A 57,671-nucleotide genomic window follows, 5' to 3' on the forward strand; every position below is an offset into this window, starting at 1 on the left:
CGACGGCTCGTTCAGGCCTTCCCGCTGGACGATGTTCTGAATCAGGAGGCGGCGAGCTCATGCTCGTAGGCTTGCTCGTCCTGCAGTTGCCGCAGCGCGCTCGCCTGGGTCACCAATTCCCGCTGCATGGTGATGATGCGCTGGAACGACGTGATCTTCGCGTTCAACACTCCCAGATGGACGGGCTTCGTCAGGTAGTCGTCCGCCCCGCGTGGAGAGGCCGCGAACGACGTCATTGGCGCCGTCGAGGGAGGACATCAATATGATAGGGAACCAGTTTCCGGCTGCTTCCGCCCGAAACCGCCGGGTAATCTCGATGCCGTCCGGCTCCGGCATCACGACATCCATCAGCACGAGGTCGGGGCGGGCAGCGCGTACGATGCGCAGCGCCGACTCGCCGTCTTCCGCCGCAACGACCCTGTGCCCCTGGGACGAGAGGAAACCGCGAATCGACATGACGATGGACGGCGAGTCGTCCACCACCAGGATGGTCAGTCCACCGGGAGGCGCGGCCGGGCCGGCCTGACCGTCCGCAGCCAGGGAAATCACTGCCGAGCACATTTTACGGTGATGGGCGTGTGGCGGGGTCAGCGTGCGAGGGGGACCGAGAACCGCACTTCGCTGCCCGAGCCGAGATACTCGATGTCCGCGAAGCACAGTTGACGCGCGAGCGCGATGCCCCGGCCGTTGGGTTCGAAGGCTCGGGCCGGGTCGAACTGCTCGAATGCCTTCCAGTCGAAGCCGGGACCCGCATCCTTCAGGTGGAACCGGATCGCCTGGTCATCCCGCCACATGCGCACCTCGGCCCACTTGCCTGTGTTTTCCGGGAGTTCGGTACGACGCCTCACCTCCTCTTCCCAGATGCCCTGGTGCAGCAGCCGCGCCTTTTCCTTGGTGGAAATTCCCAGATTCCCGTGTTCGACGGCATTGACCAGCAGTTCCAACAGACCAAGTCCGACATTGGTGGGATCCGGACACCGATTGGCGAGGGATTGGGCCAGGGCCCTGGCATCCTCCAGCGTCCGGAACCGGAACGTCCCTTCCGTCATCAACGCAAGGATCTGCCCCTCCTGCCGGGCCTCGCGCGCGAGATCCTTCCAGCCGGCCCGGTCGGTGAGCGCAGCGCGGACGATCGTGGCCAGGACTTCGCCGTCGAAGGGCTTGGTCAGATAATAGTAGGCACCGTTCTGGATGCCCTCCATCACCTGCTCCTTCGATGCTGCGGCCGTCTGCATGATGACCGGCACCTGGCGGAAGCGTGCCTCCTGCTTCACCAGCTTGAGCAGCGTCAACCCGTCCATCCGGGGCATCATGCGGTCCAGGATGAGGGCGTCGTATTCGTCCTCGTCCGCCTTCTGCAGCAGGTCCCACGCCTCCTGACCGTCGTTCGCCGTCACAAGCTCATATCCCGCACCGTCCAGATGCTCGGCGATGATCTCGAGATTGAAAGGCTCGTCGTCCACGACAAGCAGCTTCGCAAGTTTCGGCATCATGTCCATTCCCTCCAAGTTTCCGGGTGACCGGCCCCGTGACGCCATTGCACATAGGAACCGGATCTCGATTCGTCGGACTTCGTCCGCCCACACAGTCCTGCCTCACGACGCCGTGTCACCCTGGACGCCAGTCCTTCGAACGCGGCAAACGACACTTCGACCGTTCTTCCTGCCCGTCCGCCCGGAACCGGTGCGCCGGTCACACTGGCCGGAAGCAGAGAGCTCCGCCTCTCCCGCGCTCAACTTTATGACATTCGGGCGTCCCGGAGGAATGACTTGAGTCAATTCACCGGATACGCACTGCCTGTCACTGCGGAGTCTGCAAGCCGTTGGCACGCAAGTCACTGAATTCGGTTCACCTTCCCCGAAAGAAGGGCCATGAGACTCAACCGTTTCCTGCACACACGAGATCTGTTTTCGACAGTACGCAGGATAGATTTAGGGGTGATTTCGCACCGCGGCAGTGCAGAGCCGGACGATTCAAGCCGATCAGGCCACCTCCCGCGCCGGGAGATCCTCCTCCGGGTCAGACGGCGTGCCGTCGCGAGGGATCTGCAGAATGAAACTGGCTCCGCCCTCCTCGTTGTTCTGCGCCCAGATCCGGCCCCGGTGATGGGTCGAGATCTCCCGGCAGATGGCAAGACCCAGCCCCGTTCCGCCTGCACCGCTCTTGGTCTTGCTGCTCTGCACGAACTTGTCGAATACGGCATCCAGCTCATCCTCGGGTATGCCGATGCCCTGATCCTTGACGGCGATCTCGACGACCGTCTCCTCCGCCGTACGGTTGGCCAGATCCACGCTGATCTCGACCCGTCCACCCGAGGGTGTGAACTTGACGGCATTGGACAAGAGGTTGCGCAGAACCTGGCCGATCCGCACGGGATCGCACCATGCGCACAGCGGTGGCCCGGGTACGACGGTCACCGTGACCCCTTTTTCTCTGGCGACAGCGGCCAGTTCGGAGACGACGAGATCCGCAATGTCCCGCACGGGCGCGAGGCCGAACTCGTAACGCATCTTTCCCGCTTCGAGCTTGGACAGGTCCAGAAGGTCGTTCAAGAGGGCAAGCAGTCTCTGTCCGCTCGAGTGAATCCGGCCAAGATACTGCTCTATCTTCGGAAGGGACACCTGCGGCGCGACGATCCGCTCGCCGCCCAGTTTCGAGAACGACAGAATGGCATGCATGGGCGTGCGAAGCTCGTGCGACATGTTCGCGAGGAATTCGGATTTCGCCTGGTTGGCCGCCTCCGCGGCCTCCTTTGCCTTGAGGAGTTCGGACGTCCTGCTGCGCACCAGTTCCTCCAACTCGTCGCGATGCCGCCGCAATGCTTCCTGAGCCTGTCTGAACTCCGTCACGTCGATGTGTCCGCCCACCATTCGCAGCGGCCCGCCACCATCGTCGCGCTGGACCTGGGCACGGGACTGGATGCTCCTCCACGAACCGTCGCGATGCCTCATGCGGAACTCCATCTCCATCCGAGGTGCATCCGATTCGATGGCCCGCTGCACTACGGCAAGGCAACGCTCTTCGTCGTCAGGATGCAAGAGCCGCCGCCAGGTGCCGAAACTCTCCTCCAACTCGTCCGGCGCATATCCCAGCTGTGCCTTGTAGTGCGGCGAGAAGCGGACTTCGGACGTTCGCATATCCCAGGTCCACATGCCCATGTTGGACGCCCAGAGCGTCGCGCGCAGAGTGGCCTCGCTCTCGCGCAGGTCCCGCTCTGCACGTGCACGTTCGGCTTCGATGGCGGCATTGAGATGCGCGAGCGCCAGAGCTTCTCCGACTTCGTGCAGCGTCTGCCTCTCATGAGCGCTCCAGGCATGCACATCGGACAACGACAGGGACAGCACACCCCAAAGGACGGACTGGGACGCGGCGCGGATCGGCGTCGAGAAACGCCTCATGCCCAGTTCCCGGGCGACGGCGCGGAATTCATCGAACCTGGGGTCGGCGCGAACATCCTCCACGAGGATCGCCTCGCCCGCGCAGCGATCGCAGGTATTCGGGATGGGAGGGCAGGTCGAGCCGCGCCATCGGCAGTTCGAGTTCCGCCCCGTTCCGGCGAATGCTTCGAAGTTCGAGATGGCGATCGTCCCGGCAATCCCAGTAGGAGACGTCCATGCCCGGCAACGCGCGCGAAAGTGCCGCCACTGCATAGGAAAGCGTGTCGGCCAACGCCGTTCCACGGGAAATCTGGCCGGCGATGCCATTCAACACCTCCAGCCGTGAACGGCTGTCGATCAGCGCCCTCTCCGCATTCTTCCGTTCGGTGATGTCCACGATCGCCGCGACGATGTAGCGAGCCCCATGGATCGGCGCGGTAGCGAGCTTCGTGCGGTGGAACCACCGCCGTTCACCCGTGGGAAGAGGAATGGAGGTTTCGTCCACCACCACCCGGCCCGTGTCGAAGAGGATCTCGTCCTCGCGCCAGAACCCTTCGGCCGTCTGCAAGTCGTACATCTCGTAGTCGGTGCGTCCGATGAATGCCGTCTTCGGGACGCCGTAAGCCTGCGCCGCAGCATCGTTCACGAGCACCCAGCGGTGCATTTCATCCTTCACGAACAAGGGCACCGCGAAGGCATTGATGACGGCGTCGAGGAACTGGCCGCTTCGCTCGACTTCGGCCTGACTCTTCTTCCACTCCGTGATGTCGGTGGACGTGCACACGAGGTATCGGCTGCCGTCGGGCATCCGCACCGCCACCTTGGATTTGAGCTGCCAGGGGGCGGACGAACTCGCGTCCAGCGCCTGCTGGATGAACGTGAGAGGCACCTCCGACGCCCACGCCGCCGCATCCTCGCGGTCAATGGGCGCGGCAACCTCATCCCCGTAGATCTCGGCATTGGTGTGGCCCATCACCTGCTCACGACTTCTCGCAGCCATGGAAAGGAATGCGTCGTTGGCGACGATGAAGCGGCCGGCTTCGTTCTTGACGAAGAGCGCCTGGGGCACGGAACTGACGATGCCGTCGAGGAAGGCCTTTCCTTGACGCAACGCGCTCTCCGCCTCTTCGCGCTCCTTTCGGGTTGCGTCGTACTCCAGCGCCACGGCCAGCGCATCGGCGACTTCCGTGATCGTCTGGACGTTGTCCGACTCCCAGTCGACCGGCGCCACACTGTCCACCGACAGCAACGCCTGGAGCTTCCCCTGCCTGCGTATGGGCACGTCGATCACGGCGCGGATGCCCTCGGACCGGATTCTGTTCCGGAAGGCCGGCCACCTTCCGGGCTTCTGCGAATCTTCGATGAGGACGAGTTCTCCGCGGCAGAGCGCCTCCAGGTACTCCGGGTACTGCCGCAGGTCCGCGTCGAGGGGAGGCCCGGACATCCGTCGATCCCTTCCCTTTTCGACGATGCCGGTTTGCCGGAAGTGCTCGTCCACCACGGAATAGACGGCCCGCAGGCCGGGCAGCAGCCGGGCGAGGGAATCGACCGCGTACTGGGTCAGGTAGTCGCGCTGCGCGCCGGCGATGATCGCCGTGGACAACTCGTTCAGAACCTCCAATCGGCGGCGTGCTGTCAGAGACTGGTTCTCAGCCAGCTTCCGCTCGGTGATGTCCGTGCTCACGCCGACGACGTATCTTTCGTCCGGACCGAAGGTCACGAGCGCCTTGGACTTCACGAACCAGTGCCGCCCGCCTCCGGGGCGAACCATGTCGCGCTCGAACAGCAGATCGCGTCCCGACTCGAAGACCTCGCGATCCTCTTCGCGGTTGTTCCGTGCCGTCGCCGATTCGAAGAGTTCGTCGTCGGTGTGACCGACCACCTCCCCCTTCGTCCGGCCCAGCCAGTCTGCGCACGCATCGTTGACGAGCACCCACCTGCCGTCTTCAGCTTTGACGAATACATTGTGGGGAAGTGCGTTCACGATGGCATCGAGGAACTGCTGCTGCGCTCGGCGCGCTCCTGCGCCGCCTTCAGTTCGTCGATTGGCGTGAGTGTCCCGACCACGTATCGCTCACCGCTTGCCGCCGTGACGAGCGCCTTGCGCACCATGGCCCAAGGCCGGACTCCCTTGACTGTTCGAGCGCGGATCTCTCGCGAGATCGCCTCTCCGGTGGCGAAGACCTCCTCGTCTTCGTCGTAAGCTTCCCTGGCCCAATCCTCCGGCATGTAGTCTTCGTCGCGCGCGCCGAGCATCTCCTCCCGGGACAGGCGGAACCACTCGCAGCCTGCATCATTGATACGCACGAGGCGATGATCCCTGTCCTTGACGAAGAGCGGATGAGGAACCGCATTGGTGACGGCGTCCAGGAATCGTCTGTTCGTCTCGGCTTCCCGAAATGCGTCGTCACGTTCTGCCCTCGCCTTCGCACCTTCGAGATGCGCACCGAGCGCCACGGCCGCGTCGGTCACGCACCCCGTTTCGTGTTCGCTCCAGGAGCGCGGCTCGCCATCGCACACCCAGAGGAAGCCGTAGAGCCTGGACGACGCGCGCACCGGAACGGCAATGAAGGCCCTCGCCCCCAAGGTCCGGAGGAACGCCCGGGTGCTCTCCCCCGCAGGATCGGCCTCGACGTCGATATCGGTTGCCGTCATACAGGAACCGGACCGGAACCGATCCAGCACATCCGACACGTCGACGGCAAGGCCGGGAGCTTCTCCCGGGGCGAGTCCCGCAGTGCCGCCGCCTGTCTCGCAGACCACCCGGGCCAGACCGTTGCCCTCCAGTCGGGAATAGATCACGCGGGTGGCAGGCATGACCGCGTGGAGTCGGCGAACGCATAGCTGCTTCATGGCCACGTCCCCCAGCCCTTCGAGCGCGGCACGGGCAAGGACGTGGGCGAGTTCGAGCCGCGAACGCGCGGCTTCGATCTCCGCAAGTTCGTTCTGGCGCCGGGTGATGTCCATCATCACCGTGATGACATAAGACGAGCCGTCTGGCCGGCGAAGAACGCTTTTTTCCGCCGCGACGTGCATGGTTCCGGTGTCGGGGAGCCGGTAGCTGGCCTCATAGCGCATCGTCTGGCCCGTCGACAGCACCGATCGGTCCCTCGCCTGGATCACCGCCGATTCCTCGTCGGGAAAGAAGTCGTTGTCGGTCTTGCCGATCACTTCTTCCAGGCGCAGACCCATCCACTCCAGAAGAGAGCGGTTCGCATAGACGAACCGCAGGTGTTCGTCCTTGACGTTGATCGGCGTGGGAACCGCATCGAACAGGTCGGCAAATTCCGACCCTGGTGGCTGCGCCGATGGGGAGGGGCGAAGCACGCCGACCGCGCAACGTCCATCCCCGGAGCCCAAAGAGCCCGAAGAAGACTGCGGCTGCACCAAGCGCATTCTTGTATGGTGACAAGACACCGGAAGAGACGAACCGATCCTCGATCCGGAGGACCGCGCCGCCTCCTGCCACCGGAATGGTCGTGACCGAAGGGCTGGAAGCATCTTCGGAACCGGTGTTGTCCCCCTCATGCCTCCCCTGGTCCGTCGATGGGATGAAGGACACAGCCACGTTCGGAACACTCGCAGCACTCTGCCGCGGGGCCGCATCGACGTCGATCGCAGCCATGACGACGCCTCCCCCGGCCAGTGCTTGTCCGGAGGGCAAGGAGGCCACCGGCGCCGCGGTCAGAGCGAGCCGGGAGACAGTGCTTCCTTGAGAACCTTCGAGTACACCCAGAAAGGAGCCGGATACCGCCCCCCTTTCCCGGCTGTCCGGGCCCACCCGTGCATGTTCGATCCGTGAAAGGGTCGCGGCCGGAAGAACCGTGGTGCGAATCGATCCATCCAGACCGCGCACTTCCACGCGCAGCCCGCTTCTTTCATGGGCTCGTTCCGCTGACCGCGGAAGGAACGCGAGTCCGATCCACACTTCGCCCGACAGGGGCAGATGCCCCTTGGCGCGCATGTATCGATGCAGGGTCTCTGCGTCCGGCAGCGGGTCTGCCGACAGGCCGACGGCCGCTTCGGCGGCGAGAATCCTCGCTTCGGCAACGTGGTACTCGAACCCCTGCGCCACCGTGAGCGCGCGCTCCTGCAGGCGTTGCGGCGGTCCCGGCGTTCGGTCATAGTGAGCGAGTCCCCACGATCCTGCGAAAAACAAGGCGGCAACCGTGAGGGCGATCCAGACGTGGGATGTACGTCTCGTTCGGCCGTCCGCGGCAGGAGGCGTCATCTGGGGATAGGACAAGGAAAGGAAGACGGCATGGCTCGGGTCGAGGAACCCATTGACGGCACCGAACGTTTATCGGCGAGCCGTAGGCACTTTTTAGGTACTGTTGTGGCGGCAATCACGGTGCTGTGGGCAGTGCCAGCGCCGGCGGACCCGCTGCTCACCTACCCCATCAAGATCAAGGGCCATGCCTTGCGGGTCGAATTGGCCGACACCCCGGCTGCGCGCAGGACAGGACTCATGCACCGGCGTTCACTGGGAGAATCGAGCGGCATGCTGTTCGTCTTCGACGCGCCCAGCCCGCAGGCGATGTGGATGAAAAACACCCTCATCCCTCTGTCCGTGGCATTCGTGGGCGCGGACGGGCGCATCCTCAACGTGGAAGACATGCAGCCCGAAACGGAAGAGGCTCACGAATCCGCCGGGCCTGCCGCCTACGCGATCGAAACCAACCTCGGGTGGTTTCGCAAGCGTGGGATCAAGCCCGGAGACTCCGTCGAAGGCCTGAAGAACCTCCTCAAACCGCGACGCTGAGCACCTCGTCGCGGTGTGTGCCCGCGTAAAGCGGGAGCACCACGCAGAACCTCGCACCACCCGTTTCCGCATGCTCTGCCCAGATGCGGCCGCCATGGTCTGCCACGATCTGGCGGCAGATGGCGAGACCGAGTCCCGTACCGCCGGCTCCGCTCTTGGTCTTGCTGCTCTGCACGAACTTGTCGAAGACCGCCTCCAGTTCGCCTGCCGGGATTCCGGTTCCCTCGTCCGTCACCACCAGGGACACCGTTGCCTGGTCGTCGACTGGTCCCGCCCGGTCGGCGTGGAAACCGCCGGCACTCAACTCGAGGGTGATGCTTCGGCCCGGAGGCGTGAATTTGATGGCATTGCCGAGCAGATTGCGCACAACCTGGGCGATTCGCGTCGAGTCGCTCCAGGCCCTTACGGGTTGACCGGGCACACGCACGTTCACGCGCACCTCCTGTTCTCTCGCGACTTCCGCCAACTCGTTGACCACGCTGGAGACCACCTCGCCCAGATCCTGGGTCGCGAAGCTGTAGTTCATCCTGCCCGCCTCGAGCTTTGAAAGATCCAGGAGGTCGTTCAGCAACGTGAGCAGCCGCTGACCGCTCACGTGGATGCGTTCGAGGTAATGAACTGCCTTGTCCGTGGCGATCTGGCCGTTCGTGAGCTTCGCCATTCCCAGTCTCGAGAAGGAAAGAATGGCGTGCATGGGCGTGCGCAGTTCGTGAGACATGTTGGCCAGGAATTCGGACTTCGCCCGGTTGCCTGCCTCGGCGGTGTCCTTGGCCTGGACCAGTTCCCTCGTCCGTTCGGCCACGAGCATCTCCAGTTCCGTACTGTGCCTGCGCAGTGCATCCTCCGCCCGCTTGCGTTCGGTGATGTCAAGCAAAGCGGCCACGATGTATCGCGAACCGTCCGGAAGAACAGCCGCCGTCTTGGTCTTGAGGCCCCACAACGGGGTCCCGTGCAGCAGCGGAATGAACGTCTCCTGCGTGAAGGTGCCCCCTTCGGTCCAGAGACGCTCGTCCTCCTCGCACGCGAGGGCAGCGTAGTCGGCTTCGAGAAAGTCCGCATCGGCCTTGCCCAGCAGCGTTTCCTCCGGAACGCCGAACGCCTGCGTGGCCGCCCGATTCACGACCACGCACCGGTGATCCGAATCCTTCACGAGCACCGGCACAGGAATGGCGTTGATCACGGCATCCAGGAACTGATGGCTGCGCTCCAGGTCGAGAGCCGCCTGCTTCTGGGATGAGATGTCCGCCGACGTGCATACGAGATAGCGGCTGCCGTCCGGCATGGACACGGGCGACTTGGACTTGAGCTGCCAGCGGACGCGAACCTGGGGATCGAGGCTCCGTTGCTCGAAGTAGCAGATGGCATCCGCATTCCAGGCCCGGCGATCCTGTTCGTCCACCAGGGGCGCCACGTCGGGCCCGAACGTCTCCTCCGGGGTACGGCCCAGGATCTCTTCAGGCACGCGGCGGGTGAGGTCGAAGAAAGCCCGGTTCGCCATGATGGTGCGCCCCGAACTGTCGCGCACCCATACCGCCTGGGGCAACGCGTTGAGCAACGCATCGAGAAAGGCCTTGCCGTCGCGAACGGCGCGTTCGGCCCGGTCGCGCCTTTCGCGGGATGTCGCGTGCTCTCTGGCAACGCCCAGGGCGTCCGCGACATCTCGCACCGTGCGAATCTCCTCCGCGCTCCAGTCGTGCGGCGCGGGCGCGTCGACCCACAGCATTCCGTACGGGCGGCCGTTCTCGACCAGCGGCGCGCCGATGGCGGCTCCCATGCCATGCGCGATCAGCAGTTCCCGGTAGCGCCTGGGCAGATTGTCGTTTTTCGCATCCCGTATGACGATCAGCGAATCCTTCCGAGCCAGGGGAAGATGACCAGGGGAGTCGTTGAAGTCGAGCGATGCGCCGGGGACCAGAGGGCCGAACGACTGTCCTGCCGTATGCATGCAGCGGAAGGATCCGGGCGCCATCTGGGCGAGATAGGACACACGGCAATGCGGCAGCATCGATCCGAGCGCATCCAGGGCAAAGACGGCGATCGGCTGCATATCCATCGCAGCGACCGTCGCTGCGGCGATGCGCTGGAGCAACTCGATGCGTTCGCGCGCGGCCACCGCTCTCATCTCGGCGATCCGCCGCTCGTGGATGTCGGTCGACACGCTCACCACATAACGGGCGCCGTCCGGCATCGTGACGAGCGACTTCGTCTTGAGATACCACCGGTGGTTGCCGGGACGGATCCGCGACTCGATTTCCACCCGCAGGCGTTCCCCCGCCTCCAGGACCTTCCTGTCCTCTGCATGCGTCCTGCGCACCACGTCCACGGGCAGGAGATCGAAGTCGGTCCGGCCCTTCACGTCCGCCGCCTCCCGGCCGATCATGTCGCAGAAGGCGCTGTTCACGATCACCCACCGGAAATGCTCGTCCTTGACTACCACCGGGTTCGGGATGGCATCGACGATGGCCGTCAGCAGATCGCCCGTATGCTTCGCCATGCGATGGGACGCTTGCAGACTCTCCTCGAGGCGCCGGGTGAGCGTGATGTCGACGAGGGTGCCGGTGCAGCGGATCGCACGCCCTTGCGGATCCCATTCGGCATCGCCATGAATCCGGTAGCTTCGATAGTCGCCGCCACCGTCGCGGATGCGAAACACGGCGTCGATCGGAACGCGGTCGCGCAAGAGAGACACGAGAGCCCGGCGGCGCTCCTCCCTGTCGTCCGGATGCATGCGCTCCAGAAATTCCTGCAAGGCGTCCGCTCCCATGAACACGCCATCATCGACTTCGTCCGAAAGCGCCTGGAAGCGGCTCGGATCGATCTCCAGCGCGGACAGGAGGGGCCTGCTGCAGAAGAGGCTGCCGGCATCGACGTCCCAGGCCCAGACGCCGACCTGTCCGGCCGCCACCGCCAAGCGATAGCGCTTCTGTGCACGGCCAAGCAGATGCCGGGTCCTCTGGTGCTCGTCCACGTCGACCGCGGTCCCGACATACCCCGTGCACCCGCCGCGAGCGTCCCGCAACGGTTCCCCGGTCAATGCGTACCACCGGATCGTCCCATTCGCGTCCCGGAGCCGTACCGATTCCGTAAACGTCTCCGCCCGCCTCGCAGCATCCGCGAGGCGTCGCCGATCCTCCTCGCCCAATGCGGCGGGTTCGCCTTCCGCCGCGGCGATTCCGGCGCGCTTCCATCGGCTGTTCACGAATGCGATATTGAATTGGGCATCCATCATCCAGACGTTGAAGGGTGCCGCTTCGGCGAATGCGTGAAAACGCTGCTCGAAGTCGGAAAGGGATGTGCGAAGCACGCGGTCCGAGAATCTTCTCCGGTATTCGATCGACGCCAACAACGTCAGGAGCAGCAGCAGCACCGCCAGAGCCGTTTGAAAGAACCATCCTCCGTTCCAGAATGGCTCGCCGTCGAAGAATGCGGAAGCAGGACGCGCATCGAGTACCCAGCGCTGCCCCCCGCGGTGAAGCTCGAAATGGGCTTCCAGTTTGCCCGTGCGGAACGACGAGTCCGCGGGATTCCCGAAGCGGACCACCGTCGCCCCCGGAAGCGTGAGCGATGTGGCCAGCGCGTTCTCGCCCTGGTTGATTGGCGTGACCAGCGATTCGAGGCGAACAACGGCAACGACGAAACCCGGGTTGCCCACCTCGGCGGATGACGACTTCGCGAGAGTTCCCGCATCGGCAATCACCGGCAAGTAGGCCGAGATAGTGGCGCTTTGGCCGTCACGGGGAGCCATTCCCGCGGCCTCTCCGTACGCGGCCGATGACCCGCTCGCGAAAATGACGGTGCCGGTTCGCAACGCCTGTTCCATGGTCCCGGCTCCCACGGCGTTCACCGTGGGGAACGACGACTCCAGGACCTGCAAGCTTCCCGGTCGGAGGGGCAGCCTCGCCGGCCTCGATTCACGAATGCCGTCGTGCCCCGCGGTCGATTCTTGGCGGATGTTCGTTACTTCTCCCGGACGGCGCGAAGGTCCGGGATTGCGTGAAGGCTGCGTCCGAGCCACGAAACCGATCGCGTCGACACCGTGACGTTCGAGCCCGCCACGCCCGGGTCCGTCCCAACACGCCGACCCGTTGGAACGTCCAGCAGGGGAATCGAGCAGGGCCAATCGGGCGCAGACACGCATCAGTTGCTCCACAGCGTCGAGCCGGGCCTCGAGACCGCCCTTTGCCGCTGCCGCAAGCGCATCGAAACGGGCTTGCGCCGTGCGCCGACCCTCCACGAACAGTGAAGCTTGCATCGCAGCGACCACCATGATGCCCAGGAGAAGCACGACCCACACGGTTGCTGTGCGTACGGGCGGCTTGGCAGAGCCGGTCGGTTCCGCCGGAAGAAAGGGCGCGGACGCCGTCGACATTCAGGCGACCTCGCGCCGCATCTGAGTTTCCGCGAGAGCCTGCGCGACCGCTTCCGGTCCCTGCGGAAGTTCGACGAAGAAGGCGGCGCCTCCCCCCTGGCCGTGTTCGGCCCAGATGCGGCCACCGTGCTGGTGCACGATCTCCCGGCAGATGGCGAGTCCCAGTCCGGTGCCACCCGCCCCGGTCTTGGTACTGCTGCTCTGGATGAACTTGTCGAACACGCGGTCGAGTTCCTCGGACGGAATGCCGACCCCCTGATCCGCGACCATGAGGCGGCTGCCCGGGCGCGCGGCGGAATGGCCGGGCGTTGCGATGTCGCAAGGAGACAGTTCCAACCGGATGCTTCTCCCGGACGGCGTGAACTTGATCGCGTTACCCAGCAGATTGCGCACGACCTGTCCCACCCGCACTTCGTCGCACCAGACCGGCTCCCGCTCGTAGCCCGCCGGGAGTTCCAGAGCGACGCCCTTGTCTTTCGCGAGCACGGCCAACTCGATGACGGCGCCGTCCACGATGTCCCGCAGGTCATGTTCCTGAAACTCGTATCGCATCTTGCCGGCTTCGAGCTTGGACAGATCGAGCAGATCGTTCACCAGATCCAGGAGGCGCTGACCGCTGGTGGAAATGCGATCCAGGTACTGCTCGAGCTTGGCGGAAGCATCGCCCGGACCGTGCAGCCGGTCACGCCCGAGACGGGAAAAGGAAAGGATGGCATGCATGGGCGTTCGCAACTCGTGCGACATGTTCGCGAGACACTCCGACTTGGCCGCATTCGCCCGTTCCGCGGCGGTTTTCGCCACCGTGAGTTCCCGCGTCCTTTCCCTCACCTGCCGTTCCAGGTCCTCCCCTTGGTTTCGCAGCACCTGCTGGGCAAGCCGGAAATCGGTGATGTCGACATGTCCCCCACCATGCGCAGCGGCAGTCCGTCCCTGTCTCTCTGCACCTGCGCCCGGGAGACGAAGTGACGCCACGTGCCATCCTTGTGGCGCATGCGGAACTCGGCCTGATAGAGGTCGCTGTGATTGCTCAACGCAACGTCCATCGCCCGGAGCGTGGCCGCGATGTCGTCGGGATGGACCCGCTCCTTCCATGCATCGAACGTGTCCGCCATTTCATCCTCGGAGAATCCCAACTGCGACTTGTACCGGGGAGAGAAGTAGGAAGTGCGGGTCTGCACGTTCAACGACCACATGCCGAGATTGGAGGCCCAGACGACAGCGCGCAGATTCGCCTCGCTTTCCCTGAGAGCGTCTTCTGCCCTGGCGCGTCGCAGCTCCACCGCCTGACGGGATAGCACGCCGGCGACCGCGTCCGCGATCTCCGACAACGTGCCTGCGTCCTCGGCATTCCAGGAACAGGACTGCGCCGAATGGACCACCAGTACTGCTGCAATCACCCCGTCCACGATGACCGGGGACATGAGAAGCCCGCAGATCCCGTCCCGGTAGAGATTCTCCGCGTCGTCCCGGAACGCCTCATCCGTCCGGATATCTTCCACGATCAGCAGCCGCCCCTCCCGCAACGCGCTCATCGCTGCGGCAGGTATTCGAAGCGGATCGGGCCCCGCCATGGGCTCCCCCTTGGAGGAGCTCGAATGTGCAAGTGCCGTCAATGGTCGGCCGGACATCGGAACCCCGTGCACGGCGATGATGGCGTCGGCCTGGAAGAGCGGCGCCGCGCCCTGCACGACTCGGTCGGCGAGGGCCTTGATGGGGTCGTTCGCCGTGTGGCTCGCGGACAGCGCATTGAGAAGCGTCAACCGCAGGGATGTGCGCCGCAACGCGGTTTCGATCCGTTTCTGTTCGGACAGATCCATCGCCGTACCGACGACGTACCGCGAACCGTCGGACAGTTCGAGTCTCGTCTTGGTCTTGTGCCACCAGCCGACCGTGCCATTCGGGCTCAACATTTCGCGTTCGCACACCAGGGTATTGCCGGTCAGCAGCACCTGCCGGTCTTCCTGGACGTTGGTGAGCGCGGTTTCTTCGGGCAGGACGTCCGTATCGCGGGAACCGAGCGCCCGGTCGGCTGAACATTGCATCCACTGCAGTGTCGCCTCGTTGGACAACAGTCTCCGGCCTTGCTCATCCTTCACCGAGACATGCAGCGGAATGTTGTCGAGAATGGCCTTCAGAAACGCATTGGAACGCGTCGTCGTCAGCTCGGCCGTCCGCCGTGCGGTGATGTCCAGATGAACGCCGACGATCAGCCGGCTGCCGTCTTGCAACGTGATGGGACGCCGGATCGTCATGATCCACCGTTCGCGGCCCAGTGCATCGAGTACGCGTTCCTCGGATTCGACGTCACTGCCTCGAGACAGCAGCTCGGCATCCTCTGCCATGGATCGCCGGCCAGAGTCTTCGCCGAACACTTCGACGTCGTTGCGCTTCAGGACCTCGGACGCCGTCCGTCCCGAGAAACGTTCCCAGGCCTCGTTGACCATGAGCCAGCGCGAGCGCTCGTTCTTGGCATGGAAGGCGAAGGGCAATCCTGAACGATCGCGCCCAGCAGCGCATGCGGTTCGGCCGGCTCGATACGTTCCCGCTCGCCGCCTTGCGGAACAATCCGTTCGTGGGGCCTCGCCTGCCGGAGGAGCACGAAAGTCGCCATGGCCGCCAATACGGAACCCACGATCCAGGAGGGGAGGCTGCCGGACGTTTCCGCGGGGGCGGTCGCGTCGAAGGCGGGGGTCGGCACAAGCACCAGTCGCCATCCTTGCCCGGCAAAGTCCAGGGGCCGCACGATCGTCACGTCGTTGGAAGACCTTGCGCTGTCGGAATCCGAACGCATCAGCCTCGCCTCGACCTCCGGAAGTGAAGCGGCACGAGCCAGCCCGTCGATGTCGACCAGCGTGGCGACGGCGACGGCGCCATGCGTCGCGCTACCGGAAATCGACTGAAACCTGATGCGCCCGCCGTCTATGGAGACCGCGACGGCGTCGGCGACACCAAGGGAACGATCGACAGAGTGGGCCTCGATCCCTCTGATTTCGGGCCACTCTGCGGACCTCCAGGTGACCGGACCCGGCGCCACCTGTGCCTGGGCAGCGATTCCGAGAATGAACTGGCGGTGAGCGGCAAGCCGGGTTTCGAGGCGTCCTGCGGCCCGCTCGGCCAAGACGGCAAAGCGAGCGTGCCGCCGCTCCGCAGCACGCTCGGCCAGACCTTGCCGGTAGCCAAACCCGGCAAGAACCCCGAAGACCAATACAACGACAGCGGCCGCAACGGCGGCGGGGTTCCGGACTTGCCCCGGGAGTGCCGCCGAGGTGGAATCCAGCGTGGGCTTTCGTGAGGACGCGAGCACTTTTGCAGGAATTGGGCTTGGCAAGGTCCGGTCAATGATCCTGGGTCGCGCTGCATGCAGATACAAGGGCGGGCATCGCGAGATACGACGACGCCAAGGGATACCTGGTCCGGCCAGCCGGCACCGCTACTGCGAAATCGCGCCGCAATCCGCGCACACGCAGACCGGCAGGCGACCGCCGTCCTGGGCCACCGCCCGAGTTCTTGCATGCGGATGCCCGAGTGCTTGCACCATCCGCCCGCCGCCCCTCCGTCGCGACCGTGTACATGGACCAGACCTCCCGAAGGCCCCAACGGTAACGTCTATTCCCGCTGCTTCTTTAGGGGCACATCTCCGCGGACTTCCTTTCCCTGCACCTTCCCGTGGTGATCATCGATGCTGAACGACCCGTTGTCTCGAGGTGATCTCCCGCACGAAATGAAAAACCCCGCTGATGCGGGGTCTCTCCACAGCGCGCAACGTGTCGGCCGTCGCGAGCATGATCCTGCTTCTCAGACGAAATTGGCTGCCGCGAATTCCCAGTTGGCCAAGGCATTCAGGAACGTTTCGACGAACTTCGGCCTGGCGTTCCGGTAGTCGATGTAATAGGCGTGCTCCCATACGTCCACGGTGAGCAGTGCCTTGTCGGCGGTCGTGAGCGGCGTGCCCGCATTGCTGGTATTCACGATGTCCACGGAACCGTCGGACTTCTTGACCAGCCAGGTCCACCCCGAACCGAAGTTGCCCACAGCGCTCTTGCTGAATGCTTCCTTGAAGGCGTCGAAGCTTCCCCACTTCTGCGCGATGGCAGTCGCCAGCGCGCCGGAAGGTGCGCCGCCCCCACCCGGCTTCATGCTGTTCCAGAAGAACGTGTGATTCCAGACTTGCGCGGCATTGTTGAAGACCCCGCCCGAGGACTTGCGAATGATGTCTTCGAGGGCCAGGTTCTCGAACTCCGTGCCCTTGATCAGGTTGTTCAGATTGGTCACGTATGCCTGGTGATGCTTCCCGTAGTGAAACTCGAACGTTTCCTTCGGAGATGTGAGGGGCCAGTGCATCCAGGGCGTAAGGGAGAGGGGGTAACTTGTGTTCCACGCGAGGCTCCTATCAGGGATTCGTTTCAGGAAATCATAGTTCAGGGCGTTTGTCCAGGACAAACGCGTCAGAGGATCTCGATTCGACCGTCATGACCGCACGGTTCCGCTCCTGGAAGTGCGCGCACCTCCGAATCGGGTTCACCGGCAGACTCGGACCACGACTGCGCTGGCATCGTTCCGCCCCATGTATTTTGCCTGCCGGTCCATCGCTTGCGCCACCAGATCGTCAGCGATGAGCTTCGGCGAACCCGTGCTGGAGACGCCATCACGAAGGAGAACATCTCCCAGCACTTCCCACACGCCGTCGGTCACGAGAATGAACGAATCCTCATCGCCCAGGTCACCTTCGGCGAAATCCACTACAAGATGGGTATCCAGCCCGACCGCCCGCTTGGGAATGTGCCGCAAGTCGTGCCGGGGCCAGAGATGATCCGTCGTCAGGACCTTGAAGTTGTCCCGTTCCCCGCGGTAGATCCGGGTGTCTCCCACGTGGGCGACAAAATACCTGCCGTCTTTCAGCAGCAGCAACGACAGGGTGGCTACCGCCCCATCTGCCTCCGTGTCCCGCATGTTCTGGGAGTGCAGCCAGTCGTTGCAGGCGCGGAGCACCCGCTCGAACGCCTTGTTGGGCGTCCATCCGGATGGCGTCGCATAGTAGTCGTCCAGCACCGCGCTGATGGCAACGGCGGCCGCCTTGCCACCCGAACCATCGGTGCCGATCCCCCCTGCCACCGCCACGGCGAATCCGTGTGACTCGAGCTCATCCGGGCCCGGCCGGGCAATCCCGACCCGGTCATCGTTCTCCTTGCCTGCCACCGTCCGGCTGGCGCAGCCGACGACTATGCGGTGCCCCGAACCAGTACGGACGTCCCAATCGATCTCGTCGTTCCCCTCCTCGGGGAGCGCCACCGGCGCCGGTGCCTTCATGCGCGTCACCTTGTCCTGATCCCGTAGTTGCCAGTACCGCGAACTCCTCTTCTGCAGCGTTCACCTCGTGCACCGCAGGAGTTGCAACGCGTATGCCATGAGCAACAGCGTGCAACGACGAGCGGCACCTCGCTGAATGTCGCGGGGCACGTCAGCCTTGGTGCAACGGTTCTTTCCCTGCGCACGACGACGGTGCATCTCATGGGCTCAGTTCTTCCAGGACGTTGTTCCACGCCGAGGCAAGATTGGTGCGGTTGTATCCGCCTCCGCCGAAGGCCATGAGCTTCCCTGGCAGTACCGGTCAGCGATGCGAACGAGCGACCGTGCCGCCTGACGATGCACCTGCGGCGAATACCGCAGATGTGCGAGGGGGTCGCCCGCCAGGCCGTCGGCCCCGCATTGGAACAGGACGAACTCAGGGCGGAAGCGCTCGAGATGCGCTTCGACCTCGGGCCAGACCAGGAGGAACTCGGCGTCTCCCGAACCCGGAGCCAGTGGAATATTGAGCTTGGTACCGGTCGCCGGTCCCTTGCCGGTTTCGTCCCGGCGCCCCGTGCCGGGAAAGAGATGTTCACCATCCTCGTGGATATCCGCGATGACGACATCCGGATCGTCCTCGAACGCATAGAAGACACCGTCGCCATGGTGAACGTCGATGTCGACGTAGGCGATGCGGCGAAGACCGTACTGCATGCGCAGCGACTCGATCACGACGCCGATATCGTTGAACACACAGAACCCGGCCGCACGCGAGCGACTCGCATGATGCAGCCCCCCCACTGGCTGGAATGTCCGCTTGTGTTCCCCGTCCATGATCCGGTTCAACGCATCGAGCGCAGAGCCCACGACGGTGGCGGCCACGTGATAGACGTCAGGAAACACCGGGGTGTCGCCGCGGTCGAGGAATTCGAGACCCTTCCGTTCGGCGGTGGCGACGAAGTCGATGTACTCCTGAGTGTGGAACCGCGCCAAGGCAGCGGGCGAAGCCTCGCTGCCGGGGGAACGCAGCACGATCCGGCTGTCGAGCCTCGCGCCCTGGTTTCCCTGAAAAAGGCGTCCTGCCGGTCGGCGCCCAGAGGATGTCCGGCGGGAAAGCCATAGCGGCCAAGAGTGTCACCGCAATACAGCGCCACGTCGTTCCTCCCCATGCCATGCGAATCCGCGCCGAGCGGGACCAACGCGCAAAGGCATGCCGGTGCAGCCTTGAGCAGCCGGCGCCGCGACGGGCAAGGCAAGGATGCCCTTGGTCCGCCCTCGATCGATCCGTTCCTTCGAATGCACTTCATGGAACGATCGTACTGCCACAACGCCAGCATGTCTCGAACGCCGGCGGATTGATCTCATGACACCCTGGACAGGGTCGCTCCGCTCCGCTTGAAATGTGTTCCTGTTTTCGCAGAACTTCGTAAGCCGCCTCCAAGTCCGTATCGTCCGCGATCCAGACCTCCGGATAGGCGTGCGTGAACGGAAGCTCTCCGATGCCGGACTGCGCGTGCTCGTTGAAGACGTGTGCCGCAATACCCGCCTGATCCAGCAGTGCGCGCAACAAGTGGGCTTCCGGCAGACTGGCTGCACTGCACAATCGGCGCACGGTGTCAGAAGAGCGGAAGCTGTCCCGGCGGGTCGGGAGGCCTGAACAGCCCAGTGTTCAATGGCTGCCGCTGGTCCGACAGACCAAGCTTCCGGCACGCTGACTCGAAGCGTCTGGCAAGAAGCGCCGCCAGTTCTCCCTGGCCGCGCATCCTGGAACCGAACTCCGGATCGTTCGCGCGGCCACCACGCATGTCCCGAACTCGCTGCATGACGTGCGCGGCCTTCAATGGGAAATGGGTGTCCAGCCAAGCCTCGAAGAGACCGCGTATCTCATAGGGGAGCCTGAGAAGCACATAGCCCGCGCTTTGTGCGCCAGACGATGCCGCTGCCTCGAGAACGCGCTCGACGGAATCATCGGTCAGAAAGGGAATGACCGGTGCCACCATCACGCCGCAAGGCACGCCGGCATCGCGAAGTACCTGCAGCGCCTCCAGACGCCGCGAAGGGCTGCTTGCACGCGGTTCGAGTCTTCGGGCGAGTTCATGGTCGAGAGTGGTGATGCTGATGAAGACCCTGCACAGATTGTCGGCCGCCATTGCGCGGAGGATGTCGACATCCCTCAATACCAGGGCGTTCTTCGTCACGATCCCCACGGGGTGGCGGGAGTCTCTCAGCACCTCGAGAATCGAACGCGTGATCCGCAGTCGCTTCTCGACAGGCTGATACGGGTCGGTGTTGGCTCCCAGGGCGATGGGATCGCATACGTGACCGCGCCGCCTGAGTTCCGCATTCAGGAGACCCGCGGCATTGGTCTTGGCGAAGATTCGGGACTCGAAGTCCAGCCCTGGCGAGAGACCCAGATAGGCATGGCTCGGACGTGCATAGCAATAGATGCATCCGTGCTCGCAGCCCCGATAGGGATTGATGGACCAAGTGAAAGGAATGTCGGGGGAATCGTTACGGGAAAGGATCGATTTCGCGACCTCCTCCGTGACCTTCGTGGCAAGACCCCCCGCGCCCACGTCCTCTTCGGAAACAACTGCCCAGCCATCCTCCTCGGCGATCCTTTCGACCGACTCGAATCTGCCTTCCGGATTGCCCACGGCACCACGTCCCTTCCGCGCCGAGGCTCGCCCGCCAGTATGCAGCCGCATTCCCATGACTGTATTCTCATACAGGTCTTCCACCACCTGCAAGTCCTGCCGGCCTGCAGAAAGACAGAAGGCGGCACGAAGGCCGCCTTCCGGGACGGGTTGCCGGGCGCCTGCCTCAGCCCACCTTCATCATCCGCAGGGCTGCCTTGAAGAGCTCGGATTCGGGATTTCCGAAGGTTTCGAGGATGCTGAAGTGATTGTCCCTGGGACACGGGACATCTTCGGCGATGACTGGCGACCAGCGTTGCTTGATCTCGTCGTGCTGCTGGCGGAAGCCTTCAATCTCCTTGCCGCCCACCGCCACATAGAGTGGCGCATCGGTTGCCGGAGGCATGAACGCCGGACTCAGCTTGATCGCGGATTCCTCCGTGAGACGCACGTCGGTGTTGACGGAAGGCACGTTCACGATGGGTGTGAGGTCGTAGACGCCGCTGATGGACATGGCGCCCTCCACGATCTTGTCGGGAAGATCGGCCCCATAACGCGGCCATTGGGCCGCCAGCATCATGGCGGCAAGATGTCCTCCCGCCGAATGGCCTGCGACGTAGAGGCTGTTGCCGAACGCGCCGTAGCGGCTCCCGGTACGGTAGAGCCATGCGGTCGCCTTCAGCATCTGCTGGACGATCTCTTCGATGGTGACCGAGGGGCAGAGCGCGTAATTGGGCAACGCGACCGTGACACCCAACTTCACAAGTTCGGTCGCAATGAAGGAATGGTCCCGCTTGTCCAGGGAGCGCCAGTACCCGCCGTGGATGAACATGAGCAGCGCGCGGCTGCGCCCTTCCGCCCGGAAGATGTCGATCTTTTCCATCGGATGATCGCCGTAGGCGATATCCAGATCGCTGTCCAGCTCGTCGCGGGCAGTCTTGGACAGACGTGTCCAGCGATCGAAATGCTGGGCGTACTCCGGCACCGCTGCGCGATTGTTGTAGCGCCTTTCGAATGCCGCGGTGTAATCATCCATTCAGCGAGGTCCCCCTGAAAAATGGCCCCTGGGCACCGGCTCCGTGACGGTGTCCTCCGGCCCTCAAGCCCTCAGAAAGACGCTATTGAACCCAATTGCGACGCCCCCTGTCCACTGTGGGATAAAAATAATTCATATAATCAATCTAGTGAGAAAAAAATGAGGGAGATTTCGCGAGCCGCCGGAGACCCGATTCCCGAGATCCGCGGCCACGGAATCCTTCCCCGGCCCTCAGGACCGCCGGTCTGTTCCGGCCCGGATGCCGTTGCGATGGCCGTCGGCGCGGCACACAATCGGCGCTTTGTCACCGAGGGTTTCCGCATGACCGCATCGACCGGCACCTCCGATTTTCTCGTCTCCACTGCGTGGCTCGCCGAGCACCTGAACGACCCTGGCGTGGTCGTGCTCGATGCCACGACGCATCTGTTGCCGCGACCTGTGGAACCGACTCCGGAAGTGCCTTACGACGTCGTTTCCGGCCTGTCGGACTTCTCCAAGGGGCATGTTCCGGGTGCACAGTATGCGGACATCGACGGCGAACTGTCCGACCGGTCCCATTCTCTGCATTTCATGCTGTGTCCTCCGGAACAGTTCGCGGACGGCATGGCGCGGCTGGGCGTGGGTGACGACACGACGGTCATCTGCTATTCCACGGCATTCCATTGGTGGGCCACGCGTCTGTGGTGGATGCTTCGTGTCTATGGGCACACGAAGACCCGTGTACTGGACGGCGGCTTCCAGAAGTGGATTGCCGAAGGGCGTCCGGTGGAGACGGGGGGCGGCCGGGCGAGGGACCGAAGGGTGTTTACGGCACGCTTCGACCCGGATCGCGTGGCCAGCAAGCGGGATGTGCTGGCGGCCATTGGGGACACGGGCATCTGCACGATCAATGCCCTGCGGCCTGAACAGCATGCGGGCGGGGGCACGACCAACTATGGACGTCCCGGTCACATCACGGGCAGCGTCAACGTCGCAGCAGTGGACATGGTGCGCCCCGACAACACGTTCAAGCCGCTGGATGAACTGCGCGGTCTTCTGGCCGACGCAATGGCCACCCCTCGGGTCGTCACCTACTGCGGCGGTGGCATCGCGGCCTCCAGCGTGACGCTTGCGCTCACGATGCTGGGCCATCCGGATGTCCGGCTCTACGATGCCTCGCTCTCGGAATGGGCGCCAGATCCCGCCTTGCCCATGTCGACACCCGGTACTTCGGCAGGCTAGGAAGAGTCCGATCATGTTCCTGGATCGCGTGGCGGCGGGAGACGGGCGTTGGCAATGGGGAGAAGAAGCGCCTGGACGCTCCGCGGAGCCGCCCATCGTCGCCGGCGCCCGCGACGGGCGCCACCGGCAGCGCCCGGACGGGCGTGATGATCGCCTTCGAGTCTTGTTCCGCCGCCTCCGCGATCCGATCGATCCTCGACCTCTGGAGTCAGCGCCCGCCATGCCATTGCTGCCCGCCCCATTCAACCCGATGTTGCGCCTGTGGTTCGCCTGCCTGATCTTCTTCTTCGCCGGCGTCGCTGGAACGGCCCGGGCAGCTGTGGTGGAGATCGGGATGCCTGCGCCAGCCCTTGCGGGTACGTTGATTTCCGGAGAACGATTCGACCTCGCGGACCTGCGGGGCAAGATCGTGCTCGTGAACTTCTATTCCAGCTACTGCAAGGGGTGCGCGTACGAGATCGGCATGCTCGAGACCTATCGGGACGAGCATCAGAAGGAAGGATTCGAGGTGCTGATGCTGGGCGTGGACCCGGTCGCGGACAAGGCACGGGTCGCGCGCATGCTGGGAACCTACAACCTGCAAGGTGCAATGGTCGACGAGTTGGATCAATGCGGGTTCGAGCGACGCTATCCCACTCCGACCGCCTTCGTCATCGACCGCGAAGGGGTCGTCCGTGACAAGCTCTGGGGATCCAAGACACTGCCCCGCCTGCGGCAGCTTCTGGCCCCGTATCTGACTTCGACGAAGCCCACCCAGTAACGCGGATGGCAGGGGCCGCGTACCGCTGCCGACGGCGGCTCGCCACTCTTCCACAACCGTAAGGACCTCACGCCTCTTGCCCTCCGGTTGCCGCGGTGGCAACGTGGGACCAACGATCATCGGATCCTTCCTTCATCATGGCTCTGCTCCATTCCGGCAATTCCGCACTCGTGGTGATAGACGTGCAGGAACGCCTGTTTCCCCACATAGACGACTGCGAACAGGTACTCGACCGGTGCCTTTGGCTGGTGAGGCTTGCCAAGCGGCTGGGTGTGCCCGTTCTCGCTTCGGAACAGAATCCCCAGGGCCTGGGGCCCACCGTTGCGCCCCTGGCCACGGAACTTCCCAAGGAAGGACTGCGGCACAAGATGCACTTCTCCTGTGTCGCAGACGGCTGTTTCGAAGGGGCGCCGGGCTGGTCGCGGCATCAGATCGTGCTTTGCGGAACCGAAGCGCACATCTGCGTCTTCCAGACAGCGGTCGACCTGATGGCCGCGGGGCGCCAGGTATATGTCGTGGCGGAGGCAGTGGGCTCCAGGCTTCCCGAAAGCAAGGCACTCGCCCTGTCGCGCCTTCGGCAGCATGGCGCCGAGATCGTGAATGGCGAGATGGTGGGCTTCGAATGGTTGCGCCGCGCGGGGGACGACAAGTTTCGCGAGATCAACCGCCAATTCTTCCGCTGACGGGGAATCCGGGGTCGTGATCCGCTGTCCATGGAGCATGTGCCGCCGTGCGCCAGACTCCCTTCCCCCAGCGGTCCGGCCCGTGATCTTCGGGGTGTGTGCCGTCCTGATCTCCGCACTGTCCGGTGCGGCAGGAGCCGCAACGCCCAGCTTCGTGTGCCGGAACGTGAAGTCATGGCTGGAAAAGACCGTGTGCAGTTCCGATCCGGTAGCGCAATTGGATCTGGAACTCGCCGTCGCGCGTTCCCGCCTGCTTCAGGCGACCACCGCCACGACACGCAGGGCGCTGGAATCGGAACAGCGTGCATGGTGGTCTTCGCTCAATGCGTGCCGCAAGCGCAGTGATCCCCATGCCTGTCTGACGGGACGATACGAACAGCGCATCGCAGCCGTGCGGAACCATCCGGAGTTCCCGCCGGAACGCAGCGTGCAGCAACCGGAGGAAACAGAGCCGGCCCCCATCGCCACGGCTGGAGCGGGCTGGACCCGGGAGTTGTCCCGCTATCAGCGCGCGCTCAGAGCGTGCAAGGAAGAATCGCCCTCGCCCATCGGAAAACTGCTCGTTGCCTGGTCCGGTCCAGACTCCGACACGATCGGAATGCGCCTCGTGGATTGGACAATGAAGGAGTGGGTCTGCGTCGCCCACCGCAATGGGCACAAGGTGCTCCGCTTCGCGCAAGCTGCGCCAGAGGAGTCCTTGCCGGTGGCTGGTCCCGTGTATCACCTCGGGGGAGCCAAGCCGCCCCCGACATGCGTGAACGCCATCCAGGTCGTGGACGTCAACGGAAAGCCGGCCGGATGGATCAGCGACCGGGACTGCTGAACCGGAAGTTGCCGATGTACCCGCTCCGATGCACTTGCCGACAGCCCGCGCAGGGATGCCGGCATGCCTCGAACCCATCGCGAGTCCAGCGCAATTCGGAGGCCCCACACCCATGAACGACATGCACGCGGCGCTGGTCGTCGGTTACATGAACGCCTGCAACAGGGGCGACGTTCCCGCTCTGGAGAGTTCGTTCTGCGAAGACGTGCAGGCGTATTTCATCGACCACCCCCCCGTGCGCGGCCGAGCGGAACTCGCCGCCTTCTGGGCTCGCGTCCACTCGATCACGGGCGCGCGCTGGACCTGCGACCGGGTGGTCTCCGCGGACCGCACCGTCGTGGTCGAATGGACGGAGATGTGGACGCCCAAGGGGCAAGCCGAACGGGTTCTCTCGCGCGGAGTGGACATCTTCGAGATACGCCAAGGCGCGATCGGGGAGATCCGGCAGTTCCACCGGCCGGCGGCGCTGCCCTGGGCGCAACCGTTCGAGATGCTGGGATTCGACTACGCAGGACGCGGGTATCCCGTGGAAGAAACGTTCGATCAATTCGTCCAACGGCGATCGGACGGCCGCGCGCCCTGATCATGCGTCCCTGATCAGGTGCCGCCCAGCAGTGCGTCGAGGATGCTTTGCCATTCGTCGCGCAACGATCCGGACTGGACGGATCGGCCGGCGCGCCGGTACCAATAGGCAGCGTTGGACAGATCTCCCTCCTCCCGATGCAGGTGAGCATGCACCCAGGCAGCTGCCGGGGAGTCGATCGACTGCACCATGCGATGCGCTTCGGTCCACTGCCCTTGGGCGCAGAACCACAGCGCCTTCAATTCGGGCGTCAAGGTTTCGGGTGGCGCGGCGCCGGTGAGGGTGTCCCGAAAACCGTCGGGGCTCATTCGCGTGTCACGCACAAGTGGAAACCCCCACGGCAGGCCGTTCTCCGACGGCCTCGTACTTCGCGTACAGGGATGAGACCTTCCCCGGAACGGGCGACGACTCGCGGTGGAATCATGTGCATTCGACTGACAGGTGCGACAGATTGTCGCGGATTCCCTCTCTGCCGTGCGGAGAATCCCGTCGCGGACCAAAAAAAAGGGGTGCCCTGTGAGGCACCCCTAAATCCCTGAAACGACGTAGCGAAGCAACCACCGAAATCCGCCAGGTCGCTACTCCTGACGGCGGACCTGTTGCGATCGGCTGGGCCGTATTCGGACGCCAACCGGTCGAACATCCTGTGAATTTCTGCACAACGGGCCGCGAGTTTAGCCGAGGAACCCGTCTGTGTGCACACTGGAAACAAGTATCCACCGGCGAGCTCGCCCGATCCTTGATGCAAGTCAAGGATTCTCGAGGACCTGCCTCGAGCACGGCGAACGGAGAGCAGACGCCTGGGCGACAACATGACCCGCCCGTCAGTCACGGATAGAGGGAGGACCGCCGCCCGCTCTGCGGAAGGCCGGTCGATTCAGATCGTGGCAGAACCGCTCGCGAGTTGTTCCAGTGACAGCCCCCAACGGGACAACACGTGGCGGAACAGCGCCAGTTCGGCGTCGTGAAGCTGGCCATCGGCCTTGGCGATGGCCAGAATCATGTGAGCAGTCTTGAGCCGCATGGACGAATCGTCGATCGAGTCGATGACGGCATCGATGCGGTCACGGTCCATGAGGTCGATCTTGCCGTTTGACGCCCCGCCCCCGCGCAACAGATCGTCGCAGTAGTCCTTGACGATGCGCGAGAAGTCCTCGCGCGACAGCCCCATCAGTTCGTACAACCGCAGGCGATCCATTGCGTCCAGTTCTCGATCATCGAGGCGCGCATCGGTGATCATGGTCATGGCGAGCACCCGTGCCATGGCTTCCGGGCTGTCTTTCGCGTACGTTTTCATCGTGGTCTCTCGTTGCTCCATAAGTGGGTCCGAAGGCCCGGCGGCGCCTTGCGGCCGTCCATGAGATGGGGCCGCTCTCCCGGTTGATCAATGTCCTGTCTGGCCCGTGCGGCCCGAGCGATGAAAAGCGCAGTGACGGGCGAAGCGAGAACGGCGAACACCGTGATCAGGATTTCGCGCAGGCTCGGATAACCTGCCAGATTGGAAAAATACAGCATCGACGCCGTGAGAAGACAGCCCAGTCCCAGCGTCGAAGCCTTGGTGGGGCCATGCAGGCGCGTGAGCAGATCGGGAAAGCGCACGAGGCCCACCGCCCCCAGGGCAACGAATGCCGAGCCGATCAGCAACAGCAGCGACACGAGGATATCGAACATCATGATAGGTCCCCCCTCACTCGATCGAAGCCCTGCGTTCGAGAAGGCGGGCACCCGCCACCGTAGCGACGAAGCCCAATACGACGATGAGCAGGGCCACCTCGAAGTAGAGCGTCGAGCGGGTCTTCACGCCCAGGACGAGAACGAGACCCGCGATGTTCAGATAGAGCGTGTCCACCGCCAGAAGACGGTCGCAGGCGCCCGGACCCCGCACCAGACGCCACACGGTGGCGAAGAGCGCCACGGACAGAAAGACCGTGGCTACGGCCATCGCGATGTTCAGCATGCAAACACCTCCTTGAGACGCCTTTCGTAGCGATCCCTGATTTCTCCGGCGACTGTCGAGGAATCTTCCGCATGGAGAACATGGACGACGAGCCGGCCGGACGCCGGATCGGCCTCGACCGTGAGGGTGCCGGGAGTCAGCGTGACCGTCGCGGCGAGCACGGCCACCACGGCGGGATCGTGGATGTCGATGGGAATCTCCACCATCGCGGGCCGCAACGCCGAGGGCGAGCCGATGACCCATCGGGCGACCCGCAGATTGGCGACGACGATGTCCCAGATCACTACGGACACATACCCGGCCAATGCTCGAGCACTGCGGATGCGCGGAAACCTGGGAACGAGGGGCGCGGTGGCCAACGAGATGAGTGCCGAGAAAAGGGCACCGGTCAGAACGGTTCCCGCAGACGCATCCTGTGCCAGCAGCATCCAGAAGATCCACAACACGATGAACGTGCGCCAACGGATCGAACCTCGCGAACTCGTCATCGTGCCTCCTCCGGCTCACCGGCTTGCGGTCGCACGTCGATACGCAGGCGCCACTTCAGGCCGGACCCTTCGAGCACCGCACCGAGATATTGCGAGGGCGGGATCAGCGTCGACACCGCTTCCCTGACATAGCGGTCGGCGTGCCCCGCCGCAATCGTGAGAGCGGCAATGGCCGCCATGAGCAGGCCGAGGGGACGAACCGATGGCATCTGCGAAGGAACATGCTCTGGCGTCCCGGAAGCGAGTTCCGTGGACCAGAACAGACGAATCCCTGCCCGCGCGAGGACGAACAGTTGCAGGGCCGACGCTGCAAGCGCGACCGCGAGGATGCTCGGCTGGGGATGCGAACGCCGACAACATCGTCGCCTTGGCGAGGAAGACTGCCAGTGGCGGCATGCCGGCGACTGCAATGCTCACGATGAAGAACCACGCGGCGACGGAACCGGACACGCGCGGCCCGCGAGAGAGCCTGTCCTGCCAGGCACCGCCGCGGACGGACGCCACGATATCCGAAAGCAGAAAGAGCGCCGCGATCGCCAGGGTGCTGGCGACGGCATACAGGATGCCTCCCGACACGCCGCGAAGGGAGAAGGCACCGATGCCCATCAGCACCGACGCCGAAGACGCTGCGGCAAGCCAGGCGGCCAGCTGTGACAGTGTCGTCGCCGTGAACGCACCGAGCGACGCCAGAACCAGAGTGACGAGTGCGAGCGGCAGCACCGACGCTTCCAACCCCGCCGCTGCCGGGCTCAGTCCGAAAACCACGGTGCCGACGCGAAGCGTCGCATAGGCCCCGACCTTGGTCAGCACGGCGAACAGCGCCGCCGCCGGAGCCGCCGCGGCGGTGTACACCGAGGGCAGCCAGGAATGCAAAGGCACGATGGCGGCCTTCAACAGGAACACGACCAGCAGGAGCAGCGCTCCGGCACGGATCCACGGAACGTCGGCAGACGCGGGATCGGCGAATGCGACGCCCAGGTCGGCCATGTTGAGCGTCCCTCCCGCGCGGTAAAGCAGACTCACCGCGATGAGGAACAGAGCGGAACCCGTCAGATTCAGGGTGACGTAAGAGACGTTCGCCCGGAGTCGCGGCACGCCGCCCCCGTGCGCGAGCAGGGCGTACGAGGAGATCAGCATGATCTCGAAGCACACGAAGAGGTTGAACAGGTCTCCGGTGAGGAATGCTCCGTTGAGACCCATGCACTGACAATGAAAGATCGCGTGAAAGTGACGTCCGCCTTCGTCCCAGCGGGGAACCGAGTGAAGCAACGCGGCCAGCGCCACGATGGCCGACATCGCGATCATCGTCGCCGACAACCGATCGAGCACGAACACGACCCCAAGGTGTGCGGGCCAATTGCCGAATGCGTACACGAGAGCCGGACCCGATTCGGCGTGGACCAGTAACACGCCGCACACCACCGCGCACAAGGCGCTGGAACCGATCGAGACAACGCGTTGCCACCGGAGGCTGTTTCCAAGCAGCACCAGGATGCAGGCAGTGAGGCCCGGCAAGAGAAAGGGAGCGGCGATCAGGTGATTCATTGCGGACCGTCCCGAGGGACTGCGGATCCGTCCTCGTCCGCATGCTTTCGCCTGACCATCAGGACGGCCAGGTATGCGGTCATGCCGAATCCGATCACGATGGCGGTGAGGACGAGAGCCTGCGGCAACGGGTCGGTCATGGTCGGGCCGGCCCCGACGATCGGAGGACTCCCGAACATCACGCCCCCGGCCGCGAAAACGAAGAGATTCACGGCATAGGACAGCAGCGCCAGTCCGAGTACGAGCGGAAATGCGGCGCCTCTGAGCATGAGGTAGACACCGCATGCGGCCAGAACGCCTATGGCGGTCGCGATCAGCAGTTCCATGACCGCTCCGGTGATACGGAAGGGGATGCGTCGAGCGATCTCGAAAATTCGTCGAGGACCGTCATGACGACACCGACCACGAGCAGATACACGCCCAGATCGAAAAGGATTGCCGTGGACAGATGCACCTCACCGAGCAGCGGAACGGTCCAGTGGCCGGCAACCGAAGTCAGGAAAGGGCTGCCGATGCCCAGCACGCCGAGCCCGGTGATGGCAGCGAGAAGAAGCCCCGCTGCCACGAGACGGGGAAAGTCCGCCCTGAAGGGCGCGAGCGCAAGACCGCGATCCACGATGCCCAGGGCGAACAAGGCGGTACCGGTCGTGAGACCCGCGACGAATCCGCCTCCCGGAAGATTGTGGCCACGAAGAAAGAGATGCAAGGAAACGAGCAACGCCAGGGGCACCAGCGCACGCACCATCAAACCGGGGAAGACCGGAACCGGCGCACCCCTTTCATTCGGCGGACTCTCGGTGCGGCCCAGCATGGCCACGATGCCGAGCGCTGCGATCGCCAGCACGGTGATCTCCCCGAATGTGTCGAAACCGCGAAAGTCCACCAAGATCACGTTGACGACATTGGCTCCCCCTGCTTCGGGCACGCTGCGCGCGATCTGCTCGGTCGAAACGCTGCTGCCACCGCGCGTCATCATCCACCACGCTGCCACGGCGAGCGTACCGCCGACCCCTGCCGCGAGTGTGACGTCGACCCACCCGAGCCTGGACCGCGGTCCGCCGGCGGATGCAGAGTCGAGCGAGGGAAGCGCGACGAGCAGAACGAGCGCCGTCACCACCTCGACCGCCACCTGGGTAAGCGCCAGATCCGGGGCGGAGAGGTAGGCGAAGGTGGCTGCGACGATGATTCCCGCTGCGCTCACCAGCATGAGCGCGGCAAACCGGCTCCTGTAGCAGGCACTCGCGCACACGGCAGTGGCGAGCAGGGCAATCCACCCGGCGACGGCGACTGGATCGATGGCGCTGTATCTGGCAATGGACCAATGCGGCAGGACCGGCAGCAGAGGCCACAGGACCGCTGCCATGGCACACACGAAAAGGATTCTGAGGGATTGGGGCAGCGTGCGCGCCATCGTGAATCGCATGACCGCCCCGGCGAGCGTGTCCAGCGACGCAATGGTGCGTTCGAACGCGACACGCCCGGTCCACGCACTCCCGACATGCGCGTGGAGATTGCGCCTGCGCTGGAGCCAGAAGTAGACCGCCAGGCCACCGGCCAGGGCCACGAGGCTCATGAGAAAGGGCGCGTTGACGCCATGCCACACGGCAAGATCGAAAGGCGGCAAGGGCTTTCCGACCACAGGCCGCGCCCCGAGACGCAGCAGTCCGTCCACCACCAGCCCGGGCATGACGCCCACCAGCACGCAGGCAACGACCAGGAACTCCATGGGAACGCGCATCCAGCGCGGCGGCTCGTGCGGCACGCGTGGCAGGTCCCTGGGCTCGCCGTTGAAGAAGACGTCGTGCACGAACCGCGTCGAATAGGCCACGGCGAAGACGCCAGCGAGCGTCGCCAGGGCGGGCACGACGAACGAGAGCGACGCCCGGCCGGCCAGCGAAAGCGTTTCCTCGAACAGCATCTCCTTGGAGAGGAAGCCATTGAGAAAGGGAACCCCTGCCATCGCCGCGGCGGCAACGGTTGCGAGCGAAGCGGTGACCGGCATGAGCCGCCACAGACCCGCGAGCCGCCGCATGTCACGCGTTCCCGCCTCGTGATCGATGATCCCGGCCGCCATGAACAGCGACGCCTTGAATGTCGCGTGATTGATCAGATGGAAAACCGCTGCCACCGTGGCGAGATCGCTGTTGAGACCCAGCAGGAAGACGATCAGGCCCAGGTGGCTGATGGTGGAATAGGCGAGCAGCCCCTTGAGATCGTGCCGGAACATCGCCTCCCAGGCTCCGAACACGAGCGTCGCGAGCCCCGTTCCGCCGACGGCGTAGAACCAGAGGTCGCTCCCGGACAGTGCCGGATGCAGGCGCGCGAGCAGGAAGATGCCCGCCTTCACCATCGTGGCCGAGTGCAGATAGGCGGAGACAGGCGTGGGCGCCGCCATCGCATTCGGGAGCCAGAAGTGAAACGGAAACTGCGCGGACTTCGTGAAGGCGCCCAGCAAGATCATGCAAAGCGCGATCCCGTAGCGCGGATGGGCGCGGATGGCGTCGCCCATGCCGTTGATCGAGGAAATCTGGGCCGTACCCGCGATCTCGGAGAGCATCAGGGCGCCGCCGAGCAGACACAGGCCGCCTGCGCCCGTCACCGTCAGAGCCATTCTTGCGCCGGAGCGGGCATCCGAACGGTCGCTCCAGTAGCCGACCAGCAGGAACGATGCGAGGCTCGTCAGTTCCCAGAAGAGCACCAGCAGCAGGAGATTGTCGGACAGTGCGATGCCGAGCATCGCGCCCATGAACGCCAGTAGCGTCGCGAAGAACCGGCCCGCGGGATCCGACTGCCCGAGGTAGTAGTGCGCGTACAGGATGACCAGAAGGCCGATGCCCAGGACCAGCCCCGAGAACAGGAGCGCCCAGCCATCCAGCCGGAACGAAAGGTGAAGCCCGAGTGCCGGCACCCACGGCACATGCACCGAAGGCACGGCGCCGGCAGTGACATCGAGGCTCAGGACACACAGGATCGCGGTGGCAGCAGCAGGGCCGACGGCCGCGGAAACCGCGATGACCGCACGGGTGCGCGCCCGGAACAGCACCGGCAGCAACGCGCCGGAGAAGACCAGCAGCGGAATCAGCAGAAGGGCCACGGCGGACGTCATGCCCGTACCCTGTCGGCAAGCGACCCGGTCATGCGGCACCGGCCGCACGCATGCGGCGAAAGCGGGTGGAGATCATCGGAATGGCGCGTTCGCATTGGAATGGATCCGGGAGTGCGTGGTCCGGGGACGGAATCGGTCATCGTCCGAAGGTGTTGGCTACGGGCATCCCTCAATGTCGTGTCATGCACGCCGATAACCCGGTCACTGTGTCCCCTTTCCGAGGAATCGCCTTGAAACGCGTCGCACTCCTCCTGTCGGCCGTCCTGGTGACCGGCTGTTCGCTGCCGCTGCGCATGGTACCGGACAACCCCATCCCCATCTCCAACAGCTTCCAGCCCCCTCTCGACGGCGTCGTGGCTGGACTGGTCATCGGCGCGGCTGCCTGGTACGTCCTGGATCCCAAGGCACCCAACTGGGAGGTGAAGACCATGCGCCTGGACACGGAACGCGTCGAGATCCGGTTGCGGAAGAAGCGCTTCTCCACCGGCGGCGACGGCGAGGCCCAGTGGCTCTTCCAGCAGCACGCGAGGGAAATCGCCGACCGCAACGGGGCAGGCGGCTTCCAGATCCTTTCCTACACCGAAGAAATCGATTCGGAGACCACGTTCGCCCGCCGTCTGACCAGAGGGGTGGTCCGTCTGCTGCCACCCGCGTAAGGAATTCGCGGCAAGCACCGCTCGGCGGGATCCTCCGGTCCCGATTCGTGTGCAGTCCGGTCCCGGGAACTTCCGGTCACACCGTACACTCTGCAGGTCACACGAACTCCACGCTCCCCCAGACATGTTCCACCGAGATCGGTTCCCCTCGCCTGCTTCATCCGGATGCTTTCACGGGGGCAGGATCCTGCTTGCGGCACTGGGACTGGTGCTGATCCTGGCTGCGTCGGGAGCGTCGGCACAGACCGTCTATGCCGATCCGGCCGGCCGATTCTCCCTCGACATACCGAAGAACTGGAGCGTGATCTCCAGAGCCGGCGGGCGCGTCACGATCGGGACCCGCTCCAGCAGTGCCGCCGTGACTTTCCGTGACGACGCATCTGCCGACATCGTGCTTTCGCAGCTCTTGGACGAAACGGCGAGATCATGGACACGTGTCGCGGTCACCGAACGCTCCGTGGTGACGACTGCCGGAGCGACCGGCTCTGTCGTGATCGGAACGGGCGTGAATCCCAGGAGCGTGCCAAGCATCTTTCGCATCGCGGTCGTGCCGCTGCAGGGCGGCATCCTGTCGATCGAGTCCGCCGTACCCAAGGAACACTACGGGCTGACGCGGCTTGCGCTGGAGAATCTGGAGGAAAGCGTGATGGCCGGCGTACCCGTGTCCCCTGCGCGGACAGAACCTGCCGTCGACCGTGATGCTGCCGAGATGGAGGAGGCCATGCGCGCCGGCATCGTTTCGCGCGAACAGGCGGGCACGAACGAAACCGCATCGCAAGCTGCCGCGCCTCCTCCGCCAGCGGCGAAAGGCAAGGCGGTGTTGGGCGTGCGCGCTCGCGATCTGAGCGAGACCGAGGGACTTCGCCTGGGACTCGAGCGCGGTGCCGTCGTCGCGGCCGTCGTGCCCGAAGGGCCCGCCCATCGGGCGGGTCTTCTAGCCGGAGACATCGTGACCCGTCTGGATGGCATTCCGATTCCCGACGCCTCCGCGCTGGTGCACGCGGTCTCCCGCCGCAAGCCAGGAGAAACCGCCGTGCTGGAAATCCGGCGCGGCGAAGAGACCACCCGCATTCGAATCGAACTCGGCGGTTGAAACAGGGTGGCCGCGCGCCCCTGTCGCGCGGTCAGCCTTGGCCCGGGCTCTCTCGCTGCAACAATGTCTCGAAATGCATCTCCTGTTCACACCACGCGGCAATCGCAAGCAGGTGGTTCGATTCCAGGGGCCGGGCGACGAGCTGCAGCCCGAGGGGCAGGCCCCGGGGTCCCAGCCCCGTGGGAATGCTGATCGCCGGAACGCCCAGAAGAGTCCACAACGAGCAGAAGGCGGGATCGCCCGTGGCACCGAGGCCTTCGGGGGCTTCGCCGGGCGCCGGTGGCGTGATGACCGCCGAGTGCCGATCCTCGAGGAAGCTCTGGAAATCGCCGATCAACCTCAGCCGGGCATCGAGGGCAGACCGGTAGGCCGTCTCGGTCGTGTTTTCCCCCTCGTCCAGGGCGGCATTCAGGAAATCGCTGAACAGCGCACGTTGCGTGGCGCGGATCGGAGCCGCGCCGCGCGCTGCCTCGTACAGCATGATCGTCCGGTGTACTCGCCAGGCGTCGGCGAACGCCGCGGGCAGTTCGCGTTCTTCGACCTTCGCGCCCGCGCTTCTCAGCACTTCGATGTCCTGCGCGAACCGATCCCGCTGGGCACTCGGCGCCTTCTCCCACACCGGCGTGCGCACGGCAATCAGCGCCGGAAGTGCTCGCAGCGGAGGGATGCGATGCCCGATGTCGCCGCTTCGCCGTGTCAGCCACGAGGCGGCCAGACCCGCGTCGGCGACACATCGTGCGAATACGCCCGGCTGATCCAGGGTCCCGGAAAACGGCAGCACACCCTCGGTGGCGATCTGCCCGAATCCCGGTTTGAATCCCACCACCCCGCACAAGGCAGCCGGCCGGATCACCGAGCCATTGGTCTGCGTTCCCAGTGCGGCCGGAACCATGCCGCATGCGACGGCCGCGGCAGATCCGCTGGACGAACCTCCGGGCGTGTGCCCGGGGTTCCACGGGTTGCGAGTCTTGGAGGGCACCATGAAGGCGAATTCGGTGGTGACCGTCTTGCCCATCGGAATCGCACCGGAGCGCTCCAGCGCATGCACGAGCGGCGCGGACTCCCGCGGCCAGTGATCGGCGTACACGGGCGAGCCCATGCCCGTGGGCATGCCTCGCACATCGATCAGATCCTTGATGCCGATCGGCACTCCGGCGAGAGATCCGTCGTCCTCGGGCGCTTTCTTCGCTGCTCGGCCGTCCCGGTGACGAATTGTCCTGCGGGCATCGGACTCGCGGCAGGCCGCGATCAGGCTGGCTTCGTCGAGCCATGCCCAGGCGCGGATGCGGTCCTCCAGCGCACGGGTCCGGGCGATCAGAGCGATGGCGAGCGATTCGGAGGTGCACTCCCCCCGTCCGATGGCACGGGCAGCTTCCGCCAGGCCCAGCGTATGCAGGGGCACCATGTCAGCGACGCTTGCACTCCGGGTTGAGCAGGTTCGGCGGCTCCCCGTTCGTGAGCGCCGCGACGCAATTGCGGGCGGCCGTGTTGGCCATCGCCTTGCGCGTCGGCTCCGAGGCCGACGCTATGTGCGGCGAGAGCACGACGTTCTTCAGTTCCAGGTATCCCGGATTGAAGTTCGGCTCGTTCTCGTAGACGTCCAGGGCCGCGGCGTAGATGCGCTTCTCCTTCAGAGCCTGCACGAGGGCTGCGTCATCCACGATGCCACCGCGCGCGACGTTCACCAGAACCGCCGTCCGCTTCATCAGTTCGATCTCGCGCGCACCAATGAGATTAGCAGGACCACGATGTCGCATTCCCGGAGCAGATCGTCCTTGGTACGATACTCGGCCTGGCACTGCGCTTCCGTCGCGGCATCGAGCGGGGTGCGATTGTGGTAGCGGATCTTCATGTCGAAACCCAGCGCGCGCCTGGCGAGCGCCTGACCGATTCGCCCCATGCCGATGATCCCCAGCGTTGCGCCGTGTACGTCCACGCCCAGCATCTGCTTGAGGAAGTTCGCCTTCCATTGGCCCGCGCGCAGGTAGTGCTCCGCCTCCGTGAGCCGGCGGCACGCGGCGATCACCAGCCCGAAGGCAAGGTCTGCCACGCTTTCGGTCAGCACCCCCGGGGTGTTGGTCGCCATGATGCCGCGGGCGGTGCAGGCCGCGACATCGATATTGTTGTAACCGACCCCGATGTTGGCGATGACCTTCAGCTGGGGGCAGCGGTCCAGCAACGCGGCATCGATCCTGTCGGACGTCGATACGACGGCCCCCTGCTTGTCGGCCAGCCGCGCCGCCAGTTCGTCGGGACTGTAACGGACGTCCGCCTGGTTGGATTCGACTTCGCAATGCGCGGACAGCAGTTCCAGCGTTTCGTCGAAGACTTCGCGGCTGACGAGTACTCGGGGCTTCATGGGGGCGATGCTCAGGAAAGTGGCGGGAGGGAATTCCCCGGCGATTCTAACGGCAGCGTCGCAGGCTCTGCCACTGCGTTTCCTGCCGGTGGCCGCCAAGCCATTGCGATCGGAAGCCGGTACCACGCATCGAGGGAGCGTTGTCCCCAGGGAAGCGCCCGCTTCGGATGCTCGGAAAAGGGCGGCCCCGCGCCGCCGCGAGGCCGGTCGGCGGAACTACCCGGCGACGATGATGACGTGCACCCGGAAGGGCCCGTGGGCGCCGATCTGAAGCTGTCCTTCGATGTCGGCCGTACGGGAAGGGCCCGACACCAGGTTGATCGCACGGGGAGGCTCTCTGCCTTCCGTGCGCATGAGCGCCCAGGCTTCCTCCATGGCGGGGACGAGCCTGCTCGCGGAGATGACGGCGATGTGGGTGTCCGGCAGGAGGCTCGTCGCCGCATGGGTCTCGGGGCTGGACAGGAACACGAGCGTTCCGGTCTCGGCGATGCCGCAGTAGGCGCCGGTGACCCCGACGGCATCATCGCCCCGGGACGGGCGAGATTGCATCTCGACGCCCGCGGACGCCCAGTCCAGCGATGCCAATTCCGGCCAGCAAACGGCCCGGAAAGGCAGGTTCTTCTCCTGCAGATAGCGCGCCACGGCGGCAGGTATTTCGTCGACCGATGCCACGTCGTCCACGGTGCTCGACATGCGAACGCACTGCTCGCGGAAACGCTGCAGCGGATCCCAGGACAGCGACGGACGCACACTGATCGGATGTTCGTCGAATCTCGCATCGACCGCCTGGAGTTCGGCCGGCGTCGCCGACGACCCGGCGGCCTTGCGAGCTTCGCGGATGCGCTTGAGGATGTTTTCGCGTGCGCCCATGGTCTCCTCCGGTCTACCGGCGGCGCGCCGCGTAGAGTTCGCGGAACGTCCGGCCTTCGGGTGCCGGCATGTCGCGCCCTTCCGTCCAGCCATTCCCGGGCAGCTTGTGAATCGCCTTTTCGGCGCCCCCCATGTTGCGGCCCATGCGCGCGGCGAACTTGGTGAGCAGGGCGTACATGCCCGGACGCCGCGCGGCCCACGACCAGAGCTTGAGACCCAGCCGCTCCTGCCAGGGACGCAACCCCCGCTCGAACTGCTTCTCGCGCAGCTTGCGCATGAGTTCCGGCAACGGAATGCGTACGGGACAGACCACGCCGCACTGGTTGCACAACGTCGCCGCGTTGGGCAGGTCGAGCGCCTTCTCCAGACCGATGTAGTTCGGCGTAAGCACGGACCCGATCGGGCCCGGGTACACCCAGCCGTAGGCGTGTCCGCCGATGTTCTGATAGACGGGGCAGTGATTCATGCAGGCGCCGCAGCGGATGCAACGGAGCGCATCCTGCATGTCGGTCCCCAGCATGCTCGTGCGGCCACCGTCGACGATGATCACATGATTCTCTTCGGGACCGTCCGTATCGCCGGCACGCTTCGGGCCGGTATTGATCGAGACGTAATTGCTGATCGATTGTCCGGTGGCCGATCGGGCCAGCACGCGCATGATGCAGGCGGCGTCTTCCAGCGTCGGCAGCACCTTCTCCACGCCCGTGATCGCCACGTGGACGCGCGGCAGCGTCGTCGTCATCCGCCCGTTGCCCTCGTTCGTGACGATGAACGTGGAACCGGTCTCGGCGATGAGGAAGTTCGATCCCGAGATGCCCATGTCGGCCGAAAGGAAGTGCTCGCGCAGGAACTTGCGGGCTTCCATGGTGAGTTCGGAGATGTCGGTCTTGCGGGGCGTCTTGTGATGCTGATGGAACAGGTCCGCGATGTCTTCCCGGTTCTTGTGGATGGCCGGAGCGATGATGTGCGACGGCGTCTCGCCGGACAACTGGATGATGTATTCCCCGAGGTCCGTCTCCACCACCTGGACCCCCTGCGCTTCGAGGGCATCGTTGAGATGGCTTTCCTCGCTGACCATCGACTTCGACTTGATGATCTTCTTCACCGCATTGCGCTTCGCGATCTCCACGACGATGCGGTTGATGTCCTCATGGGTCTCGGCCCAGTGAACATGCGTGCCGCGCGCGGTGGCCTCCCGCTCGAAACGCTCGAGCCAGACGTCCAGCATGGCGAGCGAGCGGTTGCGCACTGCCGCTGCCGCGGTGCGAAGATCCTCGAAGTTCTCCACCTCGCCCACGGCGCGCGCCCTGGCACCGGCCAGATTGAAGTTGCGCATCGCACGCTGGATCTTGGCGTTGGTGAGGCTGTCGTGCGCGCGCTGCTTGAAGAGCGGTGCGGGCGACGAGGGCGCCGATCCGGCGTTCGAGGCTGCCACCGTGGTGGACTGGGAGGATGTCATGGGAGGTCCGGTCCGGCGAAACGCCGATTCGTCAGGACGAGGAATCGTCCACGCCGGCCAGCACTTCCGCGACGTGAAGCACGCGGGTGCGCGTGTCGCCTCGCCGCCTGAGCCGGCCTTCGATGTTGAGAATGCAGCCCAGATCGCCCAGCACGACCGCATCGGCACCCGTGGTGGCGATGTCCTCGCACTTGCGCTCGGCGATCCGAGCGGAGATTTCCCCGTACTTCACGGCGAAGGTGCCGCCGAATCCACAGCAATACTCGGGAGTCGTCATTTCCTTGAGCGAAAGTCCGGGAACCTTGGCAAGCAAGGCCCGCGGTTGCACCTTCACCCCCAGTTCGCGCAGGCCGGAGCATGAGTCGTGGTACGTGACCGTTCCGTCGAATCGCCCCGGAACGCTCTCGACCTTGAGCACGTTCACCAGGAAATCCGTGAGTTCGAGCGTGCGCTCCGACACGCGTGTGAGCAGCCGGGCGTCCTCTGCCGAATCGGCCAGCAGCTCCGGATAGTGCGCGCGGATCATTCCACCGCAGGAACCGGACGGAACGACGATGTAGTCGCAGCCATCGAACTCGCGCAGGACCTTGCGGGCGAGTTCCCGCGCCGTGGCACGGTCGCCCGAATTGAAGGCAGGCTGACCGCAACAGGTCTGCGTCGCAGGGACGACGACTTCACAACCGGCGGCTTCGAGCAGCTTCAGGGCGGCGAATCCGATGCGGGGCCGCATGAGATCCACCAGGCAGGTGACGAACAGTCCGACTTTCAAGAGGACGATCTTCCGAAAAAGGCGCGCGGATCATACCACGGTGACATCCACGAGCCGCCGATTCCGCATCGCGGAATCGGCGGATAGAATCGGGCCTTGTCTCCTTTGTGAAGCCCCCGTGCCCCCACCCCCTGCCAAGGCCTCCATACAGGTCATCGAACGGATGATGGATCTCGTGGACGCGCTGGCGGCCAGCCACGAACCCATGAATCTGAAGCGCCTCGCGGCGGAGACGGGACTGCACACGTCGACGGCGCACCGCATTCTCGGCGTCATGGTCGACCACCGGATCATCGACCGCGTCGAGCCCGGGCAGTACCGGCTGGGCATCCGGCTTCTCGAACTGGGGCACCTGGTGAAGTCGCGCATCGATCTGCGCACCGAGGCGTTGCCGGTGATGCAGGCGTTGCACGACGAATTGCACGAGACCGTCAACCTCTCGGTGCGGCAGGGAGACGAGATGGTCTACATCGAGCGTCTGGTTTCGGACCGGCAGGCCATGCGGGTCGCGCACCTGATCGGAGCCCGGGCACCACTGCACGTGACCGCCGTGGGCAAGATCTTCCTGCTCGAGGATGGTCCGGAGGTCTGTCACCAGTACGCGTTGCGGACGCAGTTGCCCGGACTGACCCGGAACACCATCCGGGATCTGGGGACCCTGAGCCGGGAGATCGAGAAGTCCCGCAAGACCGGGTATGCGTTCGATCACGAGGAAGCCGAGCCGGGCGTGTCCTGCGTGGGTGCCGGCATCCGCGACGACGAGGGACGGCTCATTGCGGGATTGTCGTTGTCCGCACCGTCCAATCGGCTCGACCGTTCCTGGGGCGTGCGCGTGAAGGAGGCGGCCGACGCGATCTCGCGGGCGATCGGCTGGAATTTCCTGCGCAACTGAACCGGCGAGCGGCCCTCCTCGGCCGCCCTTTTCCGGGACGCGGACGCTACAGCCCGCGGTCGAGCTCTTCGTCCGCCAGGGACGCAGGGTCCTCCAGCGGCTCGAGATGCGTGATGACCGAGGAACGCGGCACGGCGCGGCGTATGTCGTCCTCGATGCGCTCCAGCAGGTCATGACCTTCCTGGACGGTCCAGCCGCCCGGCACCAGCACGTGCACCGAGATGAACGACCGGCCGGCGGCCTGCCGTGTGCGCAAGGCATGGAACGCGATGCCATCCCGCTCGTAGCGTGCAAGAGCCTCTGCAATCGCCGAGAGTTTCGCCGGATCGAGCGAGGGGTCCAGCAGCCCCAGCGCCGAGCGGCGCAGCAGCATGTATCCCGTGGAAAGAATGTTGCAGCCCACGGCAATGGCGACGAGCGGGTCCAGGCGTTGCCACCCGGTGAATGCCACGACCGCGACGGCCACGACGACGCCCGCCGAGGTCCACACATCCGTCATCAGATGATGCGCATCCGCCTCCAGCGTGATGGATTCGTAGCGTCTTGCGGCACGCATGAGCAGGCGGGACACGCCGAAGTTGATCGCGGACGCCACGACGCTGATCGCCAGCCCGACGCCGATCTCTTCCAGCGGCCGGGGATTCAGCAACCGCGGCACTGCCGTCCAGATGATCACGGCGGCGGCGAGAAAGATCATGGCACCTTCCAGGCCGCTCGAGAAATACTCGGCCTTGCTGTAGCCATGGGCGTGCGCCTCGTCGGGTGGACGCTCGGCCAGCCACAGCATCCACAGCGCCACCAGAGCGGCGACCAGATTGACGACCGACTCGATCGCGTCCGACAGCAGACCTACCGACCCGGTGGCCCACCACGCACCCGTCTTGAGTGCGATCGTGGCGATTGCCGCCGCGACGGAAATCCAGGCGTAGCGTGTGAGGCTGACGCCGTTCAGCTCAGCGCCCACCCGATGCGCCCCCCGGCCCTCAATCCCACGAGACGGTGCTCGCCATAGGGAAACTCGACGGGAACATCCCACGCCTGGCGGCGCAGCGTGATGGTCCCGTCGTTCCGGGGCAGACCATAGAAGGCCGGGCCGTGCACGCTCGCGAATCCCTCCAGGCGATCCAGCGCTCCAGCCGCGTCGAATGCCTCCGCGTAGAGTTCGATCCCTGCGTGGGCCGTATAGACGCCGGCGCAACCGCAGTCGTTCTCCTTGGTGTGGCGCGCGTGGGGCGCGCTGTCGGTTCCGAGGAAATACCTGGGGCTTCCCGAGGTCGCCGCCTGTACGAGAGCACGTCGGTGCTCTTCCCGTTTGAGGACCGGCAGACAGTAGTGATGCGGCCGGACTCCACCCTGGAAGATCGCGTTGCGGTTGAGCAGGAGATGGTGGGCCGTGATGGTGGCGGCCACGTTGGGGCCGGCCTCACGCACGAAATCCGCGGCCTGCCGCGTGGTGATGTGTTCGAGCACGATCCGCAAAGCCGGCATGGATCGGACGAGCGGCGCGAGAATCCGGTCGATGAAGACCTGCTCGCGGTCGAAGACGTCGACGTCGGGGTCGGTGACTTCGCCGTGCACGAGCAGCGGCAGGCCGAGCTCCTGCATCGTCTCAAGCGCGGCCCGGCATTTGTCGATGGAGGTGACGCCCGAATCCGAATTGGTCGTCGCCCCGGCCGGATACAGCTTGACGGCATGCACGAAACCGCTCGCCTTGGCCCGACGCAGTTCGTCGGGTGCGGTGAGATCGGTGAGATAGAGCGTCATGAGAGGTTCGAAACTCACGCCTTCCGGCAGCGCGGCCAGGATGCGGTCGCGGTATTCGCGCGCCAGTGCGGTCGTCGTCACGGGCGGCTTGAGATTGGGCATGACGATCGCTCGCGCGAAGCGGTCGGACGTGTGCGGCAGGACCGCCGCGAGCGCCGCACCGTCGCGCAGATGCAGGTGCCAGTCGTCGGGCCGAGTGAGGGTGATGCTGTCCAAGACCTTTCTCCGGGACTCGATGCGAAGCCGCAAGCCTAACAGTTCGAACCGCAGGGAATCATTCGTCCGGTCCGCCGGCCGGGCCCGTCCTGCCCGCATTGCGCAATGCCGCGTCGTAGAGATCGCCGCGCCGGGCGCCGCTGATCTTCGCGGCGAGTCGCGCGGCCTGCGACGCGGGCAGTTCCTCCAGGAGAGGACCGAGTATGCGCAACCCTTCGGCAAGCTCCGCCCCCGCTCCGGAGCGACGCGCGGGATGAACCAGCAGGACAAACTCGCCGCGGCTGCGGTTGGGATCGCCATCGAGCCACTCCACTGCGCCGCCGGCGCGCAGATCGGCGATGGACTCGAATCGTTTGGTGAGTTCCCGGCATACGGTCAGTCCACGGTCGGGTCCGAGCAGCGATTGCAGATCCTGCAGAGTCTCGCGGATCCGGTGCGGTGCCTCGTAGAGAACCACGGCTTGCGTGCAGTCGGCGAGATCCCGGATCCGGGCGCGGCGCGCCTCGCCCTTGGCGGGCAGGAATCCTTCGAAGCGGAAACCGTCCGACTCGATGCCCGAGGCCGACAGCGCCGTGATGACGGCACTCGCGCCCGGCACGGGCACGACCGCGAAGCCGGCTTCGCGCGCCGCTCTCACGACACGCGTGCCCGGATCGCTCACACCGGGCGTCCCCGCATCGGTGACGAGCGCAACGCTGGCACCTTCGCGCAGCCACTGCACGACTCGATCGGCCGCGGCAGCCTCGTTGTGACGATGCAGGGCGGTCATGCGGGCGGCAAGCCCGTGCGCCTCGAGAAGCACCCGGGTGTGCCGGGTGTCTTCCGCCGCGATCCGATCCACGGACGCCAGCAGGTCGAGCGCGCGCAGCGTGATGTCGCGAAGGTTACCGATGGGCGTGGCCACCACATATAATGACCCGGCCTCCGCTCGAAAGGGTTCCGTATGCAACGGCTTCGCGTCCTGGGACTTCGCGTGTACTTGCGCGTGTTGATGATGGGCTTCGCCGTACTATACGGTGCGCTCGGCCTCTCCGTCATGGGTCATGCGCAGACCGAGGGCGAGGAGGCACAGGAAAAGCCGCACATCGCCGCGCTGCTGCCGCTGCAATCGAAGGTGTTCGGCAGATTCGGCGAAGCCGTGAAGCGGGGTATCGAAGCCGGCGCGGCCGCCGATGGGGAACGCCCCGACCGCCTGCCCGTCCTCGTCTACGCCACGGGCGACGACATGAAGGCGATGATCGACACGTACGATCGCGCCATTCGCGCGGGCGCCCAGTTCGTGATCGGCCCGCTTCGCCGCACCGCCGTTCAGGCGCTCGCCACCAGCAACGCGGTGTCGGTCCCCACGCTGGCGCTGTCGGTGCCCGAATCCGACGTCCTGCTTCCGGATGGCCTCTATGCCTTTGGCGTCCATCTCGAGGGCGAAGCCCGCCAGGTCGCGCGTATCGCTCAGTCCCATGGCAGGCGGCGAGCCGTCGTGATTGCCGGCGACAACACCCTGTCCAGGCGAGTGAGCCAGGCCTTCGCCGACGAGTTCGCGCGCTCCGGCCGGCTGGTGATCGACCAGCACGCATTCACGGCAGACAAGGCAAAGCTCAGAAAGATCCGGGACAGCATTGCTTCCGACAACGTCGATGCCATCTTCTTCGCACTCGACGGGCCGAAGGTGAGGCAGATCCGTCCCTATCTCGGCAAGGTGCTTCCCGCGTACGCCACGTCCATGATCCACTCGGCGGAAGGGACGGTGCTGGGCCAGCTCGACCTGTCGGGCATCGTCTTCGTCGACATGCCGTGGATGGTGGCTCCCGACCACCCCGCCGTGTTGACCTACCCCCGTCAGCCACCCGGCGTGTTCACCAGCTTCGACCAGGAGCGCTTCTACGCTCTGGGAATCGATGCCTGGCGGCTGTCCCAGCTCATGCTCGAATCCGGTTACAGCAGCCTGGGAATGCTGGACGGCGTGAGCGGGTACCTCATGCCGGGGCCGGCGCGCCAGTTCCAGCGGGAGGCCGCGCCCGCGCAGTTCACACAGAGCGGTGTACGTCCGCTGGCAGAACACGAGTACAAGTGAACCCGGACGGAGCCGCTGCGGAGGATCTGGCGCTGTCCCATCTCGTTGCGCACGGTTGCCGCCTCGTGAGCCGCAACTTCCGATCGAGATTCGGCGAGATCGATCTCATCGTCTCTCACGGACCGGCACTGGTGTTCGTGGAGGTACGCAAGCGCTCCCGCCGCGACTACAGCTCTGCGGCTGACAGCATCACGGCCGCGAAACGTCAGCGCATCGTGGCCACCGCACAGATCTATCTCGCACGCAGGAGAGACGACGTCCCCTGCCGCTTCGACGCGGTGCTCGTCGACGGGACAGGCCGGATCGAATGGGTACGCGACGCATTCGGGGCCTGACCGGGATCCGATCGTCGTCAGACCCCAGTGTCCGCGGCTATCGCCAGCGCCGAAGATGGGCAGGGCTCCCCCGGAACCATGCATGGCCCGCCCGGTCAGAGCCGGTGTCCGGCGGGACGGAACCGGACGCGGGCTCATGGGGTGGCTCTTGGGGGACCCGCCGGGGAAGCGCGCCGGTTTGCCACTGGGCATCGACGGTTCCGGCAGAGAAGCGCGCCGGCGCACAAGACCGATGCCATAATGATTCGTTTCATCAAGGACTCACCATGGATATCCTGGCTCGCATCACCCAGCATTTCCACGACAGCGCCGAAACCAAGATGCGTGCGCTGGAGACGCTGGCCGGTCCGCTGCAGAACGCCGCGGAAAAGATGGTTCACTGCCTCATGAACGACGGAAAGATCATGGCCTGCGGCAACGGCGGTTCGGCGGCCGACTCCCAGCACTTCGCGGCGGAACTGCTCAACCGCTTCGAGATGGAGCGCCCCGGCCTGGCGGCGGTCGCGCTCACGACCGACTCGTCGACGCTGACATCCATCGCCAACGATTACGACTATGTGCAGGTGTTCTCCAAACAGGTGCGGGCACTCGGCCATGCCGGCGACGTGCTCCTCGCCATCTCCACCAGCGGCAATTCGCCCAATGTCATCGAAGCGGTGAAGGCGGCTCACGACAAGGACATCTCGGTGGTGGCGCTCACGGGTCGCGATGGCGGCAAGATGACCGGTCTCTTCGGACCGCGCGACGTGCACATCTGCGTGCCCTCGCCCGTCACCGCACGGATACAGGAGGTTCACCTGCTTTGCATCCACTGCCTGTGCGATGCGATCGATCTGCAGCTATTCGGAGCAGCTTCATGAAAATTCGTATCGGTTCCCTTTTTCTCGCCGCCGCCTCCCTCGTGCTGGCGGTTCCTGCGCTGCAGGGTTGCTTTCCCCTCGTGGCGGCTGGCGCGGTAGGAACAGGCGCGCTGATCGCCGACGACCGCCGGTCGAGCGGCACCTATCTGGACGACGAAGGCATCGAGATCAAGACGGGAAGCCGCATCGGCGAGCGGTTCCGCGACGGCATCCACGTCAACGTGACGAGCTACAACAAGGTGGTGTTGCTGACCGGAGAGGTGTTCAACGAGGACATGCGCCTGGAAGTCGGCAAGATCGCGAAGGGCGTGGACGGAGTCCGCTACGTCGTCAACGAAACGGTGGTCGCACCCGTGTCGTCCCTGTCGTCGCGGTCCACCGACACACTGATCACCTCCCGGGTGAAGAGCCGGTTCATCGAGGCACGGAAGTTCCAGGTCAACCACGTCAAGGTGGTGACCGAGAACAGGATCGTCTATCTGCTGGGACTCGTCACCAAGGCTGAAGCCGAGGCCGCCGCCTCCATTGCGGCGAAGACCGGCGACGTGAAGAAGGTGGTCCAGGTCTTCGAGACCATCGAGGAGAAGGCGCAGAAGTAGCCTGCGCCGCCTGGCACCGCTGGCGGCCGGCTGGCGCAGCGCCTGCCGGCGCCCTTCATCCGGTCCCGCCGCCGAACTGCAGCGACGCAAGCCGCGCATAGAGCGCGTTCGTTTCGAGGAGGGATTCGTGCGTGCCCTCGCCCACGCGCCTGCCGCCATCGATCACCACGATGCGGTCCGCGTGCCGCACGGTGGCCAGGCGATGCGCGATGACCAGAACCGTCCGGCCTTGCATGAGAGACTCCAGCGCCAGCTGGACCATGCGCTCGGACTCCGCGTCCAGGGCGCTCGTCGCCTCGTCCAGCAGAAGAATGGGGCGATCGGCGAGAATCGCACGCGCGATGGCCAGCCGCTGTCTCTGCCCGCCGGATAGCCGTATCCCCCGTTCGCCGAGAAACGTGTCGTACCGCTGGGGCAACCGCTCGACGAATTCGGTCGCATGGGCCGCGCGGCACGCGGCCTCCACGTCGTCATCGCTGGCATCGGGGCGCCCGTAGCGGACGTTTTCGCGGACATTCGCAGCAAAGATCGCCGGCTCCTGGGAAACCAGGGCGATGCAGGAACGAAGCCGATGGACGTCGAGCGTGCGGATGTCCGTCGAGTCCACCCTCACCTGGCCGGACACAGGATCGTAGAATCGCAACAACAACTGGAACACGGTCGACTTGCCCGCCCCGGAGGGCCCCACGAGCGCGACCCGTTCCGCGGCCCGCACACGCAACGAGAATCCGTCGAGCGCGGGAGTCTCCGGCCTGGAGGGATAGAAGAAGGACACGTTCTCGAAAGACACGTCTCCCCTCACGAGATGCTCGAGCCGCACGGGGTTGGGCGGAGTCGTGACCATGGAGGGTGCCTGCAGGAGTTCGATCACCCGCCCAGCCGCGCCGGCGCCTCGCTGGAGGTCGCCGACGACTTCGCTGATCGCCCCGACGGCCGATGCCATCATGGCCGCGTAGAAGACGAACGCCGAAAGCTCGCCTGCCGTGATGCGGCCTGACAGGACGTCGTGTCCGCCGATCCACAGCACGATTCCCACGGCCGTGAAGACGAGAACGATGACCGCAGCGACCAGCGTGGCCCGGACCCGGATCCGGCGCCTTGCAGTCCGGAAGGAATCCTCCACGCGCTCACCGAAGGTGCCACGGTCCACGCTCTCATGGGTGTAGGCCTGGACTGTCCGGATTTCGTGCAGCGTCTCGTCCAGGAACACGCCCAGATCGGCAATGCGGTCCTGGCTCGCGCGTGACAGGCGGCGCACATTGCGGCCGAAGAGCACGATGGGCACCACGACCAGCGGAACGACGAGCAGTACCAGCCCCGTCAACTTGAGGCTGGTCAGAGCCAGCATCACGGCAGAACCGATGCCGAGCAGAACGTGGCGCACCGCCATGGAGAGACTGGTACCCACCACCTGTTCGAGCAGTGCGGTGTCGGTCGTGAGACGCGAGATCAGCTCACCTGTCCGCGCCTCCTCGAAGAATGCGGGCGAATGGGCAAGAAGCCTCGAGAACACCTCCTTGCGCAGATCCGCGACGACACGTTCACCCAGCCACGAGACGTTGTAGAACCTGAGGTACACGCTCGCGGAAAGGAGCAGGATGATGCCCAGCAGACTCAGCAGCGCCCGGTTGAGCGCGGTCTCGTCACCGTGGGTGAACCCGGAGTCCACGACCTGGCGGAGGCCCTGGCCGATGACGAGAAAGCAAGCCGCGGCGACGACCAGCGCGATCGCCGCAACAACGATGCGCGCCCGATAGGGTGCGGCGAAGGACCAGAGAACGAGGAGTGTCCGCAAGCCCGGATCGGCACGGATCGCCGCCGTTGCGGAGGTGCCGTCCGCCGCCTTCATGACGCAGTGGACCGGGTCGGCCGTGGAGGTGGAACGCCCTGGCAGTGCCGTGTGAACGGTACGGACATGAAACCGTGGGGAGTGGCAGAAGTGGGACCAGTCTAGCCGAAAGGCGCTGCCGGGACGGGGCGCTCCCGCATAATGGAAGGCCGTTCAATTCCGCCTCTAGCCATGACCCGCATCGCCCCCGACGACGTCCTCGTCCTCCCCGAGCCATTGCACGCTCTCGTGAAGGCCATTTTCGAAGCCGCGGGCTGGTCCTCGCGTGACGCCGGGCTCGCGGCAGACCACCTGGTGCTTTCCAACCTGAGCGGCCACGACTCCCACGGCGTGGGCATGGTTCCGCGCTACATCCTGTCGTCACGCAAGGGCCTGCTCAAGCGGGGCGACACGATGACCACCGTGCTCGACGCCGGAGCGCTGCTGACACTCGACGGCGGCATGGGACTGGGACAGGTGGTCGGCTTCGATGCGATGAACCTGGGCATCGAACGGGCGCGCCGGCACGGTGTGGCCATCGTCAGCCTGCGCAATACCCACCACCTCGGCCGCATCGGTCACTGGGGCGAGCAAGTGGCCGCCGCGGGGTTCGTGTCCATCCATCATGTGAACGTGATCGGCCGGCCCGCGCTCGTGGCGCCATGGGGCGGCACGGAAGCGAGGTTCTCCACCAATCCTGTCTGCATCGCCTATCCGCGCGGCGAAGGCGAACCGATCGTTCTCGACTTCGCGACCTCGCGCATCGCTCACGGCAAGACGCGCGTGGCCTGGAAGCGCGGTGTGCCGGTGGCCGATGGCAATCTTCTGGATGCGGCTGGCAACCCGACGAACGATCCGGCCGTGATGTGGACCGAACCGCTGGGTGCCCTGCTCCCGTTCGGCGATCACAAGGGCTACGGGCTGGCCTTCGTGGGGGAACTGCTGGCCGGCGCTCTGAGCGGCGCGGGAACGCTGCCGGGCCGCACGGATTGGGGTGTGATCGACAACAACATGCTGAGCATACTGATCGACCCTGCGAGACTGGGCGGAGCGTCCACGCAGGCCGGGGAAGCCGAGCGTCTCGTCGAGTGGGTGAAGTCCGCGCGCGTTGCCGGTTCGTTCGACCGCGTCCGCATCCCGGGCGAACCGGAGAGGGAAACGCGCGCCGCACGCGGAGCGCACGGCATTCCACTGGATGCCACGAGCTGGGGCGAAATCATCGAGTGCGCCGTCTCCCTGGGCATGGGCAGAACGCGCGCACTTTCGCTCGCAGGCGTATCCGGGTAAGCCGCAAGGAAGAACTGCGGCGTCCGTCGTCACGCAATGCCGCGGCCCGGATTCGTCGGGACCCGGTGCACCGGCAGTAGGCGAACGGACTCAGGCAGGGCCCTGTCCTGACGGCAGCAAATCGAATGCACGGATGATGCGTCCGCGGGACGCCAATCAGGCCACCGCTGCGCCGAGGTCGCGGCGCTTCAATCCCGCAAGGGCCAGCAGTTCTTCGTGGAACTCGAACCACACAGTGTGATAGCTGTCGGCGATGATCCTCGCGACGAACGACGTGTCACCGCCGGAGATGCGTGTGGCGGCTCGTTCCAGCCGGTCGCGGTATAGCGCCAGCCTCGGCACGGCCGCGGTCGCCTGCTCCAGGAAGGGAGCAAATCTCCGGTGCAGCGATGCCAGCCGTTCCAGAATCGCGGTGTCGTACGCGGCATCAGCGTGGTCGTTCACGGCCCCGTCGGCCTTCAACTGCCATCCGGTCATGATGCGCTTGAATTCGTCGTTGTGATCCGCGAACGCGGAATACAACGCCGTCAGGTGCGAGGCATCGACGCCCTGGCGCTCCAGCGCGAGCAGCCTTTCCAGTTCGGCACGCCCGGCCGCCGTGAGTCTCACGCCGGCGCCGAGCTGACACAATCCCCGCTGCGCGAGTGCGCGATAGTCCTTGTCCACGACAGGTTCGGGCAGTGAGAGCGCATCTGCGAGGATGGCCGTGCTGGCGCGACCCTTGAGCGCGGCCGCTCGCAGCAGGACGAGATCGGCCAGTCCGTCCGTGAAGTCCGCCGGGCCGGCCGCGCCGGATTCGTCCTGTGCCTCAGCCATTGCGACAGCGTGCAGGCAGGAGAGCGCGGCAGGCAGGCGCGCCCGGACGACGACCGCGCCCACGCCCGCATGAACGGATGCCTGGATGCCGGCCTCGGTTTCGAGAACCTGGCCGCGGACGGCGATTCCGGGACCCAACGCCTCGCGCCAATGGTCACCGAAGGCGTCGAGATCGACGGCATCTGCAGGAGCCGCGTCCGTCTCGAGCACACGCACTGTCGTCCGTGCAAGCGCCCACCGGATGAGCCTTCGAAGGTCGTCGTTCGCCTCTTCCCGCATGCAATCGACCGTCAGATCGCCGCGCCAGACTCGTCCCGTCGTCCCGTCCATGGTGACCAGGTGCCCCGCCAACCCCATGACAGTGCCGGAACCGCAGCCCACGACACAGGGCCGGCCCAGTTCCCGGCTCACCACCGCGGCGTGGGACGTGGATCCACCCTGCTCGGTCACGAGCCCTCGCGCCGCAATGACGCCGTGCAGATCCTCGGGGCTCGTGGTGGGACGTGCGAGGATGACATCCACTCCCCGATGCGCGCAGACCTCGGCCATCGCAGCTTCGGTCACGACCGTGCCGCGCGCCAATCCCGGGCTTGCAGGTTCGCCGCGCGCATCGGGCAGACGATCCTCGCACTCCGGACGAAGCGCGAGACGCGGCAGCGAACGCATCTGTTCGGCGTCGAGCCGGCCCAGTGCTTCGTCTTCCGAGATCAGCCCCTCGTCGACAAAGGCGATCGCCAGCCGGACCGATGCCTGCGGCGACCGCTTCGCGACGCGGCATTGGAGCAGCCACAGACGCCCCGCCTCCACCGTGTACTCGATGTCCTGCACGTCCTTCGCATCCGTCTCGAGCACTCTGGCCGCCTGCAGAAGTTCCCGGTGGACATCGGGCATCGCGTCGGCGAGGCGTTCCAGCGTATCCGGGGTCGTCTCACCGGAGACCACATCCTCGCCCTGCGCGCGTGGCAGCCACTCGCCCCACGGCAACGCATCCCCGGTGATGGGATTCCGGCTGAACAGCACCCCGGTACCCGAGCGGTCGTCGAGATTGCCGAACACCATCGCCTGGATGGTCACGGCCGTTCCCGCATCTTCGGAGAGTCCGCGGTTGCGCCGGTAGGCGCGGGCACGAGGCGAATGCCACGAATCGAAGACCGCGGCCACGGCTGCGCGCAACTGCGCCCATGGATCCTCCGGCACCGCCTCGAGGCGGCTTCCCAGGACGACGCGACGGTACAGCTGCACGAAGCGCTGCCGCGTGTCGGCTGCAAACTGTCCGTCGCCGGTTTCCGCCGTCAGCGCGGACTCGGCCGTCGCATTGAGCCCAAGATCGAGAATCGTGTCCATCATCCCGGGCATGCTGTGCGCGGCACCCGACCGCACGGAGAGAAGGAGTGGCCGCCGGGCCCCGCCGAATCTGCGATCCGTACCGTCCTCCAGACGTCGGACGTGCGACACGATCCGTCCCCACAAACCATCGGAGAGGATTCGGTTGGAAGAGAAGTAGTCCCTGCACGCGTGCGTCGTCACCACGAACGCAGGAGGCACAGGCAGGCCGAGTTCGCGCATCCGGTTGACGCCCCAGGCCTTGCCGCCGATGTCGTCGCGCGAGAGCCGGCAGGTACCATCGATCGCCGTGACGAGAGGCACCGGCCAGGGCGCCGGAATGTCCGTTGCCGTCATCCCTTCGATCGCTGTCAGAGAAGGGTGACCACGCCGGCGCCGCCATCGACGGTCACCATGCTGCCGTCGGGGATCCGGCTGGTGGCGCCCGTCACGGATACCACTGCCGGAATGCCCAGTTCGCGCGACACGATCGCGGCATGCGAGATCGCTGCGCCGGTTTCCACGACCACCGCGCCGGCCGCGAGGAAGAGCGGTCCCCACGATGCGTCGGTGATCGGCGCCACGATCACTTCGCCGGGTTCGAGATCGATGTCCGCTTCCAGCGATCTGACGATGCGGGCACGCCCCGTGTGGCATCCCGCCGAGACGCCGATGCCATGCAGTTCGCGACCTGCCGCCGCGACTCCCGATGCCTGGCCGTTCCGGTCGCGGAAGACCGCCAGCGGCGGAGGACTCCCTTCGAACACGAACGGAGGTTCCAGGCCCTCCAGCACGGCAAGTCTCGTCGCGCGTTCGGCGAGAGCCGTGGCGAAGACCGTCGGTTCCGCCACGAAGGCGTCGAGTTCGTCGTCATTCAGGAGCAGCACATGCCCCCAGCGCGGCAGGTGTCCACGCCCCGTCATCCTGGTCCCGAGTGCCCGCATGACCCGCCTCGCTTCGTCGTTGAGGCGGGTGCAATGTGTCTTGCCGGCCTCGCGCGCAGCCAGGTAGCGGGCGCACGCACGGGCGGCGCCGACGAACTGTCCCTGGACCTGAGGGTTGCCGGCGAGACGTGCGCTCACGTCGGCGATGGCCGCTTCCCTCATCCGCACCAGTTCGCCGGAACGGCGTTCCGGCGCGGCGTCGTCCGGCACCGTGCGTGTGCGTTCGAGCATGCGCAAGGCGATTTCCGGGTGGTCGCGATAGGTCGGCGAGCGCAGGTCCCACACGCTGATCCCGAGAAAGCCCCAACGATCCAGGAACTGGTTCCACGTATCCAGGAACCGGCGCGCGTCGGGGTCGTTGGACTGCTGCAGGCGTTCCAGCAGACCTTCCACACCGCGATCGAACTCGAGCGAGAGGGACGCCGACGCGCGCACGAGGCGAGACAGGGTCCAGAGCTCGAAGGATGGCTGAGCCGACTCCACGTCTCCCAGCCCCGCCGTGACCGCCGCAGCGAGGTCCTTTGCGCCGACGGCCTCGCAGATCTGCGCGATCACACTCGCCAGGACATTGGCGCCATAGCCGTTCAGGACGTGCTGCCTGAACAGGTGGCGGGCTTCGGGGAGATAGGACCGGAACCGGGCCACCAGTTCCTGGTCGGTCTGCGTGTCCATGGGGACGGTATCCGCGAGGAACGCCTCGAGGCGCCGCAGGTTGTCCGCATTCACCGGGCGCGGATCGTCCACGAACAGCGATTGCAGCCACTGAGACACGGCGGTGGTACGTTCGGGATTCTCGTCCCGCGGATCCGGACGATAGGGCGGGACGTCCGGATAGTCGCCGAAGAGCGATCGATCGATGGCTTCGACGGTCATGCCCGGAATGCGGACAGCCAGGACGCGCGTGACCGACATATTGATGTAGACGTACCCGCCGAAGCAGGCGGTGATCTCGGGCTGTCCCGCCGGCTTGAACTCCTCCGGACTGAATGCCCCGATACCGCAGAACGCGTCGCGCCAGGCCGGCTCCCAGGACTGGCGGCCGAACGCGCTCCACGTGAGCGGTGTCACTGCCTCCACGAAGACCTCGCCGACGTTCCCGCGGGTAAACACCGGAAACCGTTCGCTCGGTTCGTCGTCGCACACCCAGATCCGGCCGTTGTTCACGCTGTCACCCCCCAGGGTTCGTCCGACACCGGACATGAACGGACTGCCAGCTCCATGGATCCTGGAGGGCACTCGCGGACACGTTACCGTCACAATGTAGCGACGAACTGCCTTGGCGACTTGACTTCGATCAATTCACCCGTCTCCTGTCCGCTTCATGCGAGCGGCACAAGACGGGCGGGAGTGCGGACGGGCCGGCCCGTGGCTCCCGGCCGTGAGGGAACAGTGACGTTCGAAAGAACGGGGGGGGCGAAACCTGGTGCCGCGCAGGATGGCGAAGCGGTTCTCCTCATCCACCAGCAATGGGCGCCCGGCGCGATACGTCGGCACCTGTGGCGACCCGGCAGAGGAGTGGGAGAAAAGGGATCGATCCGGGGGAAATCCGGTTCGCGCGGGCACTGTGCGATGTTCCAGTGAAGGTCCTACCGGACCTTCACTGGAACGGACGATGGCGTTGCGCGACCGGCGTGAACCGATCGTCCCGCCGGTGCGCGTTCAAGCCAGAGAGCACAGACGCGCCGGACAACCGCGATCCGTCGTCCGGACCGTGTCTGTATCAACCCATCCGGCGCAGTACGCCGATCGCCTGGGAGAACGCCCCCCGAATGCCTTTCCGCGGCTTGGCATTCCCGCGATTATCGTCTGCCGATCGCGTCGCCCCGGAGGATGGAACGCGGTTTCCATCGATATCCTGAGGCGGCGGCGGGGCGCGGTTTCCATCGACTTCCTGTCGCGGAGGCAAGGCTCGGTTGCCCCGGGAGTCGTCGTCGGTGCGCTCCTCGGGACGCACCTCCTGGCGCAGGGCCTGTCCGGCCGGAGGACGCCGGCGCGCAGGATCGGAACGTGCGCCAGAGTCGGTTCGACGCGGTTCGGTCCGCGCGGCGCCAGGCTGCCTGTTTCCTGTCCTGTCGCGTTGTCCCTGCCGCTGATCCGCCCGGTTTCCCTGGGCGGGTCGCGCACTGCGGTCGCCACCGTGACGCTCTGCAGCGGGTTCGCTCCGCCTCTCGCTGTCCCGGTTTCGCTGCGGCCGTTCACCTCGCGGTGTTCCTTCCGCCGTGCGCCTTTGCCTCGATTCGTGTTTCGGGGCGCTGTCCGACCGGACATTCTCCGCGGCCGGCCTGTCCTGAGCCGCAGCGCGGCTTGCAGCCAGGGCCGCCGCCATGTCGAAGTCGGCGACCGTCTCGCGCGGAATGGGGCGCCGAAGCAGCTTCTCGATGTCGGCGAGGAACGTCTTCTCGTCACTGCCCACCAGCGATACGGCAATGCCATTGCAGCCGGCGCGGCCCGTGCGCCCGATGCGGTGAACGTAGTCTTCGGGCACGTTGGGCAACTCCGAAATTGACCACGACCGGCAACTCGATGATGTCGAGACCGCGCGCGGCGATGTCCGTCGCCACCAGCACCTGCAGATTGCCCTCCTTGAACTGCGACAGGGCCCGTGTCCGGGCGCCCTGGCTCTTGTTGCCGTGAATCGCCAGCGCCGGCAATCCGTCGCGCGACAACTGTTCTGCCAGCCGGTTGGCTCCGTGCTTGGTACGCGTGAACACGAGCACCTGGGTCCACTGGCGCGTCCGCAGCAGATGCGCGAGAAGCAGCCGCTTCGCGCCCTTCTCGACTGCGATGGCCCGCTGATCGACCAGTTCGGTCGGCGTATTGCGCCGGGCCACTTCCACGGTGGCCGGACGATCCAGCAGGCCGTCGGCAAGACTGCGGATCTCGTCGGAGAAGGTGGCGGAGAACAACAGGTTCTGCCGGCGCTTCGGAAGCATCGCAAGCACCTTGCGGATGTCGCGGATGAAACCCATGTCCAGCATCCGGTCGGCTTCGTCCAGCACGAGAATCTCGACGGCCGACAGATCGACCGTCTTCTGCCCGGCGTGATCCAGGAGCCGGCCCGGGGTGGCGACGAGGATGTCCACCCGTTCCCGCAAACGAGACGCCTGCGGCTGGAATCCCACACCGCCGAACATCACCATGGACTTGAGATCGAGATGGCGGCCGTATTCGCGGACGCTCTCTTCCACCTGCGCCGCAAGTTCCCGCGTGGGCGTGAGGATGAGCGCTCGAATGGGTGCGCGCTTGCCGGAACCATGGACCGGCGGGGTCGTGCTCAAGCGCTGCAGGATGGGAAGGGTGAACCCGGCGGTCTTTCCGGTTCCTGTCTGGGCCCCGCCCAGAAGGTCGCCGCCGGCAAGAACGACGGGGATGGCCTGGATCTGGATGGGAGTGGGTTCGGTATAGCCGCGCTCTGCGACGGCACGGAGGATGGGCTCGGAGAGCCCGAGAGACGCAAAGGACATGAAACTCCGGATGGCGACCGCGCCGGTCCGCATCGCCCGTGAGGCGATTCCAGTCAGGGAAACCGAAGCGTGGTTTGAAAGGTGATTCGAGGGGCGGCGAGGGGACTGGACGACGAGGCCGCGGGACGGACTGTAGCACAGAGCCGCCGCGCGCATTCAGTCGCGGCGGCTCCCGCTCATGACATGGGGATCGGACAGGCGAAGTTCAAGCGTCCGGCGCGCCCGTGGCGACCTTGCCGAACCATTCCTCGATGGACAGCAGACCGCCTGCCTTTTCGGCGCGGCCCCGGTCCGCCATCGGCAGATCACCCTGCACGAGATCGATCCGCTTCCAGCCGGCCAGGGGCGTCTCGCACTGGGCACGCGGCACGTAGCGCGATGCGGACACCTTCTCGTGACGATGAACGTAGCGGGGACAGTTGGGCCATACCTCGGTCACGTTCACTCGGACGACAAGCTGCGCCTCGACGAATTCCAGCAACAGCGGATCGTTCTGGTCAATCGTCGCCTCGCCCTGCACGCGCATCCGGTTGGGTGTCGTGAAATCGATGAACAGCAGTCCGACCTTCGCGTTTCCGGCCACGTTGCCCGCCGAGTAGAACATGCCGTTGCCGTCGTAGAGCGGAAAGGCGAGCGTCGTTGCGTCAAGCACCCGTACGAAGCCCGGGTCTCCGCCCTTGTAGGACACGGTCGGGCGGCCTTCGTGGTCCACGGTGGCGAGAAAGAACATGTCCCGGCTCTCGATGAACGCCTTGTCCATCTCCGAAACCTCCGTGTGCACGGCCAGTTCCTCGATCTTGTCGGCGAGGCGGCGGCTGTCGTGCTGATCCTGATAATTTCTGTGATGCGCTCCGTAGAGTCGGCTCACGGGAGATCCTCCTTCATTCATTGTTGGAATGGGTCCGGGGACAGTAGCACAACCTCCAGCGCATGCCGCCACGCGGGGACGACCGGGCGCGCGCGGCGTGCGTACAATCGGGAATGTCCAGTCCCGTGGTTCAGACCGTGTCCCTGATTCTCCCTTTCCGTGCATTGCGTCCTGCCCGAGGACGGGCGGCCGATGTCATCGCCCCGCCCTACGACGTGCTCTCCACCGACGAAGCGCGTGTCCTCGCCGCAGACCGGCCCTGGAGCTTTCTGCACGTCTCAAAGCCCGAGATCGACTTGTCCGCGGATACCGATCCCTATTCGGATGCCGTCTATGCCAAAGGAAAGGAGAACCTGCTGCGGATGATCGGCGAGGGCGTGCTCCGCCGCGACCGCACGGCGATGTACTACGCGTATCGCCTGCGCATGGGCGATCACGTCCAGACCGGTCTCGTTGCCGCCGCTTCCGTCGAGGCGTACGACGCCGGACGTATCCGCCGGCACGAGTTGACACGTCCGGACAAGGAGGACGACCGCGTGCGGCAGATCGAGGCGGTCGGTGGACAC

46 protein-coding genes and 6 pseudogenes (1 of these 52 cut by a window edge) are annotated in these 57,671 nt (G+C 65.3%); 16 read left to right on the forward strand and 36 right to left on the reverse strand.

Going from position 1 to position 57,671, the window contains the following annotated elements:
• Positions 1–57 precede the first annotated feature (57 nt).
• The 6 genes and pseudogenes from IPK20_23435 to IPK20_23460 all read right to left on the reverse strand — a co-directional run bounded on the left by IPK20_23435 (position 58) and on the right by IPK20_23460 (position 6,704).
• Positions 58–483 (reverse strand): response regulator, encoded by a 426-nt coding sequence (locus IPK20_23435; GenBank protein ID MBK8019335.1) that lies wholly within the window; start codon positions 481–483, stop codon positions 58–60.
• A 104-nt stretch (positions 484–587) separates the two neighbouring features.
• Positions 588–1,490 (reverse strand): response regulator, encoded by a 903-nt coding sequence (locus IPK20_23440; GenBank protein ID MBK8019336.1) that lies wholly within the window; start codon positions 1,488–1,490, stop codon positions 588–590.
• A gap of 492 nt (positions 1,491–1,982) precedes the next feature.
• The gene (locus IPK20_23445; protein MBK8019337.1) at positions 1,983–2,510 is read right to left on the reverse strand and encodes a HAMP domain-containing histidine kinase; all 528 of its coding nucleotides are present in this window, start codon (positions 2,508–2,510) and stop codon (positions 1,983–1,985) included.
• Positions 2,511–2,513: 3 nt separating this feature from the next.
• A pseudogene (locus IPK20_23450) lies at positions 2,514–2,870 on the reverse strand (hybrid sensor histidine kinase/response regulator).
• 556 nt (positions 2,871–3,426) lie between these two features.
• Complete coding sequence (locus IPK20_23455) at positions 3,427–5,361, reverse strand: PAS domain-containing protein (protein MBK8019338.1); 1,935 nt, start codon at positions 5,359–5,361, stop codon at positions 3,427–3,429.
• Positions 5,358–6,704 (reverse strand): PAS domain-containing protein, encoded by a 1,347-nt coding sequence (locus IPK20_23460; protein ID MBK8019339.1) that lies wholly within the window; start codon positions 6,702–6,704, stop codon positions 5,358–5,360. The genes IPK20_23455 and IPK20_23460 overlap by 4 nt, the downstream gene beginning before the upstream one ends.
• A 934-nt stretch (positions 6,705–7,638) precedes the next feature.
• Here IPK20_23460 and IPK20_23465 point away from each other — a divergent pair.
• On the forward strand, positions 7,639–8,139 hold the full coding sequence (locus IPK20_23465) for a DUF192 domain-containing protein (protein ID MBK8019340.1): 501 nt from the start codon (positions 7,639–7,641) through the stop codon (positions 8,137–8,139).
• Here IPK20_23465 and IPK20_23470 read toward each other — a convergent pair.
• The 3 genes from IPK20_23470 to IPK20_23480 all read right to left on the reverse strand — a co-directional run bounded on the left by IPK20_23470 (position 8,123) and on the right by IPK20_23480 (position 14,997).
• Positions 8,123–12,433: a PAS domain-containing protein gene (locus tag IPK20_23470; protein MBK8019341.1), complete on the reverse strand. Its 4,311-nt coding sequence runs from the start codon at positions 12,431–12,433 to the stop codon at positions 8,123–8,125. The genes IPK20_23465 and IPK20_23470 overlap by 17 nt on opposite strands.
• Positions 12,434–12,508: 75 nt before the next feature.
• Complete coding sequence (locus IPK20_23475) at positions 12,509–13,336, reverse strand: HAMP domain-containing histidine kinase (protein ID MBK8019342.1); 828 nt, start codon at positions 13,334–13,336, stop codon at positions 12,509–12,511.
• Positions 13,333–14,997 (reverse strand): PAS domain S-box protein, encoded by a 1,665-nt coding sequence (locus tag IPK20_23480; protein ID MBK8019343.1) that lies wholly within the window; start codon positions 14,995–14,997, stop codon positions 13,333–13,335. Before IPK20_23480 ends, IPK20_23475 begins: the two co-directional genes overlap by 4 nt.
• A gap of 383 nt (positions 14,998–15,380) precedes the next feature.
• Here IPK20_23480 and IPK20_23485 point away from each other — a divergent pair, with 383 nt between their 5' ends.
• Positions 15,381–15,800: a hypothetical protein gene (locus IPK20_23485; GenBank protein MBK8019344.1), complete on the forward strand. Its 420-nt coding sequence runs from the start codon at positions 15,381–15,383 to the stop codon at positions 15,798–15,800.
• 503 nt (positions 15,801–16,303) lie between these two features.
• On the opposite strand, the pseudogene sodB reads toward IPK20_23485, so the two are convergent.
• The 6 genes and pseudogenes from sodB to IPK20_23515 form a co-directional block, all read right to left on the reverse strand.
• Positions 16,304–16,886: pseudogene (gene sodB / locus IPK20_23490) on the reverse strand (superoxide dismutase [Fe]).
• A gap of 140 nt (positions 16,887–17,026) precedes the next feature.
• The gene (locus IPK20_23495; GenBank protein ID MBK8019345.1) at positions 17,027–17,824 is read right to left on the reverse strand and encodes a serine/threonine-protein phosphatase; all 798 of its coding nucleotides are present in this window, start codon (positions 17,822–17,824) and stop codon (positions 17,027–17,029) included.
• Positions 17,825–18,014: 190 nt separating this feature from the next.
• Positions 18,015–18,963: pseudogene (locus tag IPK20_23500) on the reverse strand (acetoin utilization protein AcuC).
• Positions 18,964–19,097: 134 nt separating this feature from the next.
• Positions 19,098–19,460, reverse strand: a complete 363-nt coding sequence (locus IPK20_23505; protein ID MBK8019346.1) for a DUF2007 domain-containing protein — start codon at positions 19,458–19,460, stop codon at positions 19,098–19,100.
• Positions 19,411–20,502: a PA0069 family radical SAM protein gene (locus tag IPK20_23510; protein MBK8019347.1), complete on the reverse strand. Its 1,092-nt coding sequence runs from the start codon at positions 20,500–20,502 to the stop codon at positions 19,411–19,413. Before IPK20_23510 ends, IPK20_23505 begins: the two co-directional genes overlap by 50 nt.
• 115 nt (positions 20,503–20,617) lie before the next feature.
• On the reverse strand, positions 20,618–21,466 hold the full coding sequence (locus IPK20_23515; GenBank protein MBK8019348.1) for an alpha/beta hydrolase: 849 nt from the start codon (positions 21,464–21,466) through the stop codon (positions 20,618–20,620).
• 159 nt (positions 21,467–21,625) lie between these two features.
• Here IPK20_23515 and IPK20_23520 point away from each other — a divergent pair, with 159 nt between their 5' ends.
• The 5 genes from IPK20_23520 (at position 21,626) to IPK20_23540 (ending at position 25,536) form a co-directional block, all read left to right on the forward strand.
• Complete coding sequence (locus IPK20_23520; protein ID MBK8019349.1) at positions 21,626–22,687, forward strand: sulfurtransferase; 1,062 nt, start codon at positions 21,626–21,628, stop codon at positions 22,685–22,687.
• A gap of 13 nt (positions 22,688–22,700) precedes the next feature.
• Complete coding sequence (locus IPK20_23525; protein ID MBK8019350.1) at positions 22,701–23,447, forward strand: TlpA family protein disulfide reductase; 747 nt, start codon at positions 22,701–22,703, stop codon at positions 23,445–23,447.
• Between the two features lie 137 nt (positions 23,448–23,584).
• Entirely contained in the window at positions 23,585–24,130 is a 546-nt protein-coding gene (locus IPK20_23530) for a hydrolase (protein ID MBK8019351.1), read from the forward strand.
• An 82-nt stretch (positions 24,131–24,212) separates the two neighbouring features.
• On the forward strand, positions 24,213–24,953 hold the full coding sequence (locus tag IPK20_23535) for a hypothetical protein (protein MBK8019352.1): 741 nt from the start codon (positions 24,213–24,215) through the stop codon (positions 24,951–24,953).
• Between the two features lie 112 nt (positions 24,954–25,065).
• Positions 25,066–25,536, forward strand: a complete 471-nt coding sequence (locus IPK20_23540) for a nuclear transport factor 2 family protein (protein ID MBK8019353.1) — start codon at positions 25,066–25,068, stop codon at positions 25,534–25,536.
• 14 nt (positions 25,537–25,550) lie between these two features.
• Here IPK20_23540 and IPK20_23545 read toward each other — a convergent pair whose 3' ends face one another.
• From IPK20_23545 to IPK20_23580, 8 genes are all read right to left on the reverse strand, one after another.
• Positions 25,551–25,844, reverse strand: coding sequence for a hypothetical protein (locus IPK20_23545; protein MBK8019354.1), 294 nt, complete (start codon positions 25,842–25,844; stop codon positions 25,551–25,553).
• 569 nt (positions 25,845–26,413) lie between these two features.
• Entirely contained in the window at positions 26,414–26,833 is a 420-nt protein-coding gene (locus tag IPK20_23550; protein ID MBK8019355.1) for a TerB family tellurite resistance protein, read from the reverse strand.
• Positions 26,830–27,210, reverse strand: a complete 381-nt coding sequence (locus tag IPK20_23555) for a Na+/H+ antiporter subunit G (GenBank protein MBK8019356.1) — start codon at positions 27,208–27,210, stop codon at positions 26,830–26,832. Before IPK20_23555 ends, IPK20_23550 begins: the two co-directional genes overlap by 4 nt.
• Before the next feature lie 13 nt (positions 27,211–27,223).
• Positions 27,224–27,493: a K+/H+ antiporter subunit F gene (locus IPK20_23560; protein MBK8019357.1), complete on the reverse strand. Its 270-nt coding sequence runs from the start codon at positions 27,491–27,493 to the stop codon at positions 27,224–27,226.
• The gene (locus IPK20_23565; protein MBK8019358.1) at positions 27,487–27,981 is read right to left on the reverse strand and encodes a Na+/H+ antiporter subunit E; all 495 of its coding nucleotides are present in this window, start codon (positions 27,979–27,981) and stop codon (positions 27,487–27,489) included. Before IPK20_23565 ends, IPK20_23560 begins: the two co-directional genes overlap by 7 nt.
• Positions 27,982–27,996: 15 nt before the next feature.
• Positions 27,997–29,526 (reverse strand): monovalent cation/H+ antiporter subunit D, encoded by a 1,530-nt coding sequence (locus IPK20_23570; protein ID MBK8019359.1) that lies wholly within the window; start codon positions 29,524–29,526, stop codon positions 27,997–27,999.
• The gene (locus IPK20_23575) at positions 29,523–29,852 is read right to left on the reverse strand and encodes a Na+/H+ antiporter subunit C (GenBank protein MBK8019360.1); all 330 of its coding nucleotides are present in this window, start codon (positions 29,850–29,852) and stop codon (positions 29,523–29,525) included. The genes IPK20_23570 and IPK20_23575 overlap by 4 nt, the downstream gene beginning before the upstream one ends.
• Positions 29,840–32,620 carry a monovalent cation/H+ antiporter subunit A gene (locus tag IPK20_23580; protein ID MBK8019361.1) on the reverse strand — a complete coding sequence of 927 codons (2,781 nt, stop codon included), beginning with the start codon at positions 32,618–32,620 and terminating at the stop codon, positions 29,840–29,842. Before IPK20_23580 ends, IPK20_23575 begins: the two co-directional genes overlap by 13 nt.
• A gap of 242 nt (positions 32,621–32,862) precedes the next feature.
• Here IPK20_23580 and IPK20_23585 point away from each other — a divergent pair, with 242 nt between their 5' ends.
• Positions 32,863–33,288, forward strand: coding sequence for a hypothetical protein (locus IPK20_23585; protein ID MBK8019362.1), 426 nt, complete (start codon positions 32,863–32,865; stop codon positions 33,286–33,288).
• A gap of 124 nt (positions 33,289–33,412) precedes the next feature.
• The gene (locus IPK20_23590; protein MBK8019363.1) at positions 33,413–34,381 is read left to right on the forward strand and encodes a PDZ domain-containing protein; all 969 of its coding nucleotides are present in this window, start codon (positions 33,413–33,415) and stop codon (positions 34,379–34,381) included.
• A gap of 31 nt (positions 34,382–34,412) precedes the next feature.
• Here IPK20_23590 and IPK20_23595 read toward each other — a convergent pair whose 3' ends face one another.
• From IPK20_23595 to IPK20_23615, 5 genes and pseudogenes are all read right to left on the reverse strand, one after another.
• Entirely contained in the window at positions 34,413–35,786 is a 1,374-nt protein-coding gene (locus tag IPK20_23595) for an amidase (protein ID MBK8019364.1), read from the reverse strand.
• A gap of 1 nt (position 35,787) precedes the next feature.
• Positions 35,788–36,740 (reverse strand): annotated as a pseudogene (locus tag IPK20_23600) (D-glycerate dehydrogenase).
• Positions 36,741–36,956: 216 nt separating this feature from the next.
• On the reverse strand, positions 36,957–37,610 hold the full coding sequence (locus IPK20_23605) for a lactate utilization protein C (protein MBK8019365.1): 654 nt from the start codon (positions 37,608–37,610) through the stop codon (positions 36,957–36,959).
• A gap of 13 nt (positions 37,611–37,623) precedes the next feature.
• Entirely contained in the window at positions 37,624–39,069 is a 1,446-nt protein-coding gene (locus IPK20_23610) for an iron-sulfur cluster-binding protein (GenBank protein ID MBK8019366.1), read from the reverse strand.
• A gap of 31 nt (positions 39,070–39,100) precedes the next feature.
• Positions 39,101–39,838, reverse strand: coding sequence for a (Fe-S)-binding protein (locus IPK20_23615; protein ID MBK8019367.1), 738 nt, complete (start codon positions 39,836–39,838; stop codon positions 39,101–39,103).
• A gap of 163 nt (positions 39,839–40,001) precedes the next feature.
• Here IPK20_23615 and IPK20_23620 point away from each other — a divergent pair, with 163 nt between their 5' ends.
• A complete protein-coding gene (locus tag IPK20_23620) occupies positions 40,002–40,730 on the forward strand; it encodes an IclR family transcriptional regulator (protein ID MBK8019368.1) in 729 nt (242 codons plus the stop codon).
• 46 nt (positions 40,731–40,776) lie between these two features.
• On the opposite strand, the gene IPK20_23625 is transcribed toward IPK20_23620, so the two are convergent.
• The 3 genes from IPK20_23625 to rsmI are packed head-to-tail and all read right to left on the reverse strand — an operon-like array spanning position 40,777 to position 43,659.
• On the reverse strand, positions 40,777–41,694 hold the full coding sequence (locus IPK20_23625; GenBank protein MBK8019369.1) for a cation transporter: 918 nt from the start codon (positions 41,692–41,694) through the stop codon (positions 40,777–40,779).
• The gene (gene pyrC, locus IPK20_23630) at positions 41,679–42,809 is read right to left on the reverse strand and encodes a dihydroorotase (protein MBK8019370.1); all 1,131 of its coding nucleotides are present in this window, start codon (positions 42,807–42,809) and stop codon (positions 41,679–41,681) included. The genes IPK20_23625 and pyrC overlap by 16 nt, the downstream gene beginning before the upstream one ends.
• On the reverse strand, positions 42,769–43,659 hold the full coding sequence (gene rsmI / locus IPK20_23635) for a 16S rRNA (cytidine(1402)-2'-O)-methyltransferase (protein ID MBK8019371.1): 891 nt from the start codon (positions 43,657–43,659) through the stop codon (positions 42,769–42,771). Before rsmI ends, pyrC begins: the two co-directional genes overlap by 41 nt.
• Between rsmI and IPK20_23640 the strand changes: the two genes are divergently transcribed.
• From IPK20_23640 to IPK20_23655, 4 genes are all read left to right on the forward strand, one after another.
• Positions 43,654–44,781 (forward strand): penicillin-binding protein activator, encoded by a 1,128-nt coding sequence (locus IPK20_23640; protein ID MBK8019372.1) that lies wholly within the window; start codon positions 43,654–43,656, stop codon positions 44,779–44,781. The two genes, rsmI and IPK20_23640, sit on opposite strands and share 6 nt — an antisense overlap.
• The gene (locus IPK20_23645; GenBank protein ID MBK8019373.1) at positions 44,778–45,116 is read left to right on the forward strand and encodes a YraN family protein; all 339 of its coding nucleotides are present in this window, start codon (positions 44,778–44,780) and stop codon (positions 45,114–45,116) included. The genes IPK20_23640 and IPK20_23645 overlap by 4 nt, the downstream gene beginning before the upstream one ends.
• 266 nt (positions 45,117–45,382) lie before the next feature.
• A complete protein-coding gene (locus IPK20_23650) occupies positions 45,383–45,976 on the forward strand; it encodes a phosphoheptose isomerase (GenBank protein MBK8019374.1) in 594 nt (197 codons plus the stop codon).
• Complete coding sequence (locus tag IPK20_23655) at positions 45,973–46,575, forward strand: BON domain-containing protein (GenBank protein ID MBK8019375.1); 603 nt, start codon at positions 45,973–45,975, stop codon at positions 46,573–46,575. Before IPK20_23650 ends, IPK20_23655 begins: the two co-directional genes overlap by 4 nt.
• Before the next feature lie 55 nt (positions 46,576–46,630).
• Here the strand turns inward: IPK20_23655 and IPK20_23660 are convergent, their stop codons facing one another.
• Entirely contained in the window at positions 46,631–48,424 is a 1,794-nt protein-coding gene (locus IPK20_23660) for an ATP-binding cassette domain-containing protein (protein ID MBK8019376.1), read from the reverse strand.
• 171 nt (positions 48,425–48,595) lie between these two features.
• On the opposite strand from IPK20_23660, the gene IPK20_23665 reads away from it, so the two are divergent.
• Complete coding sequence (locus IPK20_23665) at positions 48,596–49,690, forward strand: malate/lactate/ureidoglycolate dehydrogenase (GenBank protein ID MBK8019377.1); 1,095 nt, start codon at positions 48,596–48,598, stop codon at positions 49,688–49,690.
• Between the two features lie 156 nt (positions 49,691–49,846).
• Here the strand turns inward: IPK20_23665 and IPK20_23670 are convergent, their stop codons facing one another.
• The 4 genes and pseudogenes from IPK20_23670 to IPK20_23685 form a co-directional block, all read right to left on the reverse strand.
• Positions 49,847–52,186, reverse strand: coding sequence for a pyruvate, phosphate dikinase (locus tag IPK20_23670; protein ID MBK8019378.1), 2,340 nt, complete (start codon positions 52,184–52,186; stop codon positions 49,847–49,849).
• Between the two features lie 14 nt (positions 52,187–52,200).
• Positions 52,201–53,937: a phosphoenolpyruvate-utilizing protein gene (locus IPK20_23675; protein MBK8019379.1), complete on the reverse strand. Its 1,737-nt coding sequence runs from the start codon at positions 53,935–53,937 to the stop codon at positions 52,201–52,203.
• Between the two features lie 556 nt (positions 53,938–54,493).
• Positions 54,494–56,237 (reverse strand): annotated as a pseudogene (locus tag IPK20_23680) (DEAD/DEAH box helicase).
• A 205-nt stretch (positions 56,238–56,442) separates the two neighbouring features.
• Positions 56,443–57,105, reverse strand: coding sequence for a pyridoxamine 5'-phosphate oxidase family protein (locus tag IPK20_23685; GenBank protein ID MBK8019380.1), 663 nt, complete (start codon positions 57,103–57,105; stop codon positions 56,443–56,445).
• Positions 57,106–57,242: 137 nt separating this feature from the next.
• Here IPK20_23685 and IPK20_23690 point away from each other — a divergent pair.
• Positions 57,243–57,671: pseudogene (locus IPK20_23690) on the forward strand (DUF1015 domain-containing protein); it runs 811 nt beyond the window's last position.

It is taken from the genome of Betaproteobacteria bacterium, assembly GCA_016713305.1.
GTDB lineage: Bacteria > Pseudomonadota > Gammaproteobacteria > Burkholderiales.

Excerpts from the sequence above, each read along its gene's own strand:
- IPK20_23670 (MBK8019378.1), bottom strand. The coding sequence starts at position 52,186 with ATGACGGCAACGGACATTCCGGCGCCCTGGCCGGTGCCTCTCGTCACG.
- IPK20_23610 (MBK8019366.1), bottom strand. The coding sequence starts at position 39,069 with ATGACATCCTCCCAGTCCACCACGGTGGCAGCCTCGAACGCCGGATCG.
- IPK20_23545 (MBK8019354.1), bottom strand. The coding sequence starts at position 25,844 with ATGAGCCCCGACGGTTTTCGGGACACCCTCACCGGCGCCGCGCCACCC.
- IPK20_23520 (MBK8019349.1), top strand. The coding sequence starts at position 21,626 with ATGAGGGAGATTTCGCGAGCCGCCGGAGACCCGATTCCCGAGATCCGC.
- pyrC (MBK8019370.1), bottom strand. The coding sequence starts at position 42,809 with ATGCGGGCAGGACGGGCCCGGCCGGCGGACCGGACGAATGATTCCCTG.
- IPK20_23595 (MBK8019364.1), bottom strand. The coding sequence starts at position 35,786 with ATGGTGCCCCTGCATACGCTGGGCCTGGCGGAAGCTGCCCGTGCCATC.
- IPK20_23465 (MBK8019340.1), top strand. The coding sequence starts at position 7,639 with ATGGCTCGGGTCGAGGAACCCATTGACGGCACCGAACGTTTATCGGCG.
- IPK20_23665 (MBK8019377.1), top strand. The coding sequence starts at position 48,596 with ATGACCCGCATCGCCCCCGACGACGTCCTCGTCCTCCCCGAGCCATTG.
- IPK20_23510 (MBK8019347.1), bottom strand. The coding sequence starts at position 20,502 with ATGCGGCTGCATACTGGCGGGCGAGCCTCGGCGCGGAAGGGACGTGGT.
- IPK20_23575 (MBK8019360.1), bottom strand. The coding sequence starts at position 29,852 with ATGGAACTGCTGATCGCGACCGCCATAGGCGTTCTGGCCGCATGCGGT.
- IPK20_23440 (MBK8019336.1), bottom strand. The coding sequence starts at position 1,490 with ATGCCGAAACTTGCGAAGCTGCTTGTCGTGGACGACGAGCCTTTCAAT.
- IPK20_23565 (MBK8019358.1), bottom strand. The coding sequence starts at position 27,981 with ATGACGAGTTCGCGAGGTTCGATCCGTTGGCGCACGTTCATCGTGTTG.
- IPK20_23445 (MBK8019337.1), bottom strand. The coding sequence starts at position 2,510 with ATGCGTTACGAGTTCGGCCTCGCGCCCGTGCGGGACATTGCGGATCTC.
- IPK20_23620 (MBK8019368.1), top strand. The coding sequence starts at position 40,002 with ATGATGGATCTCGTGGACGCGCTGGCGGCCAGCCACGAACCCATGAAT.
- IPK20_23485 (MBK8019344.1), top strand. The coding sequence starts at position 15,381 with ATGCGTCGCGCTACCGGAAATCGACTGAAACCTGATGCGCCCGCCGTC.
- IPK20_23605 (MBK8019365.1), bottom strand. The coding sequence starts at position 37,610 with ATGGGCGCACGCGAAAACATCCTCAAGCGCATCCGCGAAGCTCGCAAG.
- IPK20_23560 (MBK8019357.1), bottom strand. The coding sequence starts at position 27,493 with ATGCTGAACATCGCGATGGCCGTAGCCACGGTCTTTCTGTCCGTGGCG.
- IPK20_23590 (MBK8019363.1), top strand. The coding sequence starts at position 33,413 with ATGTTCCACCGAGATCGGTTCCCCTCGCCTGCTTCATCCGGATGCTTT.
- IPK20_23550 (MBK8019355.1), bottom strand. The coding sequence starts at position 26,833 with ATGAAAACGTACGCGAAAGACAGCCCGGAAGCCATGGCACGGGTGCTC.
- IPK20_23660 (MBK8019376.1), bottom strand. The coding sequence starts at position 48,424 with ATGAAGGCGGCGGACGGCACCTCCGCAACGGCGGCGATCCGTGCCGAT.
- IPK20_23525 (MBK8019350.1), top strand. The coding sequence starts at position 22,701 with ATGTTCCTGGATCGCGTGGCGGCGGGAGACGGGCGTTGGCAATGGGGA.
- IPK20_23555 (MBK8019356.1), bottom strand. The coding sequence starts at position 27,210 with ATGATGTTCGATATCCTCGTGTCGCTGCTGTTGCTGATCGGCTCGGCA.
- IPK20_23540 (MBK8019353.1), top strand. The coding sequence starts at position 25,066 with ATGAACGACATGCACGCGGCGCTGGTCGTCGGTTACATGAACGCCTGC.
- IPK20_23655 (MBK8019375.1), top strand. The coding sequence starts at position 45,973 with ATGAAAATTCGTATCGGTTCCCTTTTTCTCGCCGCCGCCTCCCTCGTG.
- IPK20_23530 (MBK8019351.1), top strand. The coding sequence starts at position 23,585 with ATGGCTCTGCTCCATTCCGGCAATTCCGCACTCGTGGTGATAGACGTG.
- IPK20_23570 (MBK8019359.1), bottom strand. The coding sequence starts at position 29,526 with ATGAATCACCTGATCGCCGCTCCCTTTCTCTTGCCGGGCCTCACTGCC.
- IPK20_23650 (MBK8019374.1), top strand. The coding sequence starts at position 45,383 with ATGGATATCCTGGCTCGCATCACCCAGCATTTCCACGACAGCGCCGAA.
- IPK20_23515 (MBK8019348.1), bottom strand. The coding sequence starts at position 21,466 with ATGGATGATTACACCGCGGCATTCGAAAGGCGCTACAACAATCGCGCA.
- IPK20_23640 (MBK8019372.1), top strand. The coding sequence starts at position 43,654 with ATGCAACGGCTTCGCGTCCTGGGACTTCGCGTGTACTTGCGCGTGTTG.